Genomic DNA, 57,671 nt, shown 5'->3' on the forward strand with positions numbered 1-57,671 from the left:
GCGGAAGTAGTTCAGTGGTAGAATACAACCTTGCCAAGGTTGGGGTCGCGGGTTCGAATCCCGTCTTCCGCTCCAATAAAATTTAATATGGCGGCATAGCCAAGTGGTAAGGCAGAGGTCTGCAAAACCTTTATCACCGGTTCAAATCCGGTTGCCGCCTTTTCTTTTGTGCCGATGTGGCGGAATTGGCAGACGCGCACGACTCAAAATCGTGTTCCTTCGGGAGTGTCGGTTCGACCCCGACCATCGGTATCATGAACGGCGTAAAAAAGCTCTATACAATTAGTATAGAGCTTTTTTGTTTTCTTTTCATTACATGACAAAATAAGCAGAAAAAATATTGTATATACAATATTTCTTTCGAGTACTCTAGAGAGAATTTCTCCACCCCGGTGACATGAAGTTAAATCCGATACCACCAGTAGATATTAGTACATTACCAACGGTTAAGTTTGTAACCTCTAAAAACTTCTTTTCAAACCCTTCTCTGTTGTACTTATACATAGTTGAGTGGCATGCCCACATATGCGTTGAAGTACTTAACCAGTCCCCTAAATCTTTTAATTCAGGGAACGACTCAAATTGAATTGGTTCATCTAATTTCATGAATCTCACTTGATAGATAGTTGGGTTTAACTTTTCTTCTATCCCTTTAAGACTATGTGCTTTTTTCTCATTTGAATGTGTCATAATTCTCCCGCTCTCTTTTCTTCAAATTTTTCCCTATTTTTATTATACAACAATAGAAAGTAATTATGGGAATATTATGGAAATAGGTGTCAGCAATATAAAAAGACTCTAACAGAAATGTTAGAGTCTTTTTGTTAAATTATACTATGTGCTTCTAAAATTCGTAATAAACGTAGGAATTCATGTATAATATAACTTGTCGAAAGAACAAAATGATAGTGATTTATATTATGTCTATAATATGAATCAAAAATGAACTTTTTATATTTCTTTTAAAAATGTGTTGAACACACATTATATTTCATATTAATATTTTTATGTAGATTTAAAACGGGAAAGAGAGTGGAAAGTATGGGCCGTAAATGGAACAATATTAAAGACAAAAAAGCATCAAAAGATGCAAATACAAGCCGTATATACGCGAAATTTGGGCGTGAAATTTATGTGGCAGCAAAACAAGGCGAGCCAGATCCAGAATCAAACCAAGCGCTAAGAGTTGTATTAGAGCGTGCGAAAACATACAATGTTCCAAGAACAATTATTGATCGTGCAGTTGAAAAAGCAAAAGGCGGTTCAGAAGAAAATTATGACGAGCTTCGTTATGAAGGATTCGGACCAAATGGAGCTATGGTTATTGTAGATACACTTACAAATAACGTAAACCGTACTGCAGCAGATGTACGAGCTGCATTTAGCAAAAACAGTGGTAATATGGGTGTGAACGGTTCTGTAGCTTACATGTTTGATGCGACAGCTGTTATCGGCCTTGAAGGTAAAACATCAGATGAAGTTCTTGAAATTTTAATGGAAGCAGATGTAGACGCACGTGACATTCTAGAAGAAGAAGATTCTGTTATCGTGTATGCTGAACCAGATCAATTCCATGCAGTACAATCTGCACTTAAAGGTGCTGGCGTTGAGGAGTTTACAGTTGCAGAATTAACAATGCTTGCACAAAGTGATGTAACACTTCCTGAAGATGCTCAAGCACAATTTGAGAAAATGGTTGATGCATTAGAAGATTTGGAAGATGTTCAACAAGTTTATCACAACGTAGACTTAGGAGAGTAATACGATAGATGACCCTTTTCGCTTAGCGGATAGGGTCTTTTTTTATGAAGTTAATTAAAGTGATGAAGTATTAAAGGTATTTTGTTGTAGGTAGTGAATATGATTATAGGGATATATAAAATATTCATTATCTCTAGGAGGCTTAATATGGAACATAAGACACCAAAGCATATAGTTGCTGTAGCAGGTTATTTAACAAATGAAAAAAATGAAGTGTTATTAACAAAAGTGCACTGGCGAGCTGATACGTGGGAGTTGCCAGGAGGACAGGTAGAAGAAGGCGAAGCGCTCGATCAAGCTGTCTGTAGGGAAATAAAAGAGGAAACAGGGTTAACGGTGAAGCCTATCGGAATTACAGGGGTTTATTATAATACCTCTATGCATATTCTAGCTGTTGTTTTTAAAGTAGCATATATAAGTGGTGAAATAAAAACTCAACCTGAAGAGATACAAGAGGCTAAATTTGTTGATTTAAATGAAGAGAACATAGATGAGTATATAACGCGTCCTCATATGAAATCCAGAACGCTTGATGCAATGAGAGCAACACATTTTATTCCGTATGAAACGTGGGAAGTACAGCCGTATAATTTAATAGGAAGATTGTAAAGAAAAGAGTAGCCGATTTGAGATACATTCGAATCACTACTCTTTTTTGTATACTGTTTAAGAAAAAGGTCAAAATAATAATAGCACTAGTATTGATTTGCAGAACGTTTGTTCTGTATAATAAATCTATATGTTATATACATTTAGATTACTAGATAGTCAAAAGTATATATATTTGTAGATGATATAATTAAAGTGTAAAGTGAAAATATAATAGTCTTAAGGGTTTCTCTTTTATTGGTTATTCGTGCTTTAACATAACCTATATTCAATATTTCAGATGAATAGTAGATAAAAAAATACTGTGATACAATACTTTTTTATCCCACTATTTGCTGGGCAGTAAGCCTGATTGATGAGGGCTCATTAAAGTTTCACTTTATACCTTACAATGATGTAAGGTACGTGTAAGAGAAATCGATGGGATATTTTTTTACAACAATGTATTCTTAAAGTAAGAGTTATATGCTGTGTGGAAAAGAGGTGTTCAAGATGAAAGAACGAGTATTATCTAGGGTGAACTATCATCAAAAAGTTGCATTAAATCCAATGACTAAACTTTTTTATAAAGCCATTATATTATTATTATTGTTAAGTTGTACGTTATTATTCATTGGAAATGTAATGATTGAGAAAAGTGATATTAGTAAATTACATGTACCGGCTAAGTTAGAGGTGCCAGAATCATTAACACATGCATTTATTGCGACAGAAGATAAAAGATTTTATCATCATAACGGTTTAGATTATATAGCAATTATTAGAGCCTCAGTTGAGAATATAAAGGCTGGTGGTGTCGTGCAAGGAGGAAGCACGATTACACAACAGCTATCTAAAAATGCTTTTTTAACAAATGAACGTACATTTTCTCGTAAGTGGAAAGAGATTTTTTATACGAAAAAAATTGAACGCACATTTACGAAGGATGAAATTTTAAAATTATATGTAAGTAATATTTATTATGGAGAAGGAGCGTGGGGAATTGAAAAAGCAGCAAACCTTTACTTCGGTAAAAAGGTGAACCAATTAACGTTGGCTGAAAGTGCAATGATGGCTGCTGTAGTAAAAGCACCTGCTTATTACTCACCTGCCCAAAACTATGATAAAGCAGTAGAGAGACGAAATGTCGTTTTGAGACTAATGGAGAAAGAAGGCTATATAAGCCATGATGAGTATGTTCAAGCAGTTAGTGAGAAATTAGTAATTCGTCATGATATAAAAATAGAGCAGTCGATGTTAAATAGCGCGCGTAAAAAAGCAGTAAGTTAAGAGAAGTTCCTACAGAGGAGCTTCTTTTTTTGAATAAATTGTGACAAATTGTGACACAATATCGTCACAATTATTGTGTTTTTGTAATTTATGTGAGCGTGTTCATTGCGTGACGTATATAAGTGTTGATATTATGTGTATTGTGTACAATGCTGTATACAGAATATGAATTTAAAGAGGAATGTATATGAAATCAAATAAACTCATGGCTCTTGGTATAGTTTTTTCTATCGCAGTATTGATTGTAATTGGAACAATTGCGTATAGCATCATAAATGACAAAAAAGATAAAGGGAATGAGATGTTTGCTTATTCTACGCAACAATCTTTAGGGAAAGATGATGCTCCAGTTAAGGTAGTTGAATTTGGAGACTTTAAATGTCCTGCTTGTCGTACTTGGGATGTAACAGTATTACCTCGATTAAAAGAAGAGTATATTGATAAAGGCAAAGTGCAGTTATATTTTATTAACTTCCCATTTATCGGAAAAGACTCGGATTTAGGTGCAGCAGCTGGTGAAGCAATTTATAAACAAGATAAAGATTCATTCTGGATCTTCTATGATGAGATTTATCAAAATCAAAAGAAAGATACGGAAGAATGGATTACAGAAGATTTGCTTCTTAGCATTGTGAAAGAGAAACTTCCAAAAGTTGATGTAGAGCAATTTAAGAAAGATTTACACAGTAAAGACATTAAAGAAAAAGTACGTAAAGATTCAGATCGTGCTCAAAAATTAAAAGTTCAAGGTGCTCCTTCTGTATATGTAAACGGAAATCTTGCAAACCCTGATTTCGATAGTATGAAGAAGGCAATTGATAAAGAATTGAAAAAGTGATGAGGTCTCTCATCACTTTTTCGACTTTTTTCGATAAAATTCTTGCCTCTACTTTTTTTACATGCTATACTACTTTACATAAGTTATTCTAATATCTTATATGTAATTCATATTTGCGGGTGTAGTTTAGTGGTAAAACAAGAGCCTTCCAAGCTCTGGTCGAGAGTTCGATTCTCTTCACCCGCTCCAAATTTTATTAAATGTTTTTCTATAAATTGTGATCAACGCAGTGTTTCGTTTCCGAGATAAACGAGGCATTGCGTTTTTTAATGTTTGAAAAACCTAATTACATGCGAAAATAGAAGTAAATAATAGTATTCCAAAAGTGAATTACTAACCAATAGAGTCGTTACATAAGGGATGGATTCATCTGAGGAGGCGATTAAGAGTGGATTTTGAACAATTAAAGCAAGATGTAATTGCGTATAGTAAAACAATTGGCATAGATAAAATAGGCTTTGCGAGTGCTTCTCCTTTTGAGGAATTAAAGCAGCGCTTAATCCAGCAACAACAATTAAATTATCAATCTGGATTTGAAGAGCCTGATATAGAGAAGAGAACGAATCCGCAACTGTTATTACCGGGTGCTAAATCAATTATTGCGATTGCTTTAGCATATCCTTCAAAATTAAAAAATGCACCATTAAGTAAGCGTGGAGAACGCCGTGGGATTTTTTGTCGTGCTTCTTGGGGACAAGATTATCATCTTGTTTTACGAGATCGTTTGCAAAAATTAGAAGCATATTTAATTGAAAAACTTCCGGATATAGAAGTGAAGTCCATGGTTGATACAGGTGAATTAAGTGATCGAGCTGTATCAGAGCGTGCAGGCATTGGATGGAGCGGTAAAAACTGCTCTATTATTACACCTGAATTTGGTTCGTACGTATACTTAGGGGAAATGATTACAAATGTTCCATTCCCGCCAGATAAGCCGATAGAAGATCAATGCGGGGGCTGTACGAAATGTATCGATATTTGTCCTACCGGTGCTTTAATACAGGGGGGACAGTTAGATTCGAAGAAGTGCATTGCGTTTTTAACACAGACGAAAGGATTCCTACCTGAAGAATATCGCGATAAAATAGGAAATCGTATATATGGATGTGATACGTGTCAGACTGTTTGCCCGAAAAACAAAGGAATGGATTTTCATAATCATCCTGAGATGGAGCCGGATCCTGAGCTAGTTAAACCATTATTAACACCACTTTTAACAATTAGTAATCGTGATTTTAAAGAGAAATATGGGATTATGTCAGGGTCATGGAGAGGGAAAAAGCCACTGCAAAGAAATGCGATTTTAGCATTAGCACATTTTAAAGAAACATCGGCAATTCCTGATTTAATTGGTGTTATGAAAGATGACCCAAGACCAGTACTACGCGGAACGGCAGCATGGGCACTTGGGAAAATTGGCGGAGATGGAGTAGGCGAAGCGATTGAGAAAGCGATGGAACGTGAGAAAGATGAAGAAGTGCTTCATGAAATGAATCGCGGGCTTGAATTGTTAGCACAGAAAAAAGAGTAGATAATATTTCCCTTTTTCATATTGTAATATGGGAGGGAGACAGAATGGTTGTAAAAACGAAGATTGAAAACCAAGTACAACAATTTTTAGCATATATAACGGAGAAAAGAACGAATGTGGATGGTATTGCTGAGGATTTACTACAAATGGCACTGAGAAAGAAACAATTGTTTCAAAGACGTAGTGCACATATAGTGAAAGCAACTGCGGATGTTTCTTTCATTAGACAATTAAATAGTAATGACCATCAAGAAATTGATTATCAAATACATTTTAAATATTTAATTAAGCATAAAGAATTATTTTATATTGAAGAGGAACAATTAAAACGAAGAGTTTGTTTAAATAATAGTCGGATTATAGGCGATTATGCTATTGAAGTGTCAGAAGAAATTAGAATGGGTGAGACATTAGAAAGGGAAATTACGAAAGAGAAGTACGGTTCTTATCAGTATAATCGTTTAGAGGCAGTGAAATATGCAGAGCGTTGGTGGGATGACCGAAATCCTATGTATCGTAATTTCCCTGATAATTGTACGAATTTCATTTCTCAATGTCTTCATACTGGAGAAGTACCTATGAGCGGATATCCTAATATTCGTAAAGGATGGTGGCAAAGGGAGAATCAGTGGAGCTGGAGCTGGGCTGTTGCACATTCTTTTTATTGGTATTTGTCAGGTGCTACAACAGGACTTCGAGCAGAGGCGGTAGAGAGGCCAGAAGAACTTATTCTTGGAGATGTCATTGCTTATGATTTCGAGGATGACGGAAGATGGAATCATACGACGATTGTAGTAGCAAAAGATGCAGATGGTATGCCGCTTGTAAATGCACATTCAGCGAATAGCCGTCGACGTTATTGGAACTATGAAGACTCTAGTAAATATACACCACAAATGAAATATAAATTCTTTCATATTATTAATGGGTAGAGATTTTTCGCTCAAGTGGTATAATACGTAGTAGACAAAAAACAGAGGTGAATATCGCGTGGGAGTACATGTTGTTTTATATCAGCCAGAAATTCCAGCAAATACAGGGAATATTGCTCGTACTTGTGCAGCAACTGGAACAGAATTACATTTGATTAGACCGCTTGGATTTTCAACGGATGATAAAATGTTAAAGCGTGCAGGATTAGATTATTGGCAGCACGTAAAAATTACGTACTATGATTCAATTGAAGAATTTTATGAAAAAAATAAAGACGGTGAATTCTTCTATTTAACAAAGTATGGCGAGAAAGCTCATACAGCGTTTGACTATAGCAAGCGCGAGAAGGATTACTATTTTGTATTTGGAAGAGAAACAAACGGCTTACCAGCTAATGTAATCGAAGAAAACTTTGATCATTGTTTACGTATTCCAATGACAGATAAAGTACGTTCATTAAATTTATCTAATACAGCAGCAATTTTAATTTATGAAGCGTTCCGTCAACAAAATTACCCTGGATTAGATTTAGAAATCGTTTATTAAAAGTCGCCATATGGCGACTTTTTTTTATAAAATAAAAATAATATATAATCATACATTTAAAAGAGAGGACATAATCATATAGAATGGGATATATGATTAAAAATAGATAAGACGGGTTGAGATAAATATGAAGGAAGAATATAGTAATCAAAATACCTTTTTAAGTATGATAGATATGGATTTAATTAGACAAGGATTATTACATGCTATTCAAGATTTAGTATTCATATTGAAAGTTATTGATAATGAAACGTTTCAATATATGTATGTGAATAAAATAGGAATGGATTATGCTAGGTTAAGCGAAGAGTGCTATGGAAAAACCTTTGCAGAAGTATTACCAAAAGATATAGCGGGGATATTGCAAAGGCAATATGCAAAAGTAGTGAGAGAAGCGAAAGCACACACCTTTTGTGATGTAGTCAATTTACCAAAAGGTGAGATACACTATGAATCTTCACTTAATCCTGTCTGCGACGAAGAAGGAATATGTCAATTTGTTATTTGTATTACAAGAGATATTACAGCTCAAATTGAGGAGAAGACAGAGATAGAGGAAAAACAAATGTTATTTAAGTCGTTACTGGAATATAATAATGACTCAATTATATCTATAGATTCTATAGGGAGAGTTACATATGCAAATCCGGCAACGTATGAAATATTTGGATACCGGTATGAGGAATTAAATAATAAATTTATTTTTGAATTCATTAATAAAGAATATGAAAAAGATTTTCAAATTATATTTAAGGGATCGATGCAAGGAAAAGCAAAACAAATTGTTTCAAAGAAATATGTTCATAAAGAAGGGTACGAGCTATATATTTCTTTGAGAACTATCCCGATTATTGTGAACGGTGAAATTGTTGGGATTTATATTGTTACGAGAGATGTTACAAGGCAAGTATTAAACGAAATGCGAACAGAATATTTAGCTTACTATGACCAGTTAACGGGATTAATGAATAGAATTTCATGTGCAAATAAGTTAAATACTTTTTTAAATGAGAGTGTAAATTTTGCACTTGTATTTATAGATTTAGATGAGTTTCATCGTATTAATGATACATTTGGTCATAAAGAGGGAGATAAAGTATTACAAAAAGTTACAGAATGTTTAAGTAATCTAAAAATAGAAGATATGCACTTATTTAGAGAACACGATGATCAATTTGTTATGTTGATAGAAAATATAACGAAAGAATATGTAGAGGAAGTTGCAAAAAGCATATTAAAAAACATTAGTGAATATTTTGTAATCGAAGAAGAAGATGTATATTTAAGCGCGTCAATTGGAATTGTAATGGCTCCAACAGATGGAGAAGATGAAAAAATACTATTTCAGAGAGTCGATGCTGCTTTAGAAAAAGCAAAAGAAAAAGGAAAAGGACATTATCATTTTTATTGTAGTGGATTAGACTGTGAGCGTGAACAAAGGTTTATAATAGAAAACCAGTTACATCGTGCTATAGAAAAAAATGAATTTTTCTTATATTATCAGCCACAAATTAATATTGAAACGAAAAAAATAGCTAGTATGGAAGCTTTAATAAGGTGGGAGAATAAGGAATTAGGATTTGTTTCTCCAAACCAATTTATCCCGTTGGCAGAAAGAACAGGATTTATTATTAAGCTGGATGAATGGGTAGTAAATCAAGTGTGTCAGCAATTGCGCGAATGGTTAAATAAAGGGTATGATGTGGTCCCAATTGCAGTTAATATTTCAGCTAGACACTTTCGTTCTATTACATTAATAGAGATGATTACACGGGCTTTAAATAAGTACAATGTACCAACTCATTTATTAGCGATAGAGGTTACAGAAGGAGCTCTTATACATAAAGATATATCGAAGAGAGTGTTACTACAATTAAAAGAGCAAAATTTAAAGATTCATTTAGATGATTTTGGAACAGGCTATTCATCTTTAAGTTATTTAAAAACATATCCAATTGATACTTTAAAAATTGATCGTTCTTTTATGGAAGGTATACATATAGATGAACGTGATACGAATATTACAGCTGCAATTATTCATTTAGCTCATACTTTAGAATTGAATGTGATTGCAGAAGGAGTAGAAAAAAAGGAGCAAATACAGTTTTTGAAAGAAAAGAATGTGAAGCTTGTACAAGGTTATTATTATAGCCGACCACTATCCAAATATGATATGGAAAATATGTATTATAAATAAAAAATGATGTGCTAAAAGCACATCATTTTTTATGTGTACCTGGTTTGTCATTGTAACCGGATGTAAAAATAGCTGTAAGAAATGTGAGTGATACACCTAAAATTAATAATAATTTCATACTAATATCCTCCTTACTTTTTTCGGTTCATGAGTTTTATTTATTACCTAAAATGTATGTAAGGTTCTTAGAAGAAAAGAATTTATTTATAATGAATAGCAGTGTAAAAACGTTAATACCTATATTATACAGAATTTTCTTTGAATTTTGGAGGGAATTTTAGTGTGCTATTATATATTTCGTTTTGATTTAAAGAATGTTTAAGGACATCCTAGCATACCTTTTATAATAATCCGATTGAACAAGGAGATGGGGGAGGAGCTATAATGGATATTCTAAAAAAGATTGAACAGCATCGAGCAGCAGAAGAACGTTTACAATGGGAAGGTACGTTTGCGGAGTATTTGGAGCTTGTGAAAGAAAGACCATGGGTGGCTCAAACAGCACACTCTCGCATTTACAATATGATAAAAGATGCTGGAATTGAAGAAGTTGATGGTAGAAGAAAGTATAACTTCTTTAGTAATCAGCTCTTTGGATTAGAGGATGCTCTAGAACGTCTTGTAGAGGAATATTTTCATCCATCTGCAAAACGATTAGATGTTAGAAAAAGAATTTTATTATTAATGGGTCCTGTTAGTGGAGGGAAATCAACGTTAGTTACAATGTTGAAACGAGGATTAGAAACATATTCAAGAACAGATCGCGGAGCAATTTTTGCGATTAAAGGATGCCCAATGCACGAGGATCCACTGCATTTAATTCCACATCATTTACGAGATGATTTCTTTGATGAGTATGGGGTTAGAATTGAAGGGAATTTATCACCACTAAATGTCATGCGTTTAGAGCAAGAATACGGATCAAGAATTGAGGATGTAGTTGTAGAGCGTATTTTCTTCTCTGAAGATCGTCGTACAGGGATTGGTACATTTAGCCCGTCTGATCCAAAATCACAGGATATTGCAGATTTAACAGGTAGTCTGGACTTTTCTACGATTGCAGAATATGGTTCAGAATCAGATCCGCGTGCGTATCGATTTGATGGAGAATTAAATAAGGCAAACCGAGGAATGATGGAGTTCCAAGAGATGTTAAAATGCGATGAGAAGTTTTTATGGCACTTATTATCACTTACGCAAGAAGGGAATTTCAAAGCGGGAAGATTTGCGCTTATTTCAGCAGATGAATTAATTGTAGCGCATACAAATGAAACAGAGTATCGCTCATTTATAGCAAATAAGAAAAATGAAGCATTGCACTCAAGAATTATTGTAATGCCAGTTCCTTATAATTTACGAGTAAGTGAAGAAGAACATATTTATGAAAAAATGATTCGTGAAAGTGATGTATCGAATGTTCACATTGCACCACACACACTTCGCGTTGCAGCAATGTTCACCATTTTAACTCGTTTAAAAGATCCGAAGCGTCCGGATATTGATTTAATTAAAAAGATGCGTTTGTATGATGGAGAAACGGTAGAAGGTTATAATGCGATTGATGTAGAAGAATTACAACGCGAATATCAAGATGAAGGTATGAAGGGTATTGATCCTCGTTATGTCATTAACCGAATTTCGTCTACAATCATTCGAAAAGAGGTACCATCTATTAACGCGTTAGATGTACTTAGATCTTTAAAAGATGGGCTAGATCAGCATCCATCCATTAGTAATGAAGACCGTGAACGTTACATGAACTTCATCTCATTAGCGAGAAAAGAATACGATGAAATCGCGAAGAAAGAAGTACAAAAAGCGTTTGTTTATTCATATGAAGAATCAGCTAAGACGCTTATGGATAATTACTTAGATAACGTCGAGGCGTACTGCAATAAATCGAAATTACGTGATCCGTTAACAGGAGAAGAAATGAGTCCAGATGAAAAATTAATGCGCTCAATTGAAGAGCAAATTGGAATTTCAGAAAATGCTAAGAAAGCGTTCCGTGAAGAGATTTTAATTCGCATTTCTGCTTATGCCCGTAAAGGAAAACGCTTTGATTATAATTCACATGAACGTCTTCGTGAAGCGATTCAGAAAAAACTATTTGCTGATTTAAAAGATATAGTGAAAATTACAACGTCAACGAAAACGCCGGACGAAAATCAGCTTAAGAAAATCAATGATGTTGTTGCGCGTTTAATTGATGAGCATGGCTATAATTCTTCTTCAGCAAATGAATTACTACGCTATGTAGGTAGCTTGTTAAACAGATAGTTTGATAACAAAACGCTGTCTCTTGTATTTTGCGGGACAGCGTTTTATTATCCGTTCATATGTGTATAAAGTGTCATACCTTGTCCAAATGTAATAAATTAAGATGCAATTTTATGAATTTATTGTCAATTATTTTTACAATATGCATATGATAGAGTAACCAACCATTCATACGAAAAAAGCCAACACAATACAATATGTTGCAAAGTAAAAATATGTGCAACAATGCATTGTGTTTCTTTCTTATCAGTGGCTGAATATTTCTTTCTATTATGTGAGTGGCAAAATTTTGTTTAGGATGCTCGGGGTATTGTATGAAAAACGTTATAAATGTTTATGGGATGATTTTCTGTGGGCAGTTACCTTTCAAACATTCTAGCTTGCACATTACAGAACAAAATTTATAGATTGCTGTTCATACAGGAAGACAATTACAGTAAGGAGGGAAAGGAATGGGCGAAGAAAATCAACCAAATTATACGATTTCACAGGAAAACTGGTCCCTCCATCGCAAAGGATATGACGACCAACAGCGCCATCAAGAAAAAGTACAAGAGGCAATTAAGAATAATTTACCCGATCTTGTAACAGAAGAAAGTATAGTTATGTCTAATGGCAAGGATGTTGTAAAAATACCAATTCGTTCTCTAGATGAATATAAGATTAGATACAATTATGATAAAAATAAACATGTTGGGCAAGGAAACGGTGACAGCAAAGTTGGTGATGTCGTTGCGAGAGATGGATCAGGTGGTCAAAAACAAAAAGGGCCAGGAAAAGGGCAAGGAGCAGGAGATGCAGCTGGGGAAGATTACTATGAAGCTGAAGTCTCTATTTTAGAATTAGAGCAAGCGTTTTTCAGAGAGTTAGAACTGCCTAATTTAAAGAGAAAAGAAATGGATGAAAACCGGATTGAACATGTTGAATTTAATGACATTAGAAAAACAGGATTATGGGGAAATATCGATAAGAAAAGAACAATGATATCCGCATATAAACGAAATGCAATGAGTGGTAAAGCATCTTTTCATCCAATTCACCAAGAAGACTTAAAGTTCCGCACTTGGAATGAAGTATTAAAGCCAGATTCAAAAGCTGTTGTATTAGCGATGATGGATACGAGTGGATCGATGGGAATATGGGAGAAATATATGGCACGTAGCTTCTTTTTCTGGATGACAAGATTTTTACGCACAAAGTATGAAACAGTAGATATTGAATTTATTGCCCATCATACGGAGGCAAAAGTAGTTCCAGAGGAAGAGTTTTTCTCAAAAGGAGAAAGTGGCGGAACGATTTGTTCTTCTGTATACAAAAAAGCACTCGAACTTATCGATAATAAATATTCACCAGACCGCTATAATATTTATCCATTCCATTTTTCAGATGGTGATAATTTAACATCAGATAATGCTAGATGTGTAAAACTTGTTGAAGAGCTAATGAAGAAGTGTAATATGTTTGGGTATGGGGAAGTGAATCAGTACAACCGCCATAGTACACTCATGTCAGCCTATAAAAATATTAAAGATGAAAACTTTAGATACTATATTTTAAAGCAAAAAGCAGACGTATTTCATGCGATGAAAAGCTTTTTTAGAGAAGAATCAGGTGAGAAAATGGCATAACCTCTTTTAAAGAGGTTCTTTTTTTGTAAACTTTTTATTTTCCCAGTTGACAATGATAATGAAAATCATTATCATTTATTCGAGAAATGATTACATTTCGAATTATATATTTCGGAGGAGATGTAAAGTTGAAACAAAATAAAAGAAAACGTATAAATGCAATGATTATAGCGGCAGCGTTATCACTTCCGTTTGCTGTTTATTCAACACCTGCTTTAGCGGCAGTAGCAATTGAGGCGAATAAAACTGGACAAGGTTTAGAAGATGGTACATATGACGCTGTTATTAAAGCGTATAAAGATAAAACGAATGAAGAGTCTATGGCAGCTGTTTATATAAAGGATCCGAAATTAACAATTGAGAATGGAAAGAAAATTGTAACAGCAACATTAAGTGATAGTGATTTCTTTCAATACTTGAAAACAGAGGATATTCATACTCCAGGTGTGTTTCATGATGTGAAAGTAATATCAGAAGATAAAAAGAAAAATGGAACGAAAGTGATTCAGTTTGAAGTAGGGGAATTAGGAAAAAGGTATAATATGCGAATGCATATTTATATTCCAACAATGGCCTATGATAATAAGTACCAAGTACAGTTTGAAGTAAATACATTGAATTTAGAGAACAATGTTCCAGAAAAACAAAAGGAAAATAAAGAGGAGCAACAAGATGAAAACGGAAATGTAATATTAGATAAGCAATTACAAAAATATATTAATAAATATAACTTAAATAGAGATAATGTAGATGCGCCAATCACAAAGAAAGATTTATTACAAATTAAAACGTTATCCATTTATTCAGGTAAAGGAATAAATAAAATAACTGGTTTAGAGTATATGACAAACTTAGAGAAGTTGACGTTACGAGAGTCTAATGTAAAAGACATATCAGCCATCTCGAAGTTGAGAGGTTTGAAGTACGTTGATTTAACGTCTAATTCAATTGAAAGTATTCACCCAATTGAGCAGTTAGAGAATATTAATATGCTTTTTTTAAGAGATAATAAAATTTCTGATCTTACACCATTAAGTAAAATGAAAAAAATTAAAACATTAGATTTAATCGGTAATAACATTAAAGATATCCAGCCATTATTTACAGTATCAACTATGAAACAATTATACTTAGCAAATAATCAAATCAGTGATCTTACGGGAATTGATCGATTAAATAATGTGGAATTATTATGGATAGGGAACAATAAAATTAATAATGTTGAATCTATTAGTAAAATGAGTAATCTTATTGAACTAGAAATTTCTGATAGTGAAATAAAAGATATATCATCATTATCGCAATTAGGAAATTTACAAGTGCTGAATTTAGAAGAGAATTATATCTCTGATATATCGCCGTTGAGCACTTTAACAAATTTACATGAGATAAATCTTGGAGCAAATGAAATTTTTGACGTAAGGCCTGTTGAGGAATTAGGTAAGCGAATTTCAATTGATATTCAAAGACAAAAAATCTTTTTAAATGAAGGAAGCGTAGATGAAGAAATAAAAATCCCAGTATACAACCTTAAAGGAGAGCCACTTCAAAATATTAATTTGCAAAGTGAAGGGGCTACTCTGAATAACGGATTTATAAAATGGAATAGTCCTGGAGAAAAAATATATGAATTTAAACTAGATACTAATTCTACTGAAAGTAAAATAAGATTTAATGGTACGGTTATACAGAATATAGTTGAAAAACAAAAAGAAAGTCAAAATGTAATTCTCGATAAAACTTTACAACAACATATTAATAAAGAGAATTTAGGTAGAGAGAATTTAAACGCTCTTATCACAAAAGAAGATTTATTACAGATTAAAAAATTAGAGATACTTAAAGAAAATGGAAATGAGATAAAAAATATAACAGGTTTAGAGTACATGACGAACTTAGAAAAACTCACTTTAGAAGGAGTAGGCCTGAAAAATATTGAGTTCATCTCAAACTTGAAACAATTGAATAATGTGAATGTATCTCATAATCAAATTGAAGATATAACACCACTATCTTCATTGGAAAATTTGCAGTGGTTAAATCTTGCGGACAATCATATTAAAGATGTAACGGTTATTGGTTCCATGCTAAACTTATTTAGCTTAAATCTAGCTGGGAATGAGATTCGTGATGTCAGGCCGTTAATACAATTAGGGCAGTGGTTTACAATTGATGTTGGAAGACAAAATATCATTTTAAATGATGCAAAAATAAACGAAGAAATTCAAGTTCCTGTATATGATTTAGAAGGAGAAAGTATTGAAAATATTCAATTGACAAGTGAGGGAGGGACGTTTAATAACGGAGTAATAAAATGGAATACGCCAGGTGAAAAGGTGTATAAATTTGATTTAGATTCTGATGAAATTAGCATAAGGTTTAACGGAACGGTAATTCAAAATATAATTGAAAAAGAAGAAGTGAAAGAACCAGTAAAAGAAGTTGAAGAAACAAAAGAAGAAGTGAAAGAGCCGGTAAAAGAAGTTGAAGAAACAAAAGAAGAAGTGAAAGAGCCGGTAAAAGAAGTTGAAGGTACAAAAGAAGAAGAAAAAGAGCCAACAAAAGAAGTTGAAGGTACAAAAGAAGAAGAAAAAGAGCCAACAAAAGAAGTTGAAGAAGCGAAAGAACCAAAGAAAGAAGTAAAAGAATCAGCAACAGGATTGGATCAAGAGCCAAAAGGGAATAATCAAGTTGTTGAAAACGAGGGAAGAAAAGCAGACACTTTAAATAAACAACATACTAATAAGCCAGAGGAAGGCAAGAAATTTTTACCATCAACAGGCGGTGAAGCTAGCACTTCGACTTTACTTTCTGGCATAACACTTGTTCTTTCCGCACTAAGTATGTTCGTATTTAGAAAGAGATTATTTAAGAAATAAATAACGTTTAATCTTATTGTTATATATAATTAATTTTTGCTTTTTTGAGAAGACATTATCATGGCGGTTTTATTAGAAACATGCATATGATGATGTCTTTTTTTACTAGAGAAGGATATTACTAGTGATTGTCTAAGTGTATTAGAAAAGGAGGGGAAGTTATGCATATTAATTCTATTTCAAAGATCGAAGAAGCTACAGAATTTATTTCGATGATGAATAAAGATATTACGCAGCATGTTGGTTATTGCGGGGAAAATCATGAAGAAATATTGGACGCTATTCTTCATGGTTTTTCTGATATAGGGTGGGAGAAGTCTTTTGTCGTTTCTTATAATGATAATAATGAAATTGTAGGTGTATTAGGATTTGATATAGATAAGGTAAGCGAAAGTGCGGAGATTTGGGGGCCTTTTATTATAGCTTCGAATTGGGGAGAGATTGCTTTAAGTATGTGGAAGAAACTTATCGAGAAAATTCCACTTCATATTCAAAAGTTTCATGGATTTTATCACGTGAAAAATAGTAATGGCATCGACTTTATGAAATATTTACAAGCTAAAAAACAAGAGAAACATAGCGTTTTAATTTTAAAGAAAACTAATGTGGAGCAATGTACAATAAATCAAGTAGAGGAAGCATCTCAACAAGTATTTGAGCAGTTTATTGTTTTACATAATAATATTTTTCCTAATACATATTATGAAGGAAATGAAATCATTGAACGTTTAAGTGATACGAATAAATTATTTGTAAGTATGAAGAATGGTAAGTTAGAAGGTTATGTATATGTTGAAGTAAATCCGGAGTTTCATGAAGCGAATATTGAATTTATTGCAACCGCTGAAAATAGTAGAAGAAAAGGTGTCGGAGAGCGGATATTACAAGGGGCAATTCAGTATATTTTCTCCTTCCAAGGGATGAGAGAGATAGTACTATGTTTGAATACGAATAATGATCGTGCGATGAAATTGTACAAGAAAATAGGTTTTGAGGAAAAAGCATGTTTACAACACTATATAATAGAGTGAAAAACCCATTCATATGAAAATGATATTTCATATGAATGGGTTTTATTACGGATTTAGAAGTGATTTGAGGCGCCAATCGTTACATAACCTTTTTTATTTTTTTCGGCACTTCTTTCGTTTGCAAATTAACATCTTCTTTTCGTAGCTCTTTAAAGAGTGAAGTAACCATAAGAACGACTACAATAGAAAATGGTAGCGCAGCAATTATAGCTGCGATTTGTAGTGCATTTAATCCTCCAGCTTGTAATAAAATAGCGGCAATTATCGCGATTGTTAATCCCCATATAAGTTTTAAACTATTTTTCGGTGATAAGCTTCCGTTACTCGTTTGCATGGAAACGACAAATGTTGCTGAATCGGCAGAAGTAACGAAAAATGTGGCTACTAGAATCAACCCGATAATCGTTAAAAATGTAGAGAATGGTAGATGTGAAATAACAGCAAATAATCCAATTTCTGTACCATTTTTTGCAATTTCATCAGCTATTCCAAGCGATTGGAACATTTCCATATGGATTGCGGTACCACCAAATACTGCAAACCAAAATGTACAGATAAGAGTCGGGACTAATACAACTCCAAAAATAAATTCTTTTATTGTGCGCCCTTTAGAAATACGAGCGATGAATGTACCGACGAATGGAGACCAAGAAATCCACCATCCCCAATAGAAAATAGTCCAGTTTTCAATCCAAGAAGAAGATTTTTCATTAAATGCTCCTAAATTTAATCCCATACTAGGCAAAGCTCCAATATAAGAACCGAGTGTAGATGTGAAATATTTCATAATAAATACAGTTGGTCCTAAAAGTAAGAAAGAGATGAGTAAAATACCTGCAAGAGAGAAATTCAAGTTACTCAAATATTTAATCCCACGATCTAAGCCAGTTTGTGCACTCGTTAAATATAAAACAGCGAAGATAGCTATAAGTACGAGCTGAGTAAGTAAAGTGTTATGAATGGAAGGGAATAAATAGCTTAATCCTCCAGCAATTTGTTGAGCACCAATCCCAACAGATGGCACAATGCCAAATACTGTGGCTAAAACAGCTAGAATATCAACTGTTTTTCCGATACGAGAATTTTTCGATCGATTAAATAATGGAGTAACTGTAGCCCCGATAGTGCTACCTTTTTGTTTGCGGAATGTGAAATATGCAATTGTTAAAGCGACCATTGCGTATAGTGACCACGGAAAGAGTCCCCAGTGGAAAAATGAATATTGCATAGCGAGTTTGGCACTTTCCTCTGTCCCCGCTTTTCCTGTTAATGGATCTGTAAAATGTGAAATCGGTTCAGCGATTCCATAAAAGAGGAGTCCAATTCCCATTCCTGCCCCAAACAACATGGATAGCCAAGATGGATAATTATATTTTGGCTTTTCTCCATCTTTACCAAGACGAATAGAACCGTACTTAGAAAATGCTAAATAAACAGCCAAAATAATCATTGTAGTCATAAGTAGAGAGTAAAACCACCCAAATTTATTGAGGATAAATGAGTTTAAAGAAGATGTAACACTTTGTAAATCGTAGCCTTGTATCCAACTTGCTGGGGTAATTCCCCATATAATGAATAATGTTGTTAGCAAGAAGGAGATATAAAATACACTGTTTTCTTTTTTTATCATAGAATCCCACCCTTATTTAATAAAGTTAACAATTATAATAATCATAACAATTAAGTTTTTAATTGTCAAAAAATTACCTTTTTATAATGTGAAAGGATGCAATTTGTTTTAGGGAGGTAAAGAGCAATGTGTTCACGATATGTACAAATTATAGGAAGAAATAATATGAAATATTGCATTTTATATTGTTACATCCAGATTTTATGTTAAATTCTTGAATGGAATATTAAAATAGGGGGCAAGGATATGAACAAGAAATCAAAGATCAATAAAGTGATGCTTAGCATTAGTACAATGGCTTTATCGTTAGGCGCACTTCAAACTCATGCAGCAGCGGAAGAAAAAGTACCGTATAACGTGTTGAAAACGAAACCGGTTGGAATTGAAAAGTCGGTAGATGAAGTTGGACATATTTCAAAAGTTGATGAAACTTTATCATTTCAAGAACGTTTAAAAGTAGGAGATTTTTCACAGCGACCAGCATCTATTACGAAGAAAACTGCAGTAAAGCAAGTTAAAGAAAGCTATTCAATGGCTGATTTAAACAAAATGAATGATCGAGAATTAGTTGAAACGTTAGGCAGTATTAAGTGGCACCAAATTACAGACTTATTCCAGTTTAATGAAGATGCAAAGGCTTTTTATAAAGATAAAGGAAAAATGCAAGTCATTATAGATGAATTAGCTCATAGAGGTAGTACATTTACGAAAGATGATTCAAAAGGAATTCAAACGTTTACTGAAGTGCTGCGTTCAGCTTTTTATCTTGCATTTTATAATAGTGAATTAAGCGACTTAAATGAAAGAAGCTTCCAGGATAAATGTTTACCTGCTTTAAAAGCAATCGCAAACAATCCAAACTTTAAGCTTGGTACAGTTGAACAAGATACAGTCGTATCTGCATACGGTAAATTAATTAGTAATGCTTCAAGCGATGTTGAAACGGTTCAATACGCATCGAATATTTTAAAGCAATACAATGATAATTATACTACTTATGTAAATGATCGAATGAAGGGACAAGCAATATACGATATCATGCAAGGTATTGACTATGATATACAGTCGTACTTAACTGAGGCTCGTAAAGAAGCGAATGAAACGATGTGGTATGGAAAAGTAGATGGGTTTATTAATGAAATAAATCGTATTGCTCTTCTAAATGAAGTAACGCCAGAAAATAAATGGCTTGTTAATAATGGCATTTATTTTGCTAGCCGTTTAGGGAAGTTTCATAGCAATCCAAATAAAGGATTAGAGGTTGTTACACAAGCAATGCATATGTACCCGCGCTTAAGTGAACCGTATTTTGTTGCGGTAGAACAAATTACAACAAATTATAATGGTAAAGATTATAGCGGGAATACAGTAGATTTAGAGAAAATACGTAAAGAAGGAAAAGAGCAATACTTACCAAAAACGTATACATTCGACGATGGATCAATTGTGTTCAAAACAGGAGATAAAGTATCAGAAGAAAAAATTAAGAGACTATATTGGGCTGCGAAGGAAGTAAAGGCACAGTATCACCGTGTAATTGGAAATGACAAAGCGTTAGAGCCAGGAAATGCGGATGATGTATTAACGATCGTAATTTATAATAGTCCAGATGAATATCAGTTAAATAGACAATTGTATGGATATGAAACAAACAACGGTGGAATTTATATTGAAGAGACAGGTACATTCTTTACATATGAGCGTACACCAGAGCAAAGTATTTATAGTTTAGAAGAGTTATTCCGTCATGAATTTACTCATTATCTGCAAGGGAGATATGAAGTTCCTGGTTTATTTGGAAGAGGAGATATGTATCAAAATGAAAGGCTAACTTGGTTCCAAGAAGGAAATGCAGAGTTTTTCGCAGGATCTACTCGTACGAATAACGTTGTACCAAGAAAGAGTATAATTAGCGGATTATCATCTGATCCTGCAAGCCGTTATACAGCAGAGCGTACACTATTTGCTAAATACGGTTCTTGGGATTTCTATAATTACTCGTTCGCATTGCAGTCTTACTTATATACGCATCAGTTTGAAACATTTGATAAAATTCAAGATTTGATTCGTGCGAATGACGTGAAAAATTATGATGCATATCGTGAAAATCTAAGTAAAGATCCTAAGTTAAATAAAGAGTATCAAGAGTATATGCAGCAGTTAATTGATAATCAAGATAAATATAATGTACCGGAAGTAGCAGATGATTATTTAGCTGAACATGCACCGAAATCGTTAACTGAAGTGAAAAAAGAAATTAGTGGTACGTTGCCTATGAAAGATACAAAAATGACAAAACATAATTCTCAATTCTTTAATACATTTACATTAGAAGGTACGTATACAGGTAGTGTCACAAAAGGTGAATCAGAAGATTGGAAAGCAATGAGTAAAAGAGTAAATGAATCTTTAGAACAATTGGCGCAAAAAGAATGGAGTGGCTACAAAACTGTTACAGCATACTTCGTCAATTATCGTGTGAATAGTTCAAATGAATTTGAATATGATGTAGTCTTCCATGGAATCGCAAAAGATGATGGAGAAAATAAAGCTCCAACGGTTAATATAAATGGCCCTTATAGCGGTCTTGTAAAAGAGGGAATTCAATTTAAAAGTGATGGCTCAAACGATGAAGATGGAAAAATTGTTTCTTATTTATGGGAATTTGGAGATGGAAGCACAAGTGCAGAAGTGAATCCAGTACATGTATATGAAAGAGAAGGTTCTTATAAAGTATCGTTAAGAGTAAAAGATGATAAAGGCAAAGAGAGCAGAAGCGAAACAACTGTTACGATTAAAGATGGAAGTTTAACAGAATCAGAACCAAATAATCGTCCAGAAGAAGCAAATCGTATCGGGCTAAATAGTACGATAAAAGGCAGTCTTATTGGCGGGGACCACACTGATGTTTATACATTTAATGTAGCATCAGCGAAAGATATCGACATTTCTGTTTTAAATGAGTATGGAATTGGGATGACATGGGTACTTCACCATGAATCAGATATGCAAAATTATGCAGCTTACGGTCAAGCCAATGGGAATCATATAGAAGCGAAATTTAATGCAAAACCAGGCAAGTATTACTTGTATGTATATAAATATGATAATGGTGATGGAACGTACAAATTATCAGTAAAATAAGTGTCTTTCCAATGTATGTTTAACTTTACTTTTTGTGGAAAATAGTATATTATATAGATATATAATATATCGGTTATTTTCTAGGAGGAGCCTGTCACAATAGGTTTCTCCTGTTCTTTTTTAGAGGCCTGTCTTACAGGCTTTTCTTTAAAAGGTAAATAACTGAAAATTAAGAACTATAATCTTTGAAAGAGGTGGGGCATACATATAACAAAAAAGGGATTGTTTAAGAAAGGGGGATAAGAAATGGTCTTGTTTGGTTATCCACTTGAAACAATTTATTTATATGGATTTATTATTGCTACTATACTCACTGTTATTTATATCTTCTTTGGAGATATATTTGAATCGATATTTAGTTTTGGGGGCGGAGCTGTATCCGTTGTTACTTTATTACTTAGTTTCTTCGCCATGTTATGTGGGCTTAGTTATATAGGAGAATATTTGTTTTCCTTTAATAGTATTACTATTTTTGGGGCTGCATTTGCTATATCTTTTATCGGTGTTTTCATCATGAAAATACTAATTTTAAAACCGATTGCAGAAGCAGAGCAAAATACCGTACAACGTATGGATGAATTTATCGGTTGCAAAGGAGAAGTCATTACGACAATTCCTACAGAAGGATTTGGTGAAGTATTAATTTCATCCCAATTTGGAAGTAATGCAATCCCAGCTAAAACAGTTGGAAAAAAAGATATTTCGCAAGGAACAGAGGTTATTATCGAGGGAGTCCAAGATGGTGTTTTACTTGTACAAAACATCGCTTATTCTTTAAAGAAACCAAAATTATAAGGGGGAATTTACATGACGATTCCATTAATTATCGGTGGAGTTTTACTGGCAATTTTAATTCTACTCATTTTAGTATTCATTACGAAGTATCGTACGGTTGGTCCAGATGAAGCGTTAATTGTTACAGGGAACTGGCTTGGTGGAGGAAAGAATGTTGTTACCACTGATGATGGAAAGAAGATTAAGATTATCCGCGGGGGCGGTACTTTCGTAGTTCCAATTATGCAAAGAGCAGAACCTTTAAGCCTATTAAACTACAAATTAGAAGTTGGTACACGTGATACGTATACGAAGCAAGGTGTTCCAGTTACAGTAAATGGTGTTTCTATTATTAAAGTAGGTTCTACAATTGAAGAAGTATCTACTGCAGCTGAGCAATATTTAGGAAAAGAAACGGAAGAGTTAAAAGTAGAAGCAAAAGAGGTTTTAGAAGGTCACTTACGTGCAATCTTATCTTCTATGACAGTAGAGGATGCGTATAGTAATAGAGAGCAATTTGCTCAAAAGGTACATGAAGTAGCTTCTACAGATTTAAAGAAGATGGGACTTCGCATTGTTTCTTTCACAATTAAAGAAATAATGGATAAAAACGGATACTTAGATGCGCTTGGTCAGCCGCAAATTGCGACCGTTAAGCGTGATGCAACAATTGCGAACGCAGAGCGTGAAAAAGAAGCACGTATTGAAAAAGCACGTGCTGAAAAAGAGGCAAAAGAAGCAGAATATCAACGTGATGCACAAATCGCTGAAGCTGAAAAACATAAAGAATTAAAAGTACAGTCCTATAAGAGGGAACAAGAGCAAGCCCGTGCAGATGCGGATCTTTCTTACGAATTACAACAAGCGAAAGCACAACAAGGTGTTACAGAAGAGCAAATGCGCGTTAAAATCATTGAGCGTGAAAAGCAAATCGAGTTAGAAGAAAAAGAGATTGCGCGTCGTGAAAAGCAATATGATGCAGAAGTTAAGAAAAAAGCAGATGCAGATCGCTATGCTGTTGAGCAATCAGCGGAAGCAGAAAAAGTAAAACAAATTAAAAAGGCAGATGCGGATCAATATAAGATTGAAGCTGAAGCGAGAGCTCGTGCGGAAGAAGTACGTGTAGAAGGTTTAGCGAAGGCGGAAATCGAAAAAGCGCAAGGTCAAGCGAAAGCGGAAGTACAAAAAGCACAAGGTACGGCGGAAGCAGATGTTATTAGATTAAAAGGTTTAGCAGAAGCAGAAGCGAAGCAAAAAATTGCAGAGGCATTTGAGTTATATGGCCAAGCGGCAATTATGGATATGGTTCTTAAAATGCTTCCAAGTTATGCGAAGGAAGTTGCAAGTCCGCTTAGTAACATTGATAAAATTACAGTTGTTGATACAGGCGGCGGTGGTAAAAATAGCGGCGCCGGAAAAGTTGCGGGTTATGCAACTGATTTAATGGCAACGATGCAAGAAACGTTAAAAGCTTCTTCTGGAATTGACTTAAAAGAGTTATTAGAAGGATTTGCTGGAAAAGGAACAGTACAGCAATTATCAAGTGATAAACCTGTTGTATCTGTAGTAGAAGATGAGAAAAAAGAAGTAGAAAAAGATAAAGAATAGTAAGGTGGAAAGAACCTCTAGTAAGTGAAATACTGGAGGTTCTTCTGTGAATTATAATATTTCGAATAATATACATTTTTATATATTGTTTTAATTATTTAATTTATATAGAATGAAAAAGGTATGTATTAACTCTTTAATAGAAAAAGAGACAAAGAGTTAATACAATTAATCGTGTAATTTATATAAATAAATTAAATGTGAGATAATTACATTTAAAACGGTATGGAGGGGTAGAAATATGTTTCAAGGGAAATTAAGGAGTAGTAGTTTAAAAACAAAGTTACTTGTGTCATTTGTTATCATTTTAATTCTTCCAAGTATTGTAATTGGTTGGACGTCTTATCAACAGGCGAAGACGAATTTTAATGAAACGATTTTAAACTCGGCGAAAGATAATATAAAAATTTTGGATAATGTAATTAATAAAGAATTGGATAGTAAAAAAGTAGATGCAACTTATTTTACGAAATTATTCACACAATCAAGTTACCAAGCAGATCAAATTCAAAACATACAAAATAAACTAGAAGAATACAATAAACTGCATCCAGAAATGGAAGCAATCTATACAGGATCTAGTAATGGACAGTTCATTCAATCACCAGCTATTCAGATGCCAGATGGATATAATCCTACAGAAAGAGATTGGTATAAAGAGGCCGTGAAGAAAAGTGGAGAGGTAATTGTAACTGCTCCATATAAGTCAAAAACGACAGGGAATATTGTTATTACACTAGCAAAACAAAACGAGGATAAAAGTGGAGTTCTTGGGATTGACTTAATCATTAATAATATTGTTACTACTTCTAAGATGGTTAATATCGGTAAGGAAGGATATGTAGCGATATTTGATCAAGATAAAAATGTAGTAGCGCACCCGAAAATGAAGCCAGGAGAGAAATTAGAAGAGAAACTTAGTAAAGAATTGTATAAACAGGAAGCTGGAGATTTTTATTATTCATTAGATGGTGAAGATCGCAATATCACTTTTAAAACGAATAAGAAAACTGGATGGAAAATAGCAGGAATTATGCCTTCAAAAGAAATTATCGAAGCAGCTAACCCTATTTTCTATAAAACAATAACTGTTATTGGTATTTCATTAGTAATTGGTGGGATTTTAATTTACTTCATAATTGCTTCTATTATTAGTCCGTTAAAACAACTTGTTATATCATCGAAAAAGATTAGTGAAGGCGATTTAACAGAGTCAATTACAGTTCATTCTAAAGATGAAATTGGGCAGCTAGGAGAAAGTTTTAACGAGATGGCTGCATCGTTACAAAGTGTCATTTCCAATATAAACACTTCAGCAAGTCATGTAGCGGCATCTTCAGAAGAATTAACAGCTAGTATGAAGCAGACAAGCGAAGCAACGGAACAAATTACACAGGCGATAGAGCAAGTATCAAGTGGTGCAGAAATACAAACGAAAGAAGTTGAAGAAGGAGCAACATTGTTAGAAGAAGTTACAGAAGGAATTCAGCGTGTTGCAGATAGTTCTTCATTAGTATCTACAGCCTCTATGTATACGAAGAAAAAAGCTGAAAATGGTGGGAAGTTAGTTGAACAAACTGTGAATCAAATGCAATTAATTCATGAGTCTGTTTCGCAGTCAGACAAAATCATTGGTTTGTTAGACGATAAGTCGAAACAAATTGGAGCAATCCTTGAAGTGATTCAACATATTGCTGAACAGACAAATTTATTAGCGTTAAATGCGGCAATTGAGGCTGCGAGAGCTGGAGAGCAAGGAAGAGGATTTGCAATTGTAGCAGATGAAGTGCGAAAGCTAGCAGAACAATCAGGACAGTCTTCTACGGAAATTGGGAAACTAGTGAAAGAGATTCAATTTGATATAAAAGAAACAGTAAGCTCTATGAATCAAGTTGGAGTAGAAGTACAATCAGGACTTGTAGTTGCAAATGAAACGAAGCAAAGCTTTGCTGAAATATTGAAATCTACGGATGATACAGTTGTACAAATTGATAACATGGTAGATGTAGCAAAACAAATGACGGTAGATGCAAAACAAGTAAGTGCATCTATTAATGAAATTGCAGCTACAATTGAAGAAAATGCAGCAAGCGTTCAAAATATTGCTGGTTCCTCTGAGGAACAATTAGCTTCAGTAGATGAAATAAATGCAGCAGCAGTCCATTTATCACAAATGGCAGAAGAATTACAAGAGATGATTAGTAAGTTTAAAGTGTAATAACGAATGTTAAGAAACGAGGTAGTAATTTTACTTCGTTTCTTTTTTTATGAAGAGAAAAAGAAAGAAATATAGAGTAACCGTGTTATGATTAAGTATAATTAAAGAGACTGTATATTCTTTAAATTCTATCTTTAATCATGTTAGGGGAATGGTTTTGAAATTAAAAAAATTAAAACTCCAACCGAGAATTACATTAACTATTAGTACACTTATTTTAGTTGTACTTATGCTAACGAGTTATTTATTTTATTACATATTATCTGAAACGGTAGAAGAGCAAATTGGCAAAAGGGCTTTGCATGTTGCGAAAACAGTTGCTGCTATACCTGAAATAAAGGAAGCTTTTCAAAAAGAAAACCCAGCTTCTATTATTCAGCCGATTGCAGAAAGAATTCGAATGGATACAGAGGCTGACTTCATTGTAGTTGGAAATAAAGAGGGGATTCGATATGCACATCCTGAGCGAGATAAAATAGGAGAAGCGATGATTGGTGGAGATAACAAAGGCGTTTTATTAGAAGGAAAATCATATGTTTCGAAAGCAACTGGATCATTAGGCCCTTCATTACGCGGAAAAGTTCCAATCCGTAATCAGGAAAATGAAATCATTGGTGTGGTGTCTGTTGGATTTTCAATGGATGATATTCATGGAGCGGTAGAGGTGTATGGAAAGCGTGTATTTTGGATTACAATAATAGGCCTATTAATTGGAGTAATCGGCTCTATATATTTAGCGGCAAGTATAAAAAGAATGATGTTCGGTATGGAACCAGAAGAAATTTCATCTTTATATGAAGAGCATAGTACAGTGATTCAATCTGTACGTGAAGGGATTATTGTAATCGATAAAAATGGCATGATTAGTTTAGTCAATCAAGCAGCTTATGATATTCTTTCGCTAGATAAACAACAAAATATTATTGGGGAATTTATTTTAAATGTAATTCCTAATTCAACGATACTAGATGTACTTCAAACTGGTGAAGAACAGTTTGATCGCCAATTAAATATAAAAGGACAGGCTGTTATTGCGAACCGTCTACCTATTAAAGTAAAGAATAAAGTAACTGGCGTTGTATCGAGCTTACGTTTGAAATCTGAAATGGATCAGTTAACAGCAGAATTATCTCAGACGAAGCAATATACAGAGGCATTACGAGCGCAAGCGCACGAATATAACAATTTATTGTATACGCTTTCAGGTCTTATCCAATTAGAATCATACGAAGATGCTTTAGAGCTTATTCATAAGGAAACAGCGGTATATCAAGATTTTGTTCAATTTATTATGAAGCGGATTCAAAATCCATGGCTAGGTGGAATTTTAATTGGATTTTATAATAGAGCACGAGAGTTGAAGATTGATTTTATGCTAGATAGAGAAAGTGGTTTACACAAATTAAGTCCACATATTGAGAGTAATTATGTCGTTTCTATTTTAGGAAATTTAATTACGAATGCATTTGAAGCAATTGAAAAAAATGAAGAGAATGATAAGAGAGTAAGGATGTTTGTAACTGATATTGGAGAAGAAATATTAATTGAAGTGGAAGATTCAGGGCAAGGGATTCATGATGAAATAATTACTAGCATATTCTATAAAGGCTTTTCGACGAAAGAAGGAGGAGAGCGAGGATATGGATTAGCAAAAGTGAAAGAGTTAGTAGAAGATTTAAATGGAAGTATTGCAATCGAAAAAGGGGATTTAGGTGGTGCGTTATTTATTATTGCACTACCGAAAGAGAGAGGCGAATAGTAATGGGTGAGGAGATTGAAGTATTAATTGTAGAAGATGATATTCGGATTGCTGACATTCATCGTCGTTTTACTGAAAAAATTGAGGGATTTAAAGTAATTGGAACGGCAACGACTGGAGAACAAGCGAAAGAATGGCTAGAGCTTGTGAAGCCACAGCTTGTGTTATTAGATGTGTACTTACCTGATATGCAAGGAACGGAACTTGTCACATATATTAGGCATCATTTGCACGATACAGATATTATTATGATTACAGCGGCATCGGAAACAGATGTAGTGAGGCACGCCCTGCGGGGCGGAGTAACAGATTATATTGTAAAGCCACTAATGTTTGATCGATTTAAGGCGAGTTTGGAAAGTTATCAAAAAAAGATTGTGCAGCTGAAGAAAAATAATCAATTATCTACAGAACAAATAGAACATTTATGGTCTCAAAGAGGCGTAAAGGGAAATGAAATGGAATATGCCCCGAAAGGGATAGACCCCTTAACTTTAGCAAAAATAAAAAAACATATGTTAACAGTTAATGAAGAAGGCATTACAGCAGAGGTACTAAGTTCAATGGTAGGCGTAAGTCGATCAACTGCAAGGCGCTATTTAGAGTATTTAATATCTGGGAAGAAAGTCCACGCAGAGCTAATATATGGGAGTGTGGGGAGACCGGAGAGACGGTATTTTCTTGTTTCTTCATAATAAAAAACAGTAGAGGATTTATTTCTTCTACTGTTTTTTGCGTCTTATATTGGAATAATCCCAATTACAATGCCAGTAATCAACATCACCATTGTCGTTCCAACTGCCCACAATAAAGTAAAACGTTGATGTTCACCAAAATCAACTTTTGCCATCCCAACTAATAAATAAGTGGATGCAACAAGAGGACTTAATAAGTGAACGGGTTGCCCAAGTAAGGAAGCACGTCCCATTTCAGCTGCACTAATTCCGTAAGTAGCAGCAGCCTTAGTTAAAATAGGTAATACCCCAAAGTAAAATGCATCATTGGACATGAAAAATGTGAATGGCATACTAAGAAGAGCTGTAATAATTGGCAATTGTGGTCCAAGTGCATCTGGTATAAGAGTTACTACACTGTTAGCCATGGCATCTACCATTTTTGTTCCAGATAAAATACCAGTGAAAATACCGGCAGCAAATACGAGAGAAACAACTGCTAATACATTCCCTGCATGAGAAGCAATACGTTCTTTCTGTTGTTCTAAGTTTGGATAGTTAATCATAACAGCAATAGCAAAAGCGACTGTAAATAAAACAGGTAACGGCATAACTTCTAGTATGAGACAGACAAGTAATGTAGCGGTTAATAAAAAGTTAATCCATAGAAGTTTAGGACGTTTATGCACTGCGGCTTCGACAGTTGCAGCTTGCTCATCCATTGTTTGCATTTGTTTTAAATACTGTACATCCATAATTCCTAAACGTTTTCTTTCTTTTTTTCCAAGATAGTAAGCAACGAAAACAACCCAAATTGCACCAGCAATCATTCCTGGAATAAGAGGTGTAAATAATTCAGAAGCCTCAAGTCCAAGTGCGCTCATAACACGAGCTGTGGGTCCACCCCAAGGTGTAAGATTTGTTACCCCCGCCCCTAACATAACAACTCCAGCTAATATGAGGGGGTTCATTCCAAGGCGCTTATATAGTGGATACATTGCGGAAACTGTAATCATGTATGTTGTTGTACCGTCACCATCTAGAGAAACGATAATAGTCAATATAGCCGTTCCGACAACGATTTTTAAAGGATCTCCTTTTACAAATTTTAAAATCTTACTAATGACAGGATCGAATAAACCGCTATCAATCATAATCCCAAAATATAAAATAGCGAACATAAGCATAATACCAGTAGGTGCTAATTTTTGAATTCCCTCTAACATCATAGGCCCCATATTGGCATAGAATCCGCCAATTAATGCAAAAACACTCGGAATTAATATTAATGCTACTAGCGCTGACATACGTTTCGTCATAATTAAAAACATAAAGACAAATACCATCGCAAATCCAAGTAGTGCTAACATGTAATTTCCCCCTCAAAAGAATGATTGCGCTTTCGAAATAGAATAAAAATTCAGAAAAAGGTTTTTTATTTATAATAAAAGCATCTATTCAAATGGTAAATAATTTGAAAAATAACATCATTAGAAGCATAATTTTTATTTTGTTCATTTTGTTCATGGTAGTTAATTTGAATTTTTAAAAAGTAAGCTGCTCCTCGTAAGAATGGTAGAATAAGATGAAAATAGTGAAGTGTGAAATAGGGAGTAGATGTTATATGAAAACGAGAATTGAAGAGATTTATAGCTCTTATGAAGGAAAAGTAGAGGAGATTTTTATTAATGAATCTTCTTACGTATATGAATGGGAGAAATTACTGATGATCCGAAAAAATGACGGTGAGCTTAAAAAAATTGCAGTCGGGATTAGTGGAAATATAAGATTGGTAAATGTAGAAGTTGGACAGGAAATTAGTGAGGATACATTATTAGTTAAATTAGAAGATGATTTATTAATTACAGGTTGTGAGTGATGAGAGATGTGTAGAAATAACTACACATCTTTTTTTGTTTCCTATATTACAAAAAGCACATTGTTTTTTCACAAATCTCACACAACCTTTTGGTATTCTTTTCGTGGAGTATACGGTTTCTAGGGAGGAATATTGATGAAAGTAAAATATGTCGTACTTGCTATATGTTTATGTTTCGTATTTACGGTAGTCGGGTGTGGGAAAAAGGAAACAGCAGCTGTTGCCATTGATGAGAAACATGATAAATGTGATATTTGTCAAATTGGGGTAACAGATAATCAATTTGCAACAGAAATTATTTTAGAAAATGGAAAAGCGTTAAAGTTTGATGATATCGGTTGTATGTATAAATGGATGGAGATCAACTCAGGTGAAAAGACGAAAGAGAAATTTGTTCGAGATTATGATTCGAAAGATTGGATTTCGTTAGAAGACGCTACTTACGTATATGATAAAACAATAACGACACCGATGGCTTATAATGTCATTTCATTTAAAAATAAAAAAGATGCAGAGAGCTTTGTATCTAACTATAAGGGGAAAGTTCTTTCATATAAAGAGCTAGCAGAGCATAAATGGGAAATGAATAAAGAGATGATGGGGAAACCGAAAGCAGGAAATCATGGTGGACATCATTAATGATAGAAAAAGACAACTATATAGTTGTCTTTTTCTATTATTACTCAGGTGCAAATATAGAAAAGGTGTAAAATTTTTAGAAGAACGGTTACAATGGAATATAGTAACCTAAAGCAATCATTTATCCCGCATTAACGGGCAATAAGATCCCCACCTCAAAATTTAGTGAAAGCAAAGAAGTTAGGTGGAGTCGGGCTGCCCGTAAAAGCCCGATTGGTGTGGGCTAATAATTAGTGGTGGATGAACAAAACCCCCACTAATTAAAGTTTCACTTTATGTACTTTTTAGAAATGTATACAAATGCGGTAAAAACGTGCTAAACTAATTGCTTCATAATGTTAATGATGGGGCCATCAGGCGTATCATTTCAATAGGTTGAGAAACATAGTATAAGCTTAAGATAATCCGATTAAAGAAGGAATATAAAGGGCTTATGGATAAATGTACTCAAGAAGAGTTATTGTATGTGATGGAGGAATGGTTAAGAAAACATTATCTTTCATAGGAGCTGTAGTTGTGAGAAAACAAAAAATTTTATTATGTATTTTATTAGGACTTTTAATGACGGTAGTGGCTTGCGATAAGCAAGAAGAACCAGAATCGAAACCGGTTCATGTGAAAAATGAAAAGAAAAAAGAGAAGCATAAAGAACAGGAAGAATCTAAAGAAGAGAAAAGTATAAATTTAATGGACAAACAGTTGTTACTTTCAGCTACCCTTGGAGACACAGAGACAGCTATGAAGTTGATTCAGGATGGAGCGAATATAAACGTAGAAGGTGACAACGGAGAAACGCCTGTCCTTGCAGCGACGTACCAAAATCATGTAGAGACAGTTAAAGCATTAATTGGTGCAGGTGCTAATATTGAAATTAAAGATGAGAAAAAAAGTAATCCACTTCTTTATGCAAGTAGAGAAGGATATACGGATATTGTAAAAGTATTAATTAATGCAGGAGTTAATACGAAAGAAACGACTAGGTCAGGTGGGACAGCACTTATTTCTGCATCTGAGCGTGGCCATGTAGAGGTTGTTAAAGAATTATTAGAGCATACAGATATTGATGTGAATTATAAAAATGAACGTGGTGGAACAGCGTTATTAGAAGCAATTGTATTAGGAAATGGTAGTGAAAACCATAAGAAAGTAATTCAATTGCTTATTGATCACGGTGCAGATGTAAACATGGCTAACAAGGAACATCTGACGCCACTGCAATACGCTGAAAAAAGAGGTTTTAAAGATATTGTAAATATGTTGAGGGTAGCTGGAGCGAATGAAGTAGTACAGCCACAACAACCAGTAGAGTAAAAAACGGAAAAATAATCCCATTTAGATAGACAGAATGAAGAAATCAGTTAGTATGATGGATTCAGTAATGTGTATTTGAATGGGATTTTTATTTTGAACATGAAAAATAGATTATGAATGGATGGTATATGGAGTAAATAAGGAGGATAAAAATGAGGCTCTCAAAACTTGATTTAATAGTAATTCAGGCAGAGGTTTTATTTGTTCATAATCAAGTAGGAAAAATGAAATATGTAAATGAACAAGGAAATCCGAAAGCACCATGTTTTTTTCTTGGCAGAACTCGTGAAGGGAGTATAACGAGATATCATTGTAATGTGGACGATGAAACGGTAAGTAAGATTGAGAAGTTAATTCGAGAACCTTCAAAGCATATAGAGATAGCAAAGATTATTAATATATTAAATGAAGAAAGAACAGTGGAAAATATTTGGATGGGTCCTGCTTTCATGTTTCATAGTAATTTACATAAGCCGACTAGAACAATACAAATAACTGAGAAGAATAGAGAGCTTTTGCGAGAAAATTTTCCTAATCTAATAGAACAGATGGAATGGAGGAAACCTTATTTTGCAATTGTAAAAAATGAAAAGGTAGTTTCCGTTTGTTGCAGTGCCAGAAGTACGCCCGTAGCTGCTGAGGCAAGTGTGGAAACTTTAGCGGAATTTCAAGGGAATGGATATGGTACTGATGTTGTTACAGCCTGGGCCTTATCAATACAAGAGGAAAAGCGCATTCCACTTTATAGTACTGCTTGGGATAACTTTGCTTCGCAAGCAGTGGCAAGCAAACTAAAACTTATTAACTATGGAATGAATTTACATATTGATTGAATTTTAAGTATTGTTTCGTTCTATTCGTTTGTATTCGAATATACGGATTAATGTAAATGGTGATATGGTGAATATTAACATTCGGTTAACACCTAATTAACAATCTATCAAAACTGACTTAATAAATGCGTAATATAGTAAAGGTAACAAAATAAATAGGGTAGAGAACATTTGAGAACACCCACTTACATATAATGTGCCACTTTCTTAGGTGTGCTCTATTCCCTAGAGTTCAAATAAGGAGAAAGGCGTTCTATGTAAGTAGGTGTTTTTAGTTTGGATAAAAATAGAACAGTTAGGTGGAAAAAATGTTTAAAGAACCTTATATTGCGATGATAAAGGATTGGAAAGGATACAAAGCATACAAAAAATTGCCGAAAACAGTTTTTCTTATGACTGGTTCAATGCTGGAATTACCAGAGCGTGTATATGAATTGCAGAAACATGGACATGATGTATTTCTTCATTGTGATTTTATACAAGGCTTAAATACGAATACAGAGGAAGCGCTTTTGTATATTCAAGATGTTATCGGGGCACAAGGTATTATTTCAACAAAGGGTTCAACAATTCGAAATGCTAATAAAATTGGATTGAAAACAATTCAACGTATTTTTATTGTAGATACTTTATCCCTTACTAAATCAATTGAAAATTGTAAAACGACTAAACCAAATGCAGTAGAGATTATGCCGGGGATTATGCCTTCTATAATTAAACAGCTAGTAGAGGAAATAGAGTTTCCTATTATTGCAGGTGGGCTGATTCAAACGCGAGAAGATGCGGAAATTGCAATTCATGCAGGAGCAAGTGCGATTTCAACAAGTCATTATGAAGTATGGATACAAGAAGAAAAAAGGAGTGCAACCTTGTGATTGAATTGAAAAATGTTTCAAAGGTATATAAAAATGCAGAAGAGACAGCGGTTAAAGGCGTATCGGTTCATATTAAGAAGGGTGAATTTTTTGTTTTAGTTGGACCTTCGGGATGCGGGAAAAGCACATTATTACGAATGATCGCTGGCTTAGAAGAGATTTCTTCAGGAGATTTAATTATTAATGAACGTGTTGCAAATGATCTAGAGCCGAAAGACCGTAATCTATCAATGGTATTTCAAAATTATGCATTATATCCACACTTATCTGTAGAAGAAAATATTTTATTTGGACTTAAGGTAAGAAAAGTACAAAAAGAAGAGCGACAAAAGCGATTAATGGAAGCTATTGAAATGGTAGGACTGAAAGAGTATGTGAAAATGAAACCAGGCCAATTATCAGGCGGACAAAGACAGCGTGTTGCACTTGCCAGGGCAATTGTGAGTCAAGCGCCAATCTGTTTAATGGATGAACCACTTTCGAATTTGGATGCGAAATTACGTGCGCAAATGAGAATTGAAATTAGAGAAATTCAGCAGCGATTAGGAATTACGATGATTTACGTTACCCACGATCAAATAGAAGCGATGACTATGGGAGATCGTATCATGGTTTTAAATAAAGGAAGTATACAGCAAGTTGGAACACCACTTGACATATATAACGAACCAGCAAACGAATTTGTTGCAAACTTTATAGGTTCTCCTTCTATGAATATAAATGATGGGGAAGTAAATAAAGAAAAAGGTGTATTACATATAGGGCAATTGCAAATTCCATTATCTATTAGACAGTTAAAGCAATTACCAGAAGGAACAATTCGCATAGGCATGCGCCCTGAGCATATTGTACTGTCTGAGGAGGGACAAGAAGTGACGTTGCAATCTGTAGAAGTATTAGGGAATGAGTCTATATTGAACTTTGCGGTAAATGGAACAACTTGGAGTGCGAAAGTCATCGGACAGTTACTCTTGAACAAAGGTGACAAAGTAAAATTATTATTCTCGCAAGAAAAGTTATGCTTCTTTAATGAAAACACGAATGAACGCTTAAAAGTGGTAGCTGAAGAAGAGTTGAAAGTGGTGGCGAAATAATGATCGAAGTAAGTAAGTTACCAGTTCAAACAAAGGTGTCAAAAAAGAAAAAATTATGGGGGAGAACGAAAGATTTAAGAATAGGATTATTGTTTTTGGCGCCATCTATTTTGTTATTTTCGATTTTTTTGTTCTATCCATTGTTTAGGACAATTTACTATAGCTTTTATTTAACCGATATACATGGGGAAGCTAATCTTTTCGTTGGCTTAGAAAATTATCAATACTTATTCTCTGATCCAGCCTTCTACAAAAGTATAAAATCAACTTTATTATTTGTTTTATATACAGTGCCTACGAGTATTATATTTGCTTTGTTTCTTGCATTGATTGCAAATGGAAAAGTAAGAGGTATTGGGTTATTCCGAGTTCTGTTTTCTTCGACGATGGGAATATCAGTAGCTGCTAGTGCAGTGATTTGGCTATTTTTATTTCATCCAAGTGTAGGATTATTTAATAATATATTAGCTTCTATGAACCTTCCTGCAATCGCATGGTTAACGAGTCCGGACTGGGCACTATTCTCTGTATCAGTTACAACAGTTTGGGTGAATACAGGTTTTGCATTTTTAGTTATATTAGGTGGTTTACAAAATATCGATACGTCGTTATATGAGAGTGCATCTATAGATGGTGCTAGTTATTTATATAAACTTCGCCGTGTTACATTACCGATGCTATCACCAACTTTATTCTTTATTGTAACAGTAACATTAATTAGTGCGTTCCAAAGCTTTGGACAAATTGATATTTTAACGCACGGTGGACCAAATGATGCAACGAATTTGATTGTGTACTCGATTTACAAAGAGGCGTTTGTGAATCATCAATTTGGAACAGCAAGTGCACAAGCAATGGTATTATTTGTTTTCATTTTCCTTGCTACATTACTTCAATTTAAGTTTGCTGAGAGAAAGGTGCATTATAAATGATTGTTAAACAGTGGAAACAAAATTTCCTATTATACATGCTGCTCATTATTAGTGCAGTAATGGTATTTTTTCCTGTACTGTATGCATTTTTAATAAGTTTTATGACACCAGACGATGTTCAAATGAGAAGGTTATTTCCGACCCAGTTTACTTTTGATAATTTCATTAATATTTTTCAAAAAGTACCACTTTTTACATACTTATATAACAGTTTAATTGTATCGACAGTCGTTATGATTGGACAACTTATCGTATCAAGTTTAGCAGCTTATGCTTTTGTTTTTCTTCAGTTTAAAGGGAGAAACTTAATTTTCTTCCTGTTTATTTCAACGATGCTTATTCCGTGGGAAGCAACGATGGTGCCTAACTTTTTAACGATTCAAAACTTTGGTTGGATCAATAGTTTCGCCGGGATGACAGTGCCGTTTTTTGCAACAGCTTTCGGTATTTTCTTGTTACGTCAACATTTTATGACACTTCCGAATGAACTGAAAGAAGCTGCGTTTATTGAAGGGATTGGAAATATAAGATTTTTATTCAGCGTTGTAATTCCGTATTGTAAAACGAGTTTTATTACGCTTGGAGTATATAGCTTTTTAACAACATGGAATATGTATTTATGGCCACTTTTAGTGACCACTGATGAAAAAGTAAGAACAGTGCAAATCGGTGTGAAGCAGCTTCAGTCTCAAGAAGTTGCAACTGATTGGGGAAGCGTAATGGCCGGTGTTACGGTTATCGTTATTCCAACATTGATTTTACTATTTTTAGGGCAAAAGCAATTACAACAAGGATTAACAAAAGGTGCAATTAAATAATTAAGAGAAGGTGAGATTTAAATGAATCTAGTAAAAAAAGGTGCTGCTCTATTAATGGTAGCAACAATGGCATTATCTAGTGTCGCTTGTTCAAATAGTAAAACAGAGGGAAAACCTGAAGCACAGGCAAAAGTAGCACCAGTTGAAAAAAATGGTGATAAAACAGTAATTCGCTTCTGGCATGCGATGGGTGGAAAAACACAAGGAGTACTAGATGGTCTTGTTGCAGACTATAATAAGTCGCAAAATAAATATGAGATAAAGGCAGAGTTCCAAGGAACATATGAAGAGTCTTTAACGAAATTTAGAACGATGTCTGCAACGAAAGAAGCGCCAGCTCTTGTTCAATCGAGTGAAATTACAACGAAATATATGGTTGATAGTAAAAAAATCACACCAATTGATAGCTGGATAAAAAAAGATAAGTACGATACGTCAAAATTAGAAAAAGCAATTACAAATTATTATTCAGTTGATGGAAAAATGTATTCTATGCCATTTAATTCATCTACACCAGTATTAATTTATAATAAAGATGCTTTCGCAAAGGCGGGCTTAGATCCAGAGAAAGCTCCGAAAACATATGCGGAATTACAAGAAGCAGCGAAAAAGTTAACGATTAAAGAAGGCGGAAATGTAAAACAATATGGATTCTCCATGCTTAACTACGGTTGGTTCTTTGAAGAATTGTTAGCGACACAAGGTGCTTTATATGTAGATAACGAAAACGGTCGTAAGGATGCTGCAAAGAAGGCGGTATTTAACGGTAAAGAAGGACAGAAAGTATTTGGAATGTTAGATGATTTAAATAAAGCTGGCGCACTTGGAAAGTATGGAGCAAGTTGGGATGATATTCGTGCCGCGTTCCAGTCTGGACAAGTTGCTATGTATTTAGATTCTTCAGCAGGTGTTCGTGATTTAATTGATGCATCTAAGTTTAATGTAGGTGTTTCATATATTCCGTATCCAGAGGATTCGAAACAAAATGGTGTTGTTATTGGTGGAGCATCATTATGGATGACGAATATGGTTTCAGAAGAAACGCAACAAGGTGCTTGGGACTTTATGAAATATTTAACGAAGCCAGACGTACAAGCAAAATGGCATACTGCAACAGGTTATTTCTCAATTAATCCAGATGCATATAATGAGCCATTAGTAAAAGAGCAATATGAAAAATATCCACAGTTGAAAGTAACAGTAGATCAACTGCAAGCGACGAAGCAATCTCCAGCAACACAAGGGGCTTTAATTAGTGTATTCCCAGAATCACGAGATGCAGTTGTAAAAGCATTAGAAGCGATGTATGACGGGAAGAATAGTAAAGAAGCGTTAGATGAAGCTGCCAAAGCAACAGATAGAGCAATTAGCATTTCAGCTCGTACGAGTCAAAAATAAGAGAAAGCCGTATCCTTAAAAGGGATACGGCTTTCTTTATAGGGAGATAAGGGATCAAAGAAATGATGAAGTCTTATCTCTTTTATATGAGTAAAGGGTCTAGAGTGAATGTTGTCCTTTTCATTATTTATTTAACTCCATTGCGACTTGTTTACCATTTACGAAAACCTCTACTACCGCTACTACAACTTCCATTACTTTTTTCATCTCTCCTTGTTTTTTGTTTCATTTCTTACTTTCAGTATAAGGAAATACAGTAATTACAACTATCGAATTGGATGACAAGAGACTTACATTGTTGTAAGGATAATAGTTTAGTTTGTAATAAAGTGAAACTGTAATCAGTTGGGGGGGCGTACTGCCCGTTAATGCGGGATAAATTTGATTTAAGATTAAGATTCGGAAGTTTCTGTTGTTTTGAACTATAATTAGAAAGAGGGGGATAATATGAAAAGAATTCTTGTTATTAGTGATATTCATGGAGAGATAGAAAAGTTCGAACAGTTATTGGAAGAAGCACAATATGATGCGAAACAGGATCAATTAATCTTACTGGGAGATTATGTAGATCGTGGTCCAAATGCGCGTGCTGTAATTGAAAAGGTAAGAGAATTGAAAGAAGAGGGAGCACTCATTTTAAAGGGAAATCATGAAGATATGATGATTAAGGCGTTAACGACAAATGAGGAACGTTCATGGAACCATTGGGTAAAAAGAAATGGTGGAGATAAGACATTATATAGCTATGGATTTGTAGAAGAGGATATTGCGGTTAATGAGAAAGACTTCCAAAAACCGATTTTACACTCTCGTGTATTAGAGGAACATATAAAGTTTATTCAAGAATTAGATCATTACATTGAAACAGAAGAGTATATATTTGTACATGCTGGGGTTGAACCGATGAAACGAGTTTCTGAATCTGAACCATATACGTTAATGTGGATCCGTAATGAATTTCATAATGGATATAGCGGTGAAAAGGTTGTTGTATTTGGGCATACGGAAACAAAAACGCTTCATGGTAGTGAGGAGTGCGGAGTGTATTTTGGTAGTAATCGTATTATTGGAATTGATGGCGGGGCTGTGTACGGTGGTCAGCTAAATTGTTTGGAATTGCCGAGTAAAAAGGTATATGTAATAAAAAATTGAAAGAGATAAGAGGAATCTTATTTCTTTCAATTTTTTATTAAGCTAAATTTAAGACAAAGTTTTTATAATAAAACTTCAAAATTTTAGAAGGAAATAGTTAAAAATGAAAATACGTAATGTAACTACATTCTTTTGCTATGAAGAGAAGAAATGTAATAATAAATAGAATTGAACTATTTGATGGAAGGTGAGAGCATGCGCTTACTTGTAGTAGAAGATAATGCCTCGTTATTAGAGTCTATCGTACAAATTTTGCGTGATGAATTTGAAGTAGATACGGCAATAAATGGAGAAGATGGATTGTTTTTAGCGCTTCAAAATATATATGATGCAATTTTGCTGGATGTGATGATGCCAGGGATGGATGGATTTGAAGTAATTCAAAGAATACGTGATGAAAAGATTGAAACACCAGTCCTGTTTTTGACAGCGAGAGATTCTTTAGAAGATCGGGTGAAGGGATTGGATTTTGGTGGAGATGACTATATCGTTAAGCCATTCCAGGCCCCTGAATTAAAAGCGAGAATTCGCGCTTTACTACGCAGAAGTGGTAGTTTAACAACGCAGCAAACGATTCGTTATAAAGGGATTGAATTGTTCGGAAAAGATAAAGACGTTCAAGTAGATGGACAAAGTATTAAGTTGACATTGAAACAATATGAGCTACTAGAGTATCTCATTCAAAATAGCGGGAAGATTTTAATGCGTGAACAAATTTTTGATCGTGTTTGGGGATTTGATTCAGATACGACAGTAGCCATTGTGGAAGTGTATGTGCATCATTTGCGTAAAAAATTAGAACCATTCGGTTATCAGAAAGATATTCAAACTGTTCGAGGTATTGGATATATATTAAAAGAACAATGAAAAAAGGAAGTATGTTTCAAAAGACACGCATTCGTTTGACTATAGTGAATTCATTAGTATTTATCCTATTAATAGGTATATTAGGTAGTATTATTTATTCATACACATATAAGCGTATTTATAATGAAGTGGATCAATCTATAAAAATGATGGCTCAGTATAGAGAAAAATTAGATGTTAAAATACCACCAAGAAAACGTATGGAGAATATCCAAATTGGAGATCCGCGAGTAACTAGAATAACTTGGAATGGGAAAATAGTGAAAATAGAGGGCGATAATCGTAAATTCCGTTCAATTTTTGAAGAGAATTTGGAAAAGTTTTCTCCGGAAAAAATAGGGGAGTTACAAGATATCAAAGTACAAGGACGATATTTTAGAGCATTTTCGCTTCAAAAAGATGGAGAAATAGTTCAAATCGTGCGAGATATAACAGCGGAAGAAGGAATGTTAAATACTTTATTTTTAATCCTCGTTATAGGTTGTAGCATAGGAAGTTTATGTGCGATAGGTATCGGCTTTTTCCTAGCTGGCAGAGCACTCGTACCTATTCAAAATTCATGGGAGAAACAGCAGCAATTCGTTTCTGATGCATCACATGAATTAAGGACACCGCTTGCAGTTATTCAATCAAAAACGGATGTGTTATTTCAGTCACCATCCGCTACGATAGAAGAAAAAGCGATGGATATTTCTACAATTTCAAAAGAATGTAGGCGGTTATCAAAACTCGTTAGTAATTTATTATTACTAGCACGTTCTGATTCTAATCAAATTGAGATGGATAAAAAAACATTTGAACTTGATAAATTGTTAGAAGAAATAGTAGCTCCATATAAAGAGATTGCTTCTTATCAAGAAAAAGAAATGATACTAAAAGTAGAACGTGACGTATCTTTTATGGCTGATAGAGAGCGGATTCATCAAATGATGGTCATACTGTTAGATAATGCGATGAAGTATACAAACGAAGGCGGGCATATTCAAATTGATTGCACGCAAACGAGTAGTTCGATTCGCATACAGGTGAAAGATGACGGGATAGGAGTGAAAGAAGAAGATATTCCGAAATTATTTGATCGTTTTTATCAAGGGGATAGAGCAAGAAGTACGTCAGAAGGAGCTGGATTAGGTCTTTCAATCGCAAATTGGATTGTAGAAAAGCATTACGGAAAAATATCAGTAGAGAGCAAATGGGGAGATGGCACTTGTTTTGAAGTGATTTTCCCTAAAAACCAAAAAATATAAGTAAGAAGACGATCTTGTTTTTACAAGGTCGTCTTTTTTTAAGACAAAGTTAAGAAACTATTTATATTATATATGGCATGAAGAAAGTTCGTTACATGAAGAAGAGACTAGGTGTATGTGAGTGGGGTTTATCAATCATAATGTTATCTCAAGCAGCGATGAGATGTATGTATAGTATTAAAAAAACTAGGGGAATGATGGGAAAGAAAGTATAAGAGGGAGGAATTAATTTTGAAAAAGAAAATGATGACGGTATTCACTATTGGAGTAATGAGCTTAAGTATATTAGGGGGTGCCTCTCCTTCTGAAACATCAAAAGGAAAGACAGATTACACACAACGTAGTAAAGAACAATTAAATAATGGAAAGATACATGCTGTGCATACAGAAGAAAAGGCAGAGAATCTAGGTATTGAAACGGAAGGGAAAGAACAAATTACGTTAGAAAAAGAAATTCATGAGACAGAAGTAGGAAGAGAAGCGAAGCAGCTAGGAATTTCGATTGAAGGAAAAGATGTTGGGACGCTGTCAGAAGAAATCTATGAAACAAAAGTAAAGCAAGAAGCGTTAAAACTAGGCATATCTATAGAAAATACATCAATTGTAAATTTAATTAATCAAATTAATACGATTAAAATTAATGATGAAGCGGATAAATTAGGTATTTCGACAAATGGAAAAGAAATAGAGGACATTGCAGAAGAAATCTATGGAACGAAAGTAAGAGAGGAAGCAGGGAAGTTAGGTATTTCACCAAAAGGAAAAGAGATAGAAGTGTTAGCACAAGAGGTGTACGAACAAAAAGTGCAGGAAGAAGCAAAAAAATATCATATTGATTTATATGGGAAAGATATATATCAAGTATTAAGAGAAATTAATGAACAAAAGGTGCTACAATTGGCAGATGAGCTTAATATGGACAAAGCGAACATGAATATTCAAGAGCTAACAGAAAAAATAAAAAAAGATCAACCTGAGAGAGAAAAAGAACTAAATTTTGTACCAGTGATTCGAACGGATGCTGACGCATTTTATTCTTATTTAACGAACTAAAAAGGGCGTGAGAGTGATACGGAGGTTTAAGTGGTATATATGTATAGCATTACTAGCTATAGCGGTATGGAGTGTATATACAAATGGAATTACAAAGTATGGGGAGAAGTGGACATTCTTCAATATACAAAACGGGAAAGAACCGGAATTTAGTAATAATGATGAAAAGGTCATTTTATCAAGTGTACCATTAATTCAGCAACTACCAGAGCTAGATAGAGGCTGTGAAGTGACAAGCTTAGCGATGATGTTACAATACGCTGGTGTTTCAGTGGATAAGATGACATTAGCAAATGAAATAAAAAAAGTTGATTTTATAGACGATGGTGTGCGCGGGAATCCAAATGAAGGATTTGTAGGTAATATTTATACATTTTCTGAATCGGGATATGGTGTATATCATGGGCCACTTTTTCAGTTAGCGGAAAAATATTTACCTAATAAAGCTGTAGACTTAACAGGGAAGAATATAGAAGAAATTTATAAGAGGATAAAAGCAGGGCAACCTGTAGTCATGATCACAAATGCAACATTTGCACCATTAGATGCAGCTGAATTTACTACATGGGAAACAAATAGTGGAGATGTTTCTATTACGTATAATGAACATTGTGTTGTACTTATTGGATATGATCAGGAATTTGTATATATTCGAGATCCACTTGAGGATAGCTTAGATGTAAAAGTACCGAGAGAAACCTTTGAACAGGCATGGGTACAAATGGGAAGTCAGGCAATTAGTTATGTAAAGAGCGTCAAATAAATTAGGACGAAGAGTTTTAGTAATATGACTATAAGGCGAAGGGTAAAGATTTAAGGATTATAAGAGAAGTTTTATAGAGTAGAAGCTGTTAAGAAATAAGAGAACTTTAGCATATATAATGCTAAAGTTCTCTTATTTTTATGATTAAAATACGTATAAGGAGTGGATATGCAAAGATGCATAATTGACGAAAAATTTACATGTTATCATTATATATTGTTTTATGCATGTTAATTGTATAAAATGACACAAGTATCCACATTACATAAAGGAGGCTTATTATGCAAAAAATATTTAACTGGGTTAAATGTATGAGTATCAATAAAAAATTAATCATTTCATTCTTTATTATTTTAACTATACCAGGAATTATTATTGGTGGTGTTTCATATCAAACTGCCAAAACAAATTTTGAACATCAAATGACAGCTAAAGCAAAGGAGAATATTTCGATTTTAAATACTGTTATTTCTCAAAATATAGAAGAGAAATTTGTTGATGCGACGTACTTTGCAGACATCTTAACAGAAGATACATATCTAAATGGACAGGAAGAAATAGTAAGAACGAAGCTAGCGCAATATATAAAACTTCATCCAGAAGTAGAAGGTATTTATATTGGAACAGAGACGGGAAAGTTTATAAGAGAACCATTTATCCAAATGGCTGATGGATACAATCCAAGAGATAGATCTTGGTATAAAGAAGCACATGAAAATAAAGGGAAAGTAATTGTTACTTCACCATATCAATCAGCATCTACCAAAAATATGGTAGTGACAATTGCTAAAGAAGTAAAAGATGGTAAAGGTGTTATAGGAATTAACTTAAATTTAGATAACATCTTAAAAATTTCCAAAATGATTAATATTGGTGAAAAAGGTTATGCAGTTATTTTAGATCAAAATAAGCAAATTGTTAGTCATCCATCTAGAAAACCAGGTGCAAAAGTTACTGATCCTTGGATTAAACCAATTTATGAAGAAAAACAAGGAAATGTGTCTTATACAGAACAAGATGATAAAAAGAATTTAATCTTTGCAACAAATGAGAAAACAGGCTGGAAAGTAGTTGGTGTTATGTTCGATGAAGAAATTAACCAAGCTGCCAGTCCAGTGTTTTATAAGACTTTGATTGTCATTGCTATTGCTATTGCATTTGGTAGTATATTAATTTATTTCATTACAAAGTCTATTACAGGGCCATTACGAAAAATAGCTGAATCGGCATATAAAATTAGTAAGGGAGATTTAACAGAGAAAATTACAATCCATTCCAAGGATGACATAGGGAAATTAGGGAATTCATTTAATGAAATGTCTATGTCTTTACAGGATGTTATTACCCAAATTAGCTTTTCAGCAGAACATGTTGCAGCATCGGCTGAAGAGTTAACAGCGAGCGTACAGCAAGCAAATGATGCGACAGATCAAATTACAATTGCGATGGAACAAGTATCAGGTGGGGCTGAGTCACAAAGTCAAGGTGTTGAAGAAGGTGCGGCTACATTACAACAAGTAAATACAGCAATTCAAGATGTAACTGGAAGCGCAGAGTCAATTTCTATTTCCTCATTACATGCCCGTGAAAGAGCTGAAGAGGGAGAAGATTTAGTTGAACAAACCGCAAAACAAATGCAGTCTATTTCTAGGTCGGTATCCGAGTCAGATGCTATTATTAAACTTCTTGATGAGAAATCAAAGCAAGTAGGAGCTATTTCTGAAGCAATTCAAAACATTGCAACTCAAACAAACTTATTAGCTTTAAATGCGGCTATTGAAGCAGCAAGAGCAGGTGAACAGGGACGAGGATTTGCTATTGTAGCAGATGAGGTTAGAAAATTAGCAGAGCAATCAGGAGAGTCATCTGGAGAGATTGCAAATTTAATTGCAGAAATTAAGGCGGATATTGAACATACTGTTAAGGCGATGGATAATGTGAATGGAGAAGTTCAACAAGGCCTTGATGTTGTAACAAAAACGAAAGTAAGTTTTACGGAAATTTTAAGTTCTACTACACATATTGTTTCTCAAGTTAATCAAATGGTAGAAACAACGAAGAGAATTGCTGGAGATGCAAATGAAGTGACAAATGCTATTGATGAAATTGCAGCTGCTGCAGAAGAAAATACAGCTAGTATGCAAAGTGTTGCAGCTTCAACAGAAGAACAGGTTAATTCCATGGAGGAAATTAGTTCAGCTTCGCAAAACTTAGCTGAGATGGCAGAAGAACTACAAGCGATGACTAGTAAATTTAAAGTATAATAACAGCAGATAAGTAAGGTGAAAATAATATCACCTTACTTATTTTTCTATTCAGCAATTAGGGGAGTCATTAACAGGATGAAAAAAAGAAAAAGACTATGGAATTTATGGAAAACGATTACATTGTTAGTTTGTACAGTTGTAATTTTTTCTTTACTTGTGACAGATATATTAATTAGTCATAATGTAGAACGGACGACGGAGGATAGCCAAGCAGAGAAAGCAAAAACAATTGCACACATTGTGGCGAATGATTCGATTGTAATCGATGGTTTGGTTGGGAAAGCAGATACCTCTGCAATCCAAACGTATACAAATAGAATATTACAAAACACAGGTGTTCAATTTATTGTAGTTATGGACATGAATGGAATAAGAAAGTCACATCCAAATCCTCAAAAAATAGGGCATCATTTTATTGGGGGAGATGAAGGGCCTGCATTGAAAGGAAAAGAACATGTATCGTTAGCAGAAGGAACTTTAGGTATTTCCATGCGAGTGTTTGTACCAATATTTTCTGAAACAGGTGAACAACTTGGAGCAGTGGCTGTTGGTATTTCAGCAGATAATGTAAAAGAGAGAGTTAAGGAAAGTAGACATATTATTTATATTGGTGTCGGAGTGGGTGTATTAGTCGGAATTATAGGAGCAATATTGCTAGCTAGACATATAAAGAAAAGTTTATTCGGTCTTGAGCCGCACAGGATAGCAAAAATTCTTGAAGAAAGAAATACGATGCTACAATCTGTAAAGGAAGGTATTATTGCTGTAGATAAAGAGGCTAGAGTAACGTTAATTAATAATGAAGCGAAACGTCTATTTAAAAAAAGCGGACTTGAAGAAGATTTTATCGGTAAAGATGTTGAGTTGTATATGCCAAATTCACGTATAAAAGAAGTATTGCAAACGGGAGAAGTACAATTAAACGAAGAACAAAATATTTATGGAATTACGATTGTGACGAATCGAGTTCCTTTATATGTAAAAGGAGAAATAGTTGGTGCAATTGCAACATTTCGTGATAAAACAGAGATTAGAAAACTAGCAGAGGAACTAACTGGTATTAGACTATATGCAGAAGCATTACGGGCACAATCTCATGAGTTTATGAATAAGATGCATGTCGTATTAGGGCTTACACATATGAAACAGTATGAAGAATTACAGAAGTATATAAGCGGCATGGTATCAGAGCATCAATATGAAATTGGTGGAGTTATGAAAAGAATAAAAAGTCCAGTATTTGCTGGTTTTTTACTAGGTAAGCTCAGCTATGCTAGAGAGAAAAATATAAAATTAATTATAAGTGAAGATTCTTACATGCCGGAAATAGATGTTGAAAGTATTACTCATGAACTTATTACGATTGTCGGAAATTTAATTGATAATGCATTAGAGGCAGTTACGAATTGTGAAAAGAAGCGAGTTGAAGTTAAGATACAACATGGGGATATACTAACTATTACAGTGCAAGATACGGGAAAAGGTATAAAAGAAAAAGAAATAGAGGAATTATTTACGAAAGGTTATTCCACAAAGGGAGATAACCGCGGTTATGGTTTGTATCTTGTAAAAGAAAGTATACAGCGAATAAATGGGGACATTCATATGCATTCATTAGTAGGAAAGGGAACAACGATAACGATTGAAATACCTAAAGGTAGGGATGAGAGGCAAATATGATTAAAGTTTTAATTGTAGAAGATGACCCGATGGTAGCAATGTTAAATACGCATTATTTAGAGCAAGTAGGAGGATTTGAACTTGTTCAAGCAGTTAACTCAGTAAAGTCAGCGATAGAAATATTAGAGAAATCACGAGTAGATTTAGTATTACTTGATATTTTTATGCCTGAAGAGACTGGTTTTGAGCTTTTAATGTATATCCGGAACCAAGAAAAAGAAAGCGATATTATAATGATTTCAGCTGTACATGATATGGGAAGTATAAAAAAAGCATTACAATATGGCGTAGTAGATTATTTAATTAAACCATTTACATTTGAACGATTTAAAGAGGCATTAACTATATATCGAGAAAAACTTACTTTCATGAAAGAACAACAAAAAATTAGTCAATCGGAATTAGATTTATTAATTTTACAAAAAGAAAAAAGAGAGCCTACTGTGACGAAAGAGCTTCCAAAAGGGTTAACGAAGCAAACGTTGCAATTAATTTGGCAGAAGATCGAGTCTCTGAATGGAAGAGTATTTACAACAGATGAAATGGCACAATTAGTTGGAATTTCAAGAGTTTCTATTCGAAAATATGTAATGTTTCTGACTGACATTGGGGTGTTAGAAAACGAAATGATGTACCAACATGTGGGAAGACCTGTAAGTAAATTAAGATGTGTTGATCAAAAGAAAATAGAGTTTTACGTATAAGCGACTTAACATAAGTCGCTTATACTTTTTTTAATTACAAAATCAATTACAAAACTTACAAAAACTATTTTTACTATTGAAAGCGTTTTAATATTGTTATTAAGAAAACGAGGGGGTGCCATATGGGAATTCAAAAGAATGTGGAAGCGGTATCATTTTCTGAAGGAAATGAAGTACAAAGAGAATCTTTCGCTTCTAAAATTATGAATGTAAAAATCGGTGTTATACCTTTACCGTTATATGTAGTATTGGCTGCTATTATTTATGGGGCATCTGTATATAATAAATTGCCAGCAGATATGATTGGTGGATTTGCAGTTATTATGATCATGGGGATTTTCTTAGGCGATATTGGGATGAGAATTCCAATTTTAAAAAATATCGGTGGTCCAGCAATACTTTCGTTATTTATTCCATCATTACTTGTATTTTTTAACTGGATGAATCCAGCTTCAATGGAAGCTGCGACTATGTTAATGAAAAAATCGAACTTTTTATATTTATATATTTCTTGTTTAGTAGTCGGAAGTATTTTAGGAATGAACCGTAAAGTGTTAGTACAAGGTTTCGTTCGTATGTTTATTCCTTTAGTAGTAGGGACGTTAGCTTCTGTAGCAGTAGGATTATTGGTCGGTTCATTATTTGGATTTGAAATGAAGCACACATTCTTCTTTATCATCGTACCAATTGTGAGTGGTGGTATCGGGGAAGGGATTTTACCATTGTCGCTAGCTTATAGTGATATTTTAAATGAATCATCAGCAACGTTTGTATCACAGCTTATTCCAGCAGCTATTATTGGAAATATGTTCGCAATTGTAAGTGCAGGGTATATGAAGCGTTTAGGTGAGAAGAAACCGGAGCTTAGTGGTAACGGTGTATTAGTGAAAACAGACAATCAAGCAGAATTATTAAAAGAACAAAATACAGAGAAGCCAATTGACTTCTCATTAATGGGAGCAGGTTTATTAATTGCGTGTACGTTCTTCATCTTCGGAGGATTTGCTTCTAAGTTCATCGGTATTCCTGGGGCAATCATTATGATTTTCTCAGCAGCGCTTGTGAAATACTTTAAATTAATGCCAGCAAAAATGGAGCAAGGAGCATTCCATTTATATAAATTTATTTCGAAGAATTTAACTTGGCCTTTAATGGTTGGATTAGGATTGCTATATATTCCGTTAAAAGACGTAGCAGCAGTTCTTTCAGTAGGATATGTTGTTGTGTGCGCATCGGTTGTTCTTACAATGGTAGCATCAGGTTTTCTTGTAGGGAAAGTGATGAAAATGTATCCAGTTGAATCAGCGATTGTAACTGGATGTCATAGCGGTTTAGGTGGAACTGGAGATGTTGCTATTTTATCAGCTTCAAATCGTATGGAATTAATGCCGTTCGCGCAAATTTCGACTCGTTTAGGCGGAGCGGCAATGGTTGTAACAGCGACAATATTATTAAAGATGTTTTCATGATCAAACAAGCTAGCTATATTCATATAGCTAGCTTGTCAAATTAAGGGGAGATTATAAGTATGTTAGCAAATCAAATTAATGAAAGATCATTGTTATTGCATAAAGAATTAGTAGGGAAAATTGAAATTACAAGTAAAGTAGAAGTAAATTCAGCGGATGATTTAAGCCTGACGTATACACCAGGTGTAGCGGAGTCTTGTAAAGCAATTGCGGCAGATGAAGAAACGGTGTATGACTATACAGCACGTGGTAATATGGTGGCAGTTGTCTCAGATGGAACAGCGGTACTCGGTTTAGGAAACATTGGACCGAAAGCGGCTATGCCTGTTATGGAAGGAAAAAGTATTTTGTTTAAGAAGTTTGCGAATGTAGATGCTTTCCCATTATGTTTAGGCACAACGGATGTAGATGAAATCGTTACCCTTGTGAAAAATTTAGAGCCTACATTTGCAGGGATTAATTTAGAAGATATTGCAGCACCGCGTTGTTTTGAAATTGAAAAACGATTAAAAGAAGAAACGAATATTCCTGTATTCCATGATGATCAACATGGAACAGCTATTGTCGTTTTAGCAGCTGTTATTAATGCATTAAAAGTTGTTAGCAAACAAATGGATAATGTGAAAATCGTTATTAACGGTGCGGGTTCGGCAGGAATTGCAATTGGAAAATTATTATTAAAGGCTGGTGCAAAGCACATTACGCTAGTTAGCCTAGAAGGTATTGTTTGTGAAGGTGAAACATGGATGAACGAAGCGCAAATTGAAGTTTCAAAAAAGACAAATCGTGAACATGTGCGTGGAACGTTAAAAGAAGCGATTAACCAAGCTGATATTTTTATTGGCGTATCTGCTCCTAACGTATTAACGAAAGAACTTGTACAGACGATGAATGAGAAAGCAATTGTGTTTGCAATGGCGAATCCAATTCCAGAAATCTTCCCTGAGGATGCATTAGAGGCTGGGGCAGCTGTAGTAGGAACTGGGCGCTCGGATTATGCGAATCAAGTAAATAATGTATTGGCGTTTCCCGGAATATTCCGCGGTGCGTTAGATGTGCGCGCAACTGATATTACAGAAGAGATGAAATTAGCGGCAGCATATGGGATCGCTAACATCATTACTGATGAAGAACGTAATGCGAATTATGTAATCCCGAATCCATTAGATAAAAGAGTTGTTCCAAGTGTTGCGGAAGCAGTAGCGAAAGCAGCTATTGATTCAGGCGTGGCACAAATTACGAAAATACCACGTTATTAATAGCTAAAAGCAGTGCCTAAAAGGCACTGCTTTTTTGAGATAAGAAATCAAAATAATGAAGAAGTGTAGAATTATTTATGTTTCTTCACTATTTATTTAATTCCATTGCAACTTGTTTACCATTCACTAAAACCTCAGTTACTGCTACGATTACTTCTATCATTTTTTTCATCTCTCATCTCTCCTCGTTCATTTCTTACTTTAAGTATAAGAGAAGAGAGATAATTCAACTATCGAAGTACATGACGTAGAAATTACATTGTTGTAAGAAAGTGGTTTATTTTTGTCACTTTACTTAGCGGTGATTACAAACTGATCATAATATTTTTCATTCACATAGATATTTAATAACCATAATCCAGATGAAGGTAGTGACATAGCGAGAGGGAGTTCGCTTGTAGTAGAATTGATTGTATTTGAAGTAGTCCAAGTTTGTTTGGAAATTTCTTTTTGAAAGAGTACTGGTGTTGGAGTTACAGATCCTTGTTTTAGCGCAATAATAGACAATTTTCCAGTAGATATTTCAGAATCTAGAAAGTACCACATTATTTCATTTTGTTCATTTGCGATAATAGGACTATCAGCCATTGCGATTTTTCCTTCGATGCCTTTTAAAGGTATTTTTCCGTCTATGAATGAGGGGGCTTCTTCCCAATTTACATCTTTTAAAACACTAAGGTGAAAGAAGGAAGGTGCGTTCACTTGAGTGGATGAAGTTGCTATTACGTCTTTTTTTTGTTCTTTTGAATCCGGTTGAGTTTGTGTGCATCCAGTGATGAGGAGGGAGAGAAGTAGCATAGTTCCGATTTTTTTCATGGTGCCACACTCCTAGTTTTTATTGTTAGTGTAATTGTATTTGCTAGAAGGCGGGACAATTCCTTTAAAGTATAAAAAGAGGTCGTAAGTTTTGTACGACCTCTTTTGACATTTTTTATCCCGTAAAGCCCGATTGGTGTAGGTTAATAATCAGTGGGAGATAGCCCCACTAATTAAAGTTTCATTTTATATTTGTTCCGTTGTATAGGTTGGTTCGGTTTCTTTTTGAGGCATCGTCAAAAAAATAACGGACAGAACGATACATACGCCGCCTAATAATTGGTATGCTCCAAAAGCTTCATTTAGCCAAGTGATTGAAACGATGGCAGCTACAAGGGGTTCAATGCTAGATAAAATGCTTGTTTCTGTTGCTGCTAAATATTTAAGACTACCGATATATAGAAGGAAAGAAAGGGTACCACTAACAATGATAAGAATAAGCATAGAAAAAGTTTTCAGTGTAAGGGTTTGTGAAAATTGATTCCACCCGAATGAACGATTATAAATAAGTAGTGCAATTCCTCCGATTAACATCCCCCAACCAATTACTACAGTTGTCCCGCATTCTTTAATGAGAGAAGCCGGATGAAGGGTATAAAATGCAAATCCGATTGCTGTTAATAGTCCAAAAATAATAGCTTCTTTAGATAAAACAATATTTTCAATTGAGCCATTTGTAATAATAAAGTATGTTCCTATTAGCGCGGCTATAATTGCGAATAGTTGCATGGAAGCAGGGAATTTTCTTTGTTCAAATGCAACATACACGGTAATAAGAACAGGACCTAGAAATTGAAATAGCGTTGCAGTGACCGCGTTACTAATATGAACCGTTTCGATAAAGGCGTATTGTGCACCGAGCATGCCGAGAATAGAGAAAATAATAAGTTGTATAGAATATCTAGGATGTTTCCAAATTTGAAATATGTTTTGTTTCTTTATAAGTAAGAAAGACAAAATAAATATTCCTGCAAGTAACAATCGAATTGTTAAAAAATCAATTGAGGATACATTAGTATGCTGAAATAGCCACTGAATCATTGGACCAGATAATCCCCATAATGTAGCCCCTGTAATAATCATAATGAGTCCGATACGTCTACCATTGTTCATTATCATGTTTCTCCTCTCCGGTATTTGATTTTTGATGTGTGACATGATAAAAGGAATTATATATAAAATCTGGTACTGTAAAAAGTATCAGATTTTAATTTTATTAAGGGGTCAGATATTATGTTAGAATTAACGCCTAATTTAAATGTGAATAGTAAAAAGGCATTGTATGTGCAATTGTATGAGTATATAAAAAAAGAGATTAAAGATGGATCGATTGTCCCTTTTACGAAATTACCGGCTAAGCGAAAGTTAGCGATACATTTACAAGTAAGTAAAAATACAGTAGAGGCAGCCTACGAACAATTACTTGCAGAAGGTTATATTGAATCGATATCGAGAAAAGGTTATTTTGTATGCAAGATTGAGCAAATGGTTCATGTAGAGGATAGCGAAGAGAGGATAGAAGAAGTCCCGTTTCAGGAGAAGTGTTATAAATTTGACTTTACACAAACAGGAATTGATACAAATGCTTTTCCATTTAATATGTATCGGAAAATTGTAAATGAAGTATGGCAGCCGCATAATAACGAACTTCTCTTTCTAGGACACCCTCAAGGGGAAGCAAGCTTAAGAGAAGAGATTACGAATTATTTGTATGAATCTAGAGGTGTGCGTTGTTCAGCTAGTCAAATTGTATTAGGAGCGGGAACACAAATATTAGTGAAACTATTGTTTCAATTGTTAAAGGGAAGCCATTATGCAGTTGAAAACCCAGGGTATCATAGGAAGATGGTTGTTTTTGAACAGGGAGAAGCAAGAGTCAAAATGTTATCTTTAGATAGAGATGGAATTTGTATTGCAGATTTAGAAAATAGCAATGCGAATGTTGTATTTGTTACACCTTCCCATCAGTTTCCATATGGAATGATTATGCCTATTACGAGAAGGATGCAGCTTTTACAATGGGCAAAGAAAGAAGAGAGCAGGTATATTATTGAAGATGATTACGATAGTGAATTTCGTTATTCTGGAAAGCCTATACCGGCGCTGCAAGGGTTAGATACAGAGGGGAAAGTTATTTATATGGGGACGCTATCTAAAGCATTATTGCCATCGCTACGGATGAGCTATATGGTGTTGCCGAAGAAATTAATTAAAAAGTATCAACAGCAATATTTATTTTATACACAAAGTGTTTCAAGAATAGATCAAGAAGTGATTAGAAGATTTTTAAATGAAGGATATTGGGAAAAACATATTCATAAAATGCGTGTTGTCTACCGAAAGAAGAGAGATAGACTTGTTTTTGAAATAGAGAAGTATTTCTCTAATCGTGTTGAAGTGATAGGAGAAGATTCGGGATTACACATTTTATTAAAAGTGCATAATGGAATGCGGGAAGAAGAATTAATTCAAGAAGCTGCGAAATATAGTATTAAAATATATCCTGTGTCTACGTACTATAAAGACGGTATGGCGCCTGAGAGTGTAGTTTTACTTGGGTTTGCGATATTATCAGAGGAAGAGATTGCGAAAGCGATTCAATTATTACACACGGCATGGTTTACAAGAAAGTAAAAAACATCCTCCAAACATGAGGATGTTTTTTATTATTTATTTTCATCTAAGAATAAGACCATATGCTCTTCGTCCCAATATTGTCCGTTATATTTTAATGAACGTTCTTGTACACCGAATGTTTTAAAACCTAATGATTCATAAAGTTTTTTCGCTCCATCGTTGCCAACAACAACATCAAGCATAACTTGTTCTACTTCTAAAGATTTAGCAAGCTCAAGACATTCTTTAATAAGTGCTTTTCCTGCTCCAAGTCCGCGTGCTTTTGGAGATACATATACAGAACCGATTTTAGCTTTATGTTCTTGTTTTACATATGGTTTCGTTTCCAGTGTTGCAACCCCGATTAATTTTCCATCTTTAAATGCACCTAGCGTATAGTTTTCATCTTGTGCTAATTTTTGTGCTTTATATTCAATCGCACACTCTTTATTAATAATATCTTCATAAGAAGAGCTGAATGCTTCAGGGTTTTGCTTTAATCCTTCTACGCGAAGTTCTAAGTAAATTTCTGCTTCGTCTTTTGTTAATACATGGATATCCAATTATATCACCCTCCAAATCTTTGCAAATGTACCTTTATTTTATATTGAAATAAGAATAATTTCAAAAGCTTAGCTTATATGAGCTGTTTTTATGAACAAAATAACACCAGTAGTGTTTACTACTACTGGTGTTTTCACACGCATATTATTCAAAAGGTAGCTCGATTATAAAGTTTGTTCCCGCTTCTAATTGGCTTGTTACTAGAATAGAACCGTTATGCAATTCTACAATTTCCTTTGCAACAGCTAGCCCGATGCCTTTTCCGCCTGTAGCTCGTGTTCTGGATTTATCAACACGATAAAAACGGTCAAAAATATGCGGGATATCTTCTTCAGGAATACCTTCACCTTCATCTTGTACACTTATTGTAAAAGAATATGTTTCCATGAGTACACGTATCGTAATGGATGTGTTTTCTGGCGAATGTTGATAAGCGTTGTGTAATAAATTTAACATAACTTGTTCCATACGTCTTTCGTCTATACAAACTTCTAAATCATCTTTGCAATATACATGAAGTTGCATTTGCTTATTCGTTAATGTTGTTTTTGTTTTTTCAACCATTCGTTCTAAAAATGGCTGAAGAAGCACTTTTTGTTTTTTTATAACAAATTGGTGTTGTTCTAATTGTACAAGCATAAATAAATCTTGGACGAGATCGGTTACACTATCCGTTTCATCCTCAATGATTTGTAAGTATTCTTCTCGCTCCTCTTTTGTTAAAGAGTCTCTCTTTGCTACCTTTGCATAACCTTTCATATAGGTCAATGGAGTTAATAGTTCATGAGCGACACTAGCGAGAAATTCATTGCGCTCTTTTTTCATATACGTAAGCTCACTCGATAAATCTTCAATTGTTTTTGCTAAACTTCCGAGTTCATCATTTCGTTTAATACCTAATTGAATTGGCTTGTTTAATTTTGACATTTTTTCTGTCGCTCTCTTCATTTTTATAAGAGGATCTGTAATAAATTTAGAAAAAACAAAGACAGAAATAGTTGTTAAAATAATCGTCAAAATACTAATGATAAGAAATTGATGCAGGAGTTTAAGTAACATCTTTTCTAAGAAAGATGTTTTTAATAACATATGTAAATTACCTTGAAATCCTTGAATTTCAAGTGGACTTACTGTTGAGATGAATTTTGATTTTTTCCAGTTTCTTTCTACAATTAACCCGCTTTTTGGAATAGATTTTGTTTTACAAATAAGTTGTTTTTGCATTTCTTTCGTTATGGGTTCTGAGTTAGAAATAATTTTGCCGTTATTGTCAGTTATAATGATTGTGATATCAGTATTAGCAATTAATTCGGAACCGATTAAATCTTCAGCCGCATGCTCGATAGTGAAATCCTGATACCGAGGGTGTTTAGGACGTTCTGTGTATTGCTGTTGTTTAGAATGATCATTCCATCTTGCACGGTTTACAATCTTATCACGATACCGATTACCTTTCTCTAATAGAGCATCGGTTTCTTCTTTCACACGCATTGTTGAAAGGCTTTTATAAAAAGATACGAAAGCAATTGTTTCAATACATAAAGCTAATATTAAAAAGTATGTCCCAATTTTAAGGGAAAGTTTACTCATTTTCTCACCATACCTTATTCATAATAAAGAGTCAGTGGTATACGATTTCCCACTGACCGAAGTAATTATTCACTTTTCCATTTATATCCGACTTTATAGACCGTTTCTAGGTAATCTTCAATCGGAAATCCTTTTTTGCGTAGTTTATCACGGATATTACGAATGTGTGAATCAATTGTTCTATATTCGATATCTGTTTCATAGCCCCAAATTTTTTCGATTAAATCATCTCGGCTATAAGCACGGTTTGTATTTTGCAAAAATAGTCCGAGTAACGAAAATTCGATAGGAGTTAGCGAGATTTTTTCATCGTACACTGTGACGGTATGTTTCGTTTTATCCCACTCAATACCATTGAAACTAACAAAGCCATCTTTTTTTGTACGGCGTAATATAGCCTCGATTCGTGCGACTAATACATGCTCATCAAATGGTTTTGTAATATAATCATCTGCGCCCATCGTGAGGCCTTTCACCATATCGTAGTTTTGGTTGCGAGCTGTTAACATAATGATAGGAACGTTAGAAATTTGACG

General features: G+C 34.2%; 46 protein-coding genes, 4 tRNA genes and 2 pseudogenes (1 of these 52 running past the window's edge). 44 read left to right on the forward strand and 8 right to left on the reverse strand.

Annotated elements, in window-relative coordinates; genetic code table 11:
- The 3 genes from AB6801_RS28795 to AB6801_RS28805 all read left to right on the forward strand — a co-directional run bounded on the left by AB6801_RS28795 (window position 1) and on the right by AB6801_RS28805 (window position 252).
- Window positions 1-75 (forward strand) — tRNA-Gly (locus AB6801_RS28795).
- 14 nt (window positions 76-89) lie between these two features.
- Window positions 90-160: transfer RNA gene (locus AB6801_RS28800), tRNA-Cys, on the forward strand.
- A 10-nt stretch (window positions 161-170) separates the two neighbouring features.
- Window positions 171-252: transfer RNA gene (locus AB6801_RS28805), tRNA-Leu, on the forward strand.
- Between the two features lie 117 nt (window positions 253-369).
- On the opposite strand, the gene AB6801_RS28810 is transcribed toward AB6801_RS28805, so the two are convergent.
- Window positions 370-690: a DUF3884 family protein gene (locus tag AB6801_RS28810; protein WP_097999686.1), complete on the reverse strand. Its 321-nt coding sequence runs from the start codon at window positions 688-690 to the stop codon at window positions 370-372.
- 351 nt (window positions 691-1,041) lie between these two features.
- Here AB6801_RS28810 and AB6801_RS28815 point away from each other — a divergent pair, with 351 nt between their 5' ends.
- The 13 genes from AB6801_RS28815 (at window position 1,042) to AB6801_RS28875 (ending at window position 17,502) form a co-directional block, all read left to right on the forward strand.
- On the forward strand, window positions 1,042-1,761 hold the full coding sequence (locus AB6801_RS28815; protein ID WP_000532952.1) for a YebC/PmpR family DNA-binding transcriptional regulator: 720 nt from the start codon (window positions 1,042-1,044) through the stop codon (window positions 1,759-1,761).
- A gap of 147 nt (window positions 1,762-1,908) precedes the next feature.
- Complete coding sequence (locus tag AB6801_RS28820; RefSeq protein WP_000400456.1) at window positions 1,909-2,370, forward strand: NUDIX hydrolase; 462 nt, start codon at window positions 1,909-1,911, stop codon at window positions 2,368-2,370.
- Between the two features lie 492 nt (window positions 2,371-2,862).
- Window positions 2,863-3,639 (forward strand): transglycosylase domain-containing protein, encoded by a 777-nt coding sequence (locus tag AB6801_RS28825; protein ID WP_000664715.1) that lies wholly within the window; start codon window positions 2,863-2,865, stop codon window positions 3,637-3,639.
- Between the two features lie 187 nt (window positions 3,640-3,826).
- A complete protein-coding gene (locus AB6801_RS28830) occupies window positions 3,827-4,477 on the forward strand; it encodes a DsbA family protein (protein WP_000841306.1) in 651 nt (216 codons plus the stop codon).
- Window positions 4,478-4,592: 115 nt separating this feature from the next.
- Window positions 4,593-4,666 (forward strand) — tRNA-Gly (locus AB6801_RS28835).
- A 199-nt stretch (window positions 4,667-4,865) separates the two neighbouring features.
- The gene (queG, locus tag AB6801_RS28840) at window positions 4,866-6,008 is read left to right on the forward strand and encodes a tRNA epoxyqueuosine(34) reductase QueG (RefSeq protein ID WP_000345216.1); all 1,143 of its coding nucleotides are present in this window, start codon (window positions 4,866-4,868) and stop codon (window positions 6,006-6,008) included.
- Between the two features lie 44 nt (window positions 6,009-6,052).
- Window positions 6,053-6,940, forward strand: coding sequence for an amidase domain-containing protein (locus tag AB6801_RS28845; protein WP_000260592.1), 888 nt, complete (start codon window positions 6,053-6,055; stop codon window positions 6,938-6,940).
- 58 nt (window positions 6,941-6,998) lie between these two features.
- On the forward strand, window positions 6,999-7,487 hold the full coding sequence (gene trmL / locus AB6801_RS28850; RefSeq protein WP_000538147.1) for a tRNA (uridine(34)/cytosine(34)/5-carboxymethylaminomethyluridine(34)-2'-O)-methyltransferase TrmL: 489 nt from the start codon (window positions 6,999-7,001) through the stop codon (window positions 7,485-7,487).
- A gap of 127 nt (window positions 7,488-7,614) precedes the next feature.
- The gene (locus AB6801_RS28855; protein ID WP_097814122.1) at window positions 7,615-9,684 is read left to right on the forward strand and encodes a sensor domain-containing protein; all 2,070 of its coding nucleotides are present in this window, start codon (window positions 7,615-7,617) and stop codon (window positions 9,682-9,684) included.
- A gap of 384 nt (window positions 9,685-10,068) precedes the next feature.
- Window positions 10,069-11,964, forward strand: a complete 1,896-nt coding sequence (locus AB6801_RS28860; protein ID WP_000353273.1) for a PrkA family serine protein kinase — start codon at window positions 10,069-10,071, stop codon at window positions 11,962-11,964.
- A 452-nt stretch (window positions 11,965-12,416) separates the two neighbouring features.
- On the forward strand, window positions 12,417-13,592 hold the full coding sequence (gene yhbH, locus AB6801_RS28865; protein WP_000503518.1) for a sporulation protein YhbH: 1,176 nt from the start codon (window positions 12,417-12,419) through the stop codon (window positions 13,590-13,592).
- 128 nt (window positions 13,593-13,720) lie between these two features.
- Window positions 13,721-16,471, forward strand: coding sequence for a leucine-rich repeat domain-containing protein (locus AB6801_RS28870; protein WP_370941340.1), 2,751 nt, complete (start codon window positions 13,721-13,723; stop codon window positions 16,469-16,471).
- 161 nt (window positions 16,472-16,632) lie between these two features.
- Window positions 16,633-17,502 carry a GNAT family N-acetyltransferase gene (locus tag AB6801_RS28875; RefSeq protein ID WP_097999543.1) on the forward strand — a complete coding sequence of 290 codons (870 nt, stop codon included), beginning with the start codon at window positions 16,633-16,635 and terminating at the stop codon, window positions 17,500-17,502.
- 79 nt (window positions 17,503-17,581) lie between these two features.
- Here AB6801_RS28875 and opuD read toward each other — a convergent pair whose 3' ends face one another.
- Window positions 17,582-19,132 carry a glycine betaine transporter OpuD gene (opuD, locus tag AB6801_RS28880; protein ID WP_000591579.1) on the reverse strand — a complete coding sequence of 517 codons (1,551 nt, stop codon included), beginning with the start codon at window positions 19,130-19,132 and terminating at the stop codon, window positions 17,582-17,584.
- A gap of 246 nt (window positions 19,133-19,378) precedes the next feature.
- Between opuD and colA the strand changes: the two genes are divergently transcribed.
- From colA to AB6801_RS28915, 7 genes and pseudogenes are all read left to right on the forward strand, one after another.
- Window positions 19,379-22,276: a collagenase ColA gene (gene colA / locus AB6801_RS28885; RefSeq protein WP_097999542.1), complete on the forward strand. Its 2,898-nt coding sequence runs from the start codon at window positions 19,379-19,381 to the stop codon at window positions 22,274-22,276.
- A 246-nt stretch (window positions 22,277-22,522) separates the two neighbouring features.
- Window positions 22,523-23,071, forward strand: a complete 549-nt coding sequence (locus AB6801_RS28890) for an NfeD family protein (RefSeq protein WP_000242433.1) — start codon at window positions 22,523-22,525, stop codon at window positions 23,069-23,071.
- Window positions 23,072-23,083: 12 nt separating this feature from the next.
- The gene (locus AB6801_RS28895; RefSeq protein ID WP_000155022.1) at window positions 23,084-24,658 is read left to right on the forward strand and encodes a flotillin lipid rafts scaffold protein FloT; all 1,575 of its coding nucleotides are present in this window, start codon (window positions 23,084-23,086) and stop codon (window positions 24,656-24,658) included.
- A gap of 241 nt (window positions 24,659-24,899) precedes the next feature.
- Window positions 24,900-25,934: pseudogene (locus tag AB6801_RS28900) on the forward strand (HAMP domain-containing protein); the annotation flags it as partial.
- Between the two features lie 81 nt (window positions 25,935-26,015).
- Window positions 26,016-26,876, forward strand: coding sequence for a methyl-accepting chemotaxis protein (locus AB6801_RS28905; RefSeq protein ID WP_370941341.1), 861 nt, complete (start codon window positions 26,016-26,018; stop codon window positions 26,874-26,876).
- Between the two features lie 151 nt (window positions 26,877-27,027).
- Window positions 27,028-28,635: an ATP-binding protein gene (locus tag AB6801_RS28910; protein WP_080024498.1), complete on the forward strand. Its 1,608-nt coding sequence runs from the start codon at window positions 27,028-27,030 to the stop codon at window positions 28,633-28,635.
- A gap of 2 nt (window positions 28,636-28,637) precedes the next feature.
- Window positions 28,638-29,330: a response regulator gene (locus tag AB6801_RS28915; RefSeq protein ID WP_000503463.1), complete on the forward strand. Its 693-nt coding sequence runs from the start codon at window positions 28,638-28,640 to the stop codon at window positions 29,328-29,330.
- Between the two features lie 44 nt (window positions 29,331-29,374).
- Here AB6801_RS28915 and AB6801_RS28920 read toward each other — a convergent pair whose 3' ends face one another.
- Complete coding sequence (locus tag AB6801_RS28920; RefSeq protein ID WP_000880474.1) at window positions 29,375-30,679, reverse strand: CitMHS family transporter; 1,305 nt, start codon at window positions 30,677-30,679, stop codon at window positions 29,375-29,377.
- A gap of 254 nt (window positions 30,680-30,933) precedes the next feature.
- Here AB6801_RS28920 and AB6801_RS28925 point away from each other — a divergent pair, with 254 nt between their 5' ends.
- The 20 genes and pseudogenes from AB6801_RS28925 to AB6801_RS29015 all read left to right on the forward strand — a co-directional run bounded on the left by AB6801_RS28925 (window position 30,934) and on the right by AB6801_RS29015 (window position 51,549).
- Window positions 30,934-31,188 (forward strand): hypothetical protein, encoded by a 255-nt coding sequence (locus tag AB6801_RS28925; protein ID WP_000857377.1) that lies wholly within the window; start codon window positions 30,934-30,936, stop codon window positions 31,186-31,188.
- A 135-nt stretch (window positions 31,189-31,323) separates the two neighbouring features.
- Complete coding sequence (locus AB6801_RS28930) at window positions 31,324-31,827, forward strand: nitrous oxide reductase accessory protein NosL (protein ID WP_000865666.1); 504 nt, start codon at window positions 31,324-31,326, stop codon at window positions 31,825-31,827.
- A 441-nt stretch (window positions 31,828-32,268) separates the two neighbouring features.
- Window positions 32,269-33,138, forward strand: coding sequence for an ankyrin repeat domain-containing protein (locus tag AB6801_RS28935; RefSeq protein WP_000287336.1), 870 nt, complete (start codon window positions 32,269-32,271; stop codon window positions 33,136-33,138).
- A 152-nt stretch (window positions 33,139-33,290) separates the two neighbouring features.
- Window positions 33,291-33,971, forward strand: coding sequence for a GNAT family N-acetyltransferase (locus tag AB6801_RS28940; RefSeq protein ID WP_097999541.1), 681 nt, complete (start codon window positions 33,291-33,293; stop codon window positions 33,969-33,971).
- A 308-nt stretch (window positions 33,972-34,279) separates the two neighbouring features.
- On the forward strand, window positions 34,280-34,846 hold the full coding sequence (locus tag AB6801_RS28945) for a glycerol-3-phosphate responsive antiterminator (RefSeq protein WP_000472001.1): 567 nt from the start codon (window positions 34,280-34,282) through the stop codon (window positions 34,844-34,846).
- Window positions 34,843-35,940, forward strand: coding sequence for an ABC transporter ATP-binding protein (locus AB6801_RS28950; RefSeq protein ID WP_000571380.1), 1,098 nt, complete (start codon window positions 34,843-34,845; stop codon window positions 35,938-35,940). The genes AB6801_RS28945 and AB6801_RS28950 overlap by 4 nt, the downstream gene beginning before the upstream one ends.
- On the forward strand, window positions 35,940-36,872 hold the full coding sequence (locus AB6801_RS28955) for a carbohydrate ABC transporter permease (protein ID WP_000573803.1): 933 nt from the start codon (window positions 35,940-35,942) through the stop codon (window positions 36,870-36,872). The genes AB6801_RS28950 and AB6801_RS28955 overlap by 1 nt, the downstream gene beginning before the upstream one ends.
- Complete coding sequence (locus tag AB6801_RS28960) at window positions 36,869-37,690, forward strand: carbohydrate ABC transporter permease (protein ID WP_000635956.1); 822 nt, start codon at window positions 36,869-36,871, stop codon at window positions 37,688-37,690. The genes AB6801_RS28955 and AB6801_RS28960 overlap by 4 nt, the downstream gene beginning before the upstream one ends.
- A gap of 21 nt (window positions 37,691-37,711) precedes the next feature.
- Entirely contained in the window at window positions 37,712-39,088 is a 1,377-nt protein-coding gene (locus tag AB6801_RS28965) for an ABC transporter substrate-binding protein (RefSeq protein ID WP_001055009.1), read from the forward strand.
- 447 nt (window positions 39,089-39,535) lie between these two features.
- Entirely contained in the window at window positions 39,536-40,240 is a 705-nt protein-coding gene (locus AB6801_RS28970) for a metallophosphoesterase family protein (protein ID WP_048568054.1), read from the forward strand.
- Window positions 40,241-40,435: 195 nt separating this feature from the next.
- Window positions 40,436-41,107, forward strand: a complete 672-nt coding sequence (locus tag AB6801_RS28975) for a response regulator transcription factor (protein ID WP_002102717.1) — start codon at window positions 40,436-40,438, stop codon at window positions 41,105-41,107.
- Window positions 41,104-42,354: a sensor histidine kinase gene (locus tag AB6801_RS28980; protein ID WP_000715830.1), complete on the forward strand. Its 1,251-nt coding sequence runs from the start codon at window positions 41,104-41,106 to the stop codon at window positions 42,352-42,354. Before AB6801_RS28975 ends, AB6801_RS28980 begins: the two co-directional genes overlap by 4 nt.
- 231 nt (window positions 42,355-42,585) lie before the next feature.
- Window positions 42,586-43,407: a hypothetical protein gene (locus tag AB6801_RS28985; RefSeq protein WP_000728596.1), complete on the forward strand. Its 822-nt coding sequence runs from the start codon at window positions 42,586-42,588 to the stop codon at window positions 43,405-43,407.
- Between the two features lie 13 nt (window positions 43,408-43,420).
- A complete protein-coding gene (locus tag AB6801_RS28990; protein ID WP_000621163.1) occupies window positions 43,421-44,170 on the forward strand; it encodes a C39 family peptidase in 750 nt (249 codons plus the stop codon).
- 422 nt (window positions 44,171-44,592) lie between these two features.
- Window positions 44,593-45,495, forward strand: a pseudogene (locus AB6801_RS31295) (HAMP domain-containing protein); the annotation flags it as partial.
- A gap of 120 nt (window positions 45,496-45,615) precedes the next feature.
- Window positions 45,616-46,434: a methyl-accepting chemotaxis protein gene (locus tag AB6801_RS31300; RefSeq protein WP_432804035.1), complete on the forward strand. Its 819-nt coding sequence runs from the start codon at window positions 45,616-45,618 to the stop codon at window positions 46,432-46,434.
- A 78-nt stretch (window positions 46,435-46,512) separates the two neighbouring features.
- Complete coding sequence (locus tag AB6801_RS29000) at window positions 46,513-48,117, forward strand: sensor histidine kinase (RefSeq protein WP_097995335.1); 1,605 nt, start codon at window positions 46,513-46,515, stop codon at window positions 48,115-48,117.
- Window positions 48,114-48,821: a response regulator gene (locus tag AB6801_RS29005; protein ID WP_097999540.1), complete on the forward strand. Its 708-nt coding sequence runs from the start codon at window positions 48,114-48,116 to the stop codon at window positions 48,819-48,821. The genes AB6801_RS29000 and AB6801_RS29005 overlap by 4 nt, the downstream gene beginning before the upstream one ends.
- 122 nt (window positions 48,822-48,943) lie before the next feature.
- Window positions 48,944-50,290, forward strand: coding sequence for a 2-hydroxycarboxylate transporter family protein (locus AB6801_RS29010; RefSeq protein WP_000512722.1), 1,347 nt, complete (start codon window positions 48,944-48,946; stop codon window positions 50,288-50,290).
- Between the two features lie 59 nt (window positions 50,291-50,349).
- Window positions 50,350-51,549, forward strand: coding sequence for an NAD(P)-dependent malic enzyme (locus AB6801_RS29015; protein ID WP_000880782.1), 1,200 nt, complete (start codon window positions 50,350-50,352; stop codon window positions 51,547-51,549).
- A 291-nt stretch (window positions 51,550-51,840) separates the two neighbouring features.
- Here the strand turns inward: AB6801_RS29015 and AB6801_RS29020 are convergent, their stop codons facing one another.
- Both AB6801_RS29020 and AB6801_RS29025 read right to left on the reverse strand, forming a co-directional pair.
- Window positions 51,841-52,365 (reverse strand): DUF4871 domain-containing protein, encoded by a 525-nt coding sequence (locus AB6801_RS29020; RefSeq protein ID WP_000719696.1) that lies wholly within the window; start codon window positions 52,363-52,365, stop codon window positions 51,841-51,843.
- A 186-nt stretch (window positions 52,366-52,551) separates the two neighbouring features.
- A complete protein-coding gene (locus tag AB6801_RS29025; protein WP_001059059.1) occupies window positions 52,552-53,478 on the reverse strand; it encodes a DMT family transporter in 927 nt (308 codons plus the stop codon).
- 120 nt (window positions 53,479-53,598) lie between these two features.
- On the opposite strand from AB6801_RS29025, the gene pdxR reads away from it, so the two are divergent.
- Window positions 53,599-54,999, forward strand: coding sequence for a MocR-like pyridoxine biosynthesis transcription factor PdxR (gene pdxR / locus AB6801_RS29030; protein WP_000891924.1), 1,401 nt, complete (start codon window positions 53,599-53,601; stop codon window positions 54,997-54,999).
- Between the two features lie 32 nt (window positions 55,000-55,031).
- On the opposite strand, the gene AB6801_RS29035 is transcribed toward pdxR, so the two are convergent.
- From AB6801_RS29035 to AB6801_RS29045, 3 genes are all read right to left on the reverse strand, one after another.
- A complete protein-coding gene (locus AB6801_RS29035; RefSeq protein WP_000351212.1) occupies window positions 55,032-55,544 on the reverse strand; it encodes a GNAT family N-acetyltransferase in 513 nt (170 codons plus the stop codon).
- A 145-nt stretch (window positions 55,545-55,689) separates the two neighbouring features.
- Complete coding sequence (locus AB6801_RS29040; RefSeq protein WP_000041028.1) at window positions 55,690-57,135, reverse strand: HAMP domain-containing sensor histidine kinase; 1,446 nt, start codon at window positions 57,133-57,135, stop codon at window positions 55,690-55,692.
- A gap of 65 nt (window positions 57,136-57,200) precedes the next feature.
- A protein-coding gene (locus AB6801_RS29045) for a response regulator transcription factor (protein WP_000238956.1) crosses the window boundary here: on the reverse strand, window positions 57,201-57,671 show its 3' portion. The gene runs 201 nt beyond the window's last position; 471 of the gene's 672 nt are visible here — the last part of the coding sequence; the start codon falls outside the window, past its right edge; the stop codon is at window positions 57,201-57,203.

The organism is Bacillus sp. RCC_6_1, assembly GCF_041360755.1.
GTDB lineage: Bacteria > Bacillota > Bacilli > Bacillales > Bacillaceae_G > Bacillus_A > Bacillus_A cereus.

What these genes read in the sequence shown, in the direction of transcription:
- AB6801_RS31300 (WP_432804035.1), top strand. Translation starts at nt 45,616, where the DNA reads ATGGAACAAGTATCAGGTGGGGCTGAGTCACAAAGTCAAGGTGTTGAA.
- AB6801_RS28945 (WP_000472001.1), top strand. Translation starts at nt 34,280, where the DNA reads ATGTTTAAAGAACCTTATATTGCGATGATAAAGGATTGGAAAGGATAC.
- AB6801_RS28895 (WP_000155022.1), top strand. Translation starts at nt 23,084, where the DNA reads ATGACGATTCCATTAATTATCGGTGGAGTTTTACTGGCAATTTTAATT.
- AB6801_RS28915 (WP_000503463.1), top strand. Translation starts at nt 28,638, where the DNA reads ATGGGTGAGGAGATTGAAGTATTAATTGTAGAAGATGATATTCGGATT.
- AB6801_RS28910 (WP_080024498.1), top strand. Translation starts at nt 27,028, where the DNA reads ATGGTTTTGAAATTAAAAAAATTAAAACTCCAACCGAGAATTACATTA.
- AB6801_RS29025 (WP_001059059.1), bottom strand. Translation starts at nt 53,478, where the DNA reads ATGAACAATGGTAGACGTATCGGACTCATTATGATTATTACAGGGGCT.
- AB6801_RS29005 (WP_097999540.1), top strand. Translation starts at nt 48,114, where the DNA reads ATGATTAAAGTTTTAATTGTAGAAGATGACCCGATGGTAGCAATGTTA.
- colA (WP_097999542.1), top strand. Translation starts at nt 19,379, where the DNA reads ATGAACAAGAAATCAAAGATCAATAAAGTGATGCTTAGCATTAGTACA.
- AB6801_RS28975 (WP_002102717.1), top strand. Translation starts at nt 40,436, where the DNA reads ATGCGCTTACTTGTAGTAGAAGATAATGCCTCGTTATTAGAGTCTATC.
- AB6801_RS28920 (WP_000880474.1), bottom strand. Translation starts at nt 30,679, where the DNA reads ATGTTAGCACTACTTGGATTTGCGATGGTATTTGTCTTTATGTTTTTA.
- AB6801_RS28955 (WP_000573803.1), top strand. Translation starts at nt 35,940, where the DNA reads ATGATCGAAGTAAGTAAGTTACCAGTTCAAACAAAGGTGTCAAAAAAG.
- AB6801_RS28820 (WP_000400456.1), top strand. Translation starts at nt 1,909, where the DNA reads ATGGAACATAAGACACCAAAGCATATAGTTGCTGTAGCAGGTTATTTA.
- AB6801_RS28830 (WP_000841306.1), top strand. Translation starts at nt 3,827, where the DNA reads ATGAAATCAAATAAACTCATGGCTCTTGGTATAGTTTTTTCTATCGCA.
- AB6801_RS28930 (WP_000865666.1), top strand. Translation starts at nt 31,324, where the DNA reads ATGAAAGTAAAATATGTCGTACTTGCTATATGTTTATGTTTCGTATTT.
- AB6801_RS28860 (WP_000353273.1), top strand. Translation starts at nt 10,069, where the DNA reads ATGGATATTCTAAAAAAGATTGAACAGCATCGAGCAGCAGAAGAACGT.
- AB6801_RS29015 (WP_000880782.1), top strand. Translation starts at nt 50,350, where the DNA reads ATGTTAGCAAATCAAATTAATGAAAGATCATTGTTATTGCATAAAGAA.
- yhbH (WP_000503518.1), top strand. Translation starts at nt 12,417, where the DNA reads ATGGGCGAAGAAAATCAACCAAATTATACGATTTCACAGGAAAACTGG.
- AB6801_RS29010 (WP_000512722.1), top strand. Translation starts at nt 48,944, where the DNA reads ATGGGAATTCAAAAGAATGTGGAAGCGGTATCATTTTCTGAAGGAAAT.
- AB6801_RS28890 (WP_000242433.1), top strand. Translation starts at nt 22,523, where the DNA reads ATGGTCTTGTTTGGTTATCCACTTGAAACAATTTATTTATATGGATTT.
- AB6801_RS28960 (WP_000635956.1), top strand. Translation starts at nt 36,869, where the DNA reads ATGATTGTTAAACAGTGGAAACAAAATTTCCTATTATACATGCTGCTC.
- AB6801_RS29040 (WP_000041028.1), bottom strand. Translation starts at nt 57,135, where the DNA reads ATGAGTAAACTTTCCCTTAAAATTGGGACATACTTTTTAATATTAGCT.
- AB6801_RS28845 (WP_000260592.1), top strand. Translation starts at nt 6,053, where the DNA reads ATGGTTGTAAAAACGAAGATTGAAAACCAAGTACAACAATTTTTAGCA.
- AB6801_RS28935 (WP_000287336.1), top strand. Translation starts at nt 32,269, where the DNA reads ATGTACTCAAGAAGAGTTATTGTATGTGATGGAGGAATGGTTAAGAAA.
- AB6801_RS28980 (WP_000715830.1), top strand. Translation starts at nt 41,104, where the DNA reads ATGAAAAAAGGAAGTATGTTTCAAAAGACACGCATTCGTTTGACTATA.
- AB6801_RS29020 (WP_000719696.1), bottom strand. Translation starts at nt 52,365, where the DNA reads ATGAAAAAAATCGGAACTATGCTACTTCTCTCCCTCCTCATCACTGGA.
- AB6801_RS28810 (WP_097999686.1), bottom strand. Translation starts at nt 690, where the DNA reads ATGACACATTCAAATGAGAAAAAAGCACATAGTCTTAAAGGGATAGAA.
- AB6801_RS29000 (WP_097995335.1), top strand. Translation starts at nt 46,513, where the DNA reads ATGAAAAAAAGAAAAAGACTATGGAATTTATGGAAAACGATTACATTG.
- pdxR (WP_000891924.1), top strand. Translation starts at nt 53,599, where the DNA reads ATGTTAGAATTAACGCCTAATTTAAATGTGAATAGTAAAAAGGCATTG.
- AB6801_RS28825 (WP_000664715.1), top strand. Translation starts at nt 2,863, where the DNA reads ATGAAAGAACGAGTATTATCTAGGGTGAACTATCATCAAAAAGTTGCA.
- AB6801_RS28815 (WP_000532952.1), top strand. Translation starts at nt 1,042, where the DNA reads ATGGGCCGTAAATGGAACAATATTAAAGACAAAAAAGCATCAAAAGAT.
- AB6801_RS28855 (WP_097814122.1), top strand. Translation starts at nt 7,615, where the DNA reads ATGAAGGAAGAATATAGTAATCAAAATACCTTTTTAAGTATGATAGAT.
- AB6801_RS28875 (WP_097999543.1), top strand. Translation starts at nt 16,633, where the DNA reads ATGCATATTAATTCTATTTCAAAGATCGAAGAAGCTACAGAATTTATT.
- AB6801_RS28940 (WP_097999541.1), top strand. Translation starts at nt 33,291, where the DNA reads ATGAGGCTCTCAAAACTTGATTTAATAGTAATTCAGGCAGAGGTTTTA.
- AB6801_RS28965 (WP_001055009.1), top strand. Translation starts at nt 37,712, where the DNA reads ATGAATCTAGTAAAAAAAGGTGCTGCTCTATTAATGGTAGCAACAATG.
- AB6801_RS28925 (WP_000857377.1), top strand. Translation starts at nt 30,934, where the DNA reads ATGAAAACGAGAATTGAAGAGATTTATAGCTCTTATGAAGGAAAAGTA.
- AB6801_RS28970 (WP_048568054.1), top strand. Translation starts at nt 39,536, where the DNA reads ATGAAAAGAATTCTTGTTATTAGTGATATTCATGGAGAGATAGAAAAG.
- opuD (WP_000591579.1), bottom strand. Translation starts at nt 19,132, where the DNA reads ATGATAAAAAAAGAAAACAGTGTATTTTATATCTCCTTCTTGCTAACA.
- AB6801_RS28905 (WP_370941341.1), top strand. Translation starts at nt 26,016, where the DNA reads ATGAAGCAGACAAGCGAAGCAACGGAACAAATTACACAGGCGATAGAG.